Here is a 52,842-nt window from a genome sequence, read left to right on the forward strand (position 1 = left end):
TTAATAAATAAGATATTTTTGCTTTTCACCCTCTATCTTACCCACATAAAACCCTCTATACTTCGCCGACTGTATGGATAGACAGTTATTAGTCAGAGGAATTTATGACCGCAGAAGGGCATCTTTTATTTTCAGTTGCCAGCATCATCTTGGCACATAAGCTAGAAATAACACCAGAGATAGCTTATGGAGACTGGTTGCATATGCTACCAGGGGTACTGCTTACTGCCTTGTTACCCGATATCGATCACCCTAATTCAACCCTGGGTAGATTATTCAGATTTATCTCCATTCCTATTGCCAAACTCTGTGGTCATAGAGGCTTTACTCACAGTTTACTTGCTCTCATATTAGGGATTACTTTATTTTGGCTAAAAATACCCGAAGAGTGGCTAATCCCAACTGATTTTTTCCATGCCATGATTGTTGGCTATTTGAGCCATCTGATTGCAGATATGCTAACACCGGCTGGTGTGCCGTTATTGTGGCCAATCAAAATACGTTTCTGTCTACCTGTGCTTGGCAAGCAAGGAAATAAGAAAGCAGAAAGGTTTATTTCTGCCCTATTAATTGTCATTGCCATTTTTCTACCAGAAGATATTGAATCTTCTATACTTTTTTATATAAATCGCATCAAAGATCTCTATTTCTAATGCTCTAATTGACTAAAAATAAATCTTAAAAGTCACATTAATTATATTAAATTCTATATAGTTATAAATGAAAATAGTTTAATCTGGTACTATATTCCCCAACTGCTTGTTGTAATGTGTTCGTTTGCAAACCTACACGATTCAATACAGCTTATAACTTAACTAAATTGAATTCTGGAGTTTGGGGATGAATTTACCACTCATTTCGAATGTGCTCGTCTTCGTAGCACTGCTTTTGCTATTGTCAAAAACCAGTTCACGGCAATGGAACCTGTCGAAAAAGGTTTTTGCGGGCCTTACCATTGGCATTATTTTTGGCTTAGCACTGCAACTGGTTTATGGTTCTGATAATACCATAGTGAAGGAATCCATATCATGGTTCAACATTGTAGGTAATGGCTACGTACAACTTCTACAAATGGTCATTATGCCTCTGATATTTGCCTCTATTTTGAGTGCAGTCGCCAAACTACACAAAGCATCTTCTCTGGGAAAAATCAGCTTTCTGACTATCGGAACGTTGTTATTCACTACAATGATTGCAGCACTTATCGGTATCATGATTATCAACCTGTTCGGCCTGACTGCTGAAGGTCTGATTCAAGGTCCCCAAGAAACAACACGTCTGTCTGCTATCGAAAACAACTATGTCAGCAAAGTCTCTGATTTATCTGTACCACAATTGATTCTATCTTTTATTCCGAAAAATCCGTTCGCAGATTTAACCGGCGCTAACCCAACTTCTGTTATCAGCGTTGTTATTTTCGCAACCTTCTTAGGTATCGCTGCCCTGCAAATGTTGAAAGATGATCATGAGAAGGGTGAACGCATATTAGTCGCTATCGACACTATACAGGCATGGGTAATGAAACTGGTTCGTCTGGTTATGCGCTTAACGCCGTATGGTGTTATGGCCCTGATGACCAAAGTTGTCGCTAACTCTAATATCCATGAAATTGCAAAACTGGGAACCTTTGTTATCGCATCCTATATTGCACTAGCACTAGTATTTGTTGCTCATGGGTTTCTACTTTCTCTCTTCGGCATCAATCCACTTAGATTTTTCAAAAAAACTTGGCCAGTGTTGACTTTTGCATTCACCAGCCGTTCCAGTGCTGCCAGTATTCCACTGAATGTCGAAACCCAGACACTCCGTATTGGCGTACCAGAATCAATCGCCAGCTTTTCAGCATCTTTTGGAGCAACAATCGGTCAGAATGGCTGTGCCGGAATTTATCCCGCCATGTTGGCCGCAATGGTTGCTCCAACAGTGGGCATAAACCCACTCGACCCGATGTGGATTGCAACACTCGTTGGCATTGTCACTATCAGCTCTGCTGGCGTTGCTGGTGTGGGCGGCGGTGCTACGTTTGCAGCACTGATTGTCTTACCCGCAATGGGACTACCTGTAACGTTGATTGCTTTATTGATTTCTGTTGAGCCTCTCATTGATATGGGCCGTACGGCACTGAATGTAAGTGGTTCAATGACTGCTGGCACTATTACCAGCCAACTGATGGGACAAACTGATAAAACTATCTTCGATCAGGAAGAACATGTTGAATTAAGTCAGCTATAATTTAAAACTTCAAAAACTGTAAAAAAGCCGGGATTGATTCCCCGGCTTTTTATTTTATTCACAATATTATTTATTCAGGTACTGTCCACTACGCAGTGCTTCAATACGTTTGTCCAATGGTGGGTGAGACATGAACAGCTCACTGAATGTTTTTGATTTACCATTAATACAGAACGCCATCATACTGCCTTCTTCCTGCGGTTCATAACTGGTTTTCAGACGCTGTAAAGCAGCGATCATTTTCTCACGACCGACCAACTTGGCAGAACCTGCATCTGCATGGAATTCGCGATAACGTGAGAACCACATTGTGATAATGCTCGCCAGAATACCAAATACTATTTCCAACACCATTGAAACAACCATGTAAACAATAGGATTGCCCGAAGAGTTACTCTCTTCCTCATCACTGTTGCCAGACAGGAAACTTGATACAGCTTGAGCCAGTAGACGGGAAATAAAGATAACGAAAGTATTTACTATCCCTTGCAGCAAGGTCATCGTCACCATATCACCATTAGCAATATGACTAATCTCATGAGCAATAACAGCTTCTGCTTCTGCCCTACTCATGTTATCCAATAGACCGGTGCTGACAGCAACCAGAGAAGCATTACGACGCGCTCCGGTAGCGAATGCGTTAATATCAGGCGCGGTATAAATCGCAACCTGGGGCATGGCAATATTGACTTGTTCCGCTTGACGGCGAACAGTTTCAACTAACCAATGTTCAACTTCATTTGCTGGCTGTTCTATGACCTGGGCACCCACAGAACGTAGGGCCATCCATTTGGACATCAACAGGGAAACAAACGCCCCACCGAAACCAAACAGACCAGCCATAATCATCAAACCTTGTACACTACTCCCCTGAATTCCTGTCAAAGAAAGTATTATCCCGAACACCAACATAACAGCGAGGTTAGTGAGGAGGAACAAAACAATTCGCATCATAAAAACCGGCTTCCTTTATTAATAATCAATGCACTTTCAGAACTACTCTATAAATAAGGCTGTTCTTACTATATTCAAGGCTTTTAACCTGTTAAGCGATAAAACCAACATAACTTTACAAAATCATGAAAAAAACCACATTAGCCTAACACCAATTGGTTAAACAAAATACGCCAATACCTGGTAATACTGAGAAAATGTGAAATAATTCATCCTTCCTGAAAAGAAAAAACACCTTAAAAAGACTGTTTATATTACTGACAGCCCAATATACCATTCACTCAAAACATCCCAAGCAAACGATATTGGGCATTAATCATTAACAGGCTTTAACCCATTATTTTACTTAGACTTAGCCAACATTTTCTCAGCAGGTTGGTGCGCTAAATCAAGTGCAATCTTCACTGACTCATCGAGATAGGGATCTGGCCCCTGATAATCTTTAGGCAAATCATCCAGTGAAGTTAACGGTTTTTTACCCTCGCGTTTAAAGCGATCATTTATGCGATTCAACTTCAGAGCATCCGCTTCTTTATTCTCTTTCTCTCTTTGTGCATAGTTCAGAGAAACAATATTTTTATGCTCTTTCAGCGCCTTATAGTGAGCAATATCCTCATTGATATACTTGAATTCTGGATCAGTTGTAATGCGGGCATTGTGAGCAACATTCAACTGAGGAACCAATGCAGCAATAATTTTAGACCCTGTATAACGGGCAGGAGGAATGCTATCCCAAGGCAAAGCATTATCTTCGAAACTTTCCCCGGTTTCTGCCGGATCAACCCCCGTAGGCATTACGATATCAGGAGTAACCCCTTTACGCTGAGTACTACCGCCATTCACACGATAAAACTTCTGAATCGTATATTGGACAGACCCCAGTGATGGCCAATCAGGACGCATCATTTGATCGTAAATACGACTCAAAGAACGATATTGCTGAACTGTACCTTTACCAAAAGTCGGTTCACCAACAATCAACGCTCGCCCATAATCCTGCATTGCTGCGGCAAAAATTTCAGAAGCAGAAGCACTAAAATGGTCTACCAGAACAACCAAAGGTCCTTTATAGTACACCACTTCATCAGTATCAGAATCCTGACGAATTTTCCCATTATTATCTCTAACCTGGACAACCGGGCCACTTGGGAGAAACAAGCCTGATAAAGAAACCGCCTCTGTCAGTGCGCCACCACCATTGCTACGCAAATCAATGACAATAGCACTGACATGCTGTTTGGTCAGTTTTTGTAATTGAGTTTTAACATTATCAGTCAAACCAACATAAAAACCGGGGATATCAAGCACGCCCACTTTTTCCTGACCCATGGTCTTAACTGACATCTTCACAGCCCGATCTTCCAAACGGATCTGTTCGCGAGTTAAAATAACAGTACGCGGTTTTGCCCCTTTGGTATCAGAAATAACCTCAAGCCGCACTTTACTCCCTTTAGGACCTTTAATCAGCGCAACCACATCATCCAGACGCCAGCCAATAATATCCACCATAGACTTTCCTGACTGGGCAACGCCGATAATCTTATCACCCACGTTTAATGCTTTGCTTTTGGCGGCAGGTCCACCAGCAACCAAAGAATTTATAACTGTGTAGTCATCATCTATTTGCAAAACAGCACCAATCCCTTCCAGGGAAAGACTCATTTCTGAGTTAAACTGTTCAGTATTGCGTGGTGAAAGATAATTGGTATGAGGATCAATTTCACGGGCAAACGCAGTCATAATCAATTGGAAAACATCTTCACTCTGGCTTTGTGTCAGACGTTTTAACGCGGATTGATAGCGTTTGGTGAGCATCTCTTTGATTTTCTTGTCCTCTTTGCCGCTGAGCTTGAGGTTGAGCCAATCATATTTAACTTTAGCATCCCAAAGTTTATTTAGCTCTTCCACACTCTGTGACCAAGGGGCTTTGGAACGATCAACATCAATTGTATCGTTACCATCAAAATTCATTGGCTGTTCAAGACGCGATAAAGCGTACTGATAACGCTCAAAGCGACGTTTCTGTAACAAATTAAACAAGTCATACGGAATTTCCAGATTCCCATTTTCCAATTCCTTGCCTAACAACTTTTTCTTATCGGCATACTGAGCAACATCTGACGCCAATAATATGTTATGGCTGTAATCCAGTATATTAAGATAGCGGTCAAATATTTTTGCCGAAAAATCACCATCTAAATCAAATTGGCGATAATGAGAACGAGTGAAGCGGGATGTTACCCGCTCGCTAACTGTTGAATGCTGAGGCTCTTGCTTCAATATAGGTAATTGTTCAATACCAACAGGAACAGCCACTGGACTGTTTGTATTTGCATAACAAGTACCAAAAATTGAAACACCTAAAACAAAAGCCAGTCTGACGAATTTGTTCATGCCCAGGTCGGCCTCCGTATCAGAACTGTAAATGTTCTGCGCGTACAATCATTGCCAAACCGGAAGGCAATTGTACCCGTACACCATCTTTGGCGACTTCAAGCACAGAAGCATCCACTGAACTTTTACCCACTCTTACTTTAATTTCCTGACCAATTTTCAGCGATGAAACATCGACAATCTGAATCGGTACAGGTTGAGCAGGTTTAGCAACTGGTTTACGTGCTTGCTGAGGGCGCTTTTGCTGACGTGGTGGCTGCCGTTTTTCCCCCTCAGTATTATTAGCGCGGCGACGAGGAGCTGGTTTCTTGGCTGTGGGCCGTTCATTTTTTTCACCAGCAGCCACATTTTCAGCTTCACGTTTTTTAGCTCTTTGCTCTGCACGCTGTGCCTGAACCCGTGCTTTAGCTTCAGTCAGTTGCTGAAGAGCGTGCTCAATGTGTTCCGCTTCCAATTCACCGCATGAATTACCATCAAGGTCAACACGCTGCGCACCTTCTTTCACACCATACAGGTAACGCCAACTTGATGTGTACAGACGCAAGGCGGAGCGCAGTTGTGTTTTACTTAAACACTCTTCGTCCTGAATACGTTCAACGATATCTTGAAAAATACCGATCTTTAAAGGACGAGCTTCACCTTCGGCTACGAAACAGAGCGGGAAACGCTCAGCTAAAAAAGCAATAATCTCTTTACTACTATTCAACTTAGGTTGATTTTCCATGAAATTTCCTGATTACAACGGTTTTGCCAACCAGCATAGGCATGAACTGGCGTCATTATAATAGCGTTGCTGATAAATGCCACGTTATCCATATGTTAAGTTACATTCAATTCAACATATTTCGGCACAACGCACTGTTCTAAATGAGCACAAAGCCCATCAATAAGGGCTTGTAAGCCAAATTCGTCTTTCTGGTCGAACCTATTAAAGACCGTACTATCAATATCCAATACACCGATAATTCTATCGCTTACGATCAACGGCAACACAATTTCAGCGTTACTAGCAACATCACAGGCGATATGACCAGGGAACGCATGAACATCATCAACACGCTGGATACGCTTTTTCAATACAGCCGTTCCGCATACCCCCTTGCCAACAGGTATTCTGACACAAGCAACTTTTCCCTGAAATGGTCCTAACACCAACGTATTACCATCAATCAGGTAAAAGCCAACCCAGTTAACGTCATGCAAACGTTCATACAACAATGCACTGGTATTAGCCAGCGTCGCTATTAAGTCATACTCACCAGACAACAGAGCTTTTAGGTCTCCCGTAAGCTCCCGATAGAACTCATTTTTATTCATAATTGACCTATCCGATGAAATTCACAAAACGCATCTCTATTTTTATATCAAAAAAACATCAAGTGCCCATAACAATAAGGTTAACAGTCTGTCACACTGACGTAAATTTTTTACTGTCCTCAATAAGATATTCTTTAATTATATTTATTGAATACTTGCAAAGGCTAGTGAGATATCACACCACTTCACCAAAACATTATCAGAGGTACAACCAGTATGAATATGATTCACTGTTAGTGCCTCTATGCCCTCATACAATAAAATCAAATTGAGTTTTTACACAATTATAAAGATCAATTATCTGATAACAGTATCGTTCATTAGCCCCTTTCATTTGAGAGTTGACTAGTAGTGTAGTAAAAAAACTAAACATTCAAACAAGTTATCCATAGAATTATTGCATTTACCACACCACCACCAACACTTTGAGTCCTTACTACCACACCAAATAAATATTTCCTACTGAATGTATAAAAGGTCAAAGAATAACAGAGATAAAAAAAGCAATATGACAAGAGTAAGTTTTAGAACAGATCATTATAACAGCAATATCATCTACCGATTATCCAGCACAGAAAATATTATTACTGGAAATCTCAGCTATTTGATCTATTCTCAATGATGGTCACGCTGGTCTTACCTGTTATATAAAAGTTAAGGAGCAATCATGAACCAGACAAAATTAAGAATTTCCAGCTACGAAATTGATGATGCTATTCTCTCTTCACCTTCCCAAGAGGACGATATCACCATTAGCATTCCTTGTAATTCCGACCATGAACTTTGTATGCAGTTGGATGGATGGGATGAACATACCAGTATTCCCGCCTTACTAAACGATAAACACATTCTTCTCTACCGAAAGCATTATGATAGACAAAAACATGCATGGGTTATGAGGGTGGTCTGATGTCCACAAAACTTGTGACAAAAAGAGGCCGAGTTGACTCCTCTACTCGGCCTAGGGAAAATGGCTCTTAAGAGCCGTGCGCTAAAAGTGTCATTGAGACGAAAAACAACTTACAATTTAAAGAGTAGCTGACATACTTGCATTTTACCAACTTTTTGGATAATAAATAATCAAAAACAACATCTTCCATTAAGCCAAAATAGACGCTATACCCTACGGATTTCAAGATGCATCGCGACGGCAAGAGAGTGAATCCCCGGGAGCATAGCAAACTATGTGACCGGGGTGAGCGAGCGCAGCCAACAAAGAGGCAACTTGAAAGATAACGGGTATATTGCTTACTCAATGACATTATCTCTTATCGCACAATGCTAAAGCTGCTTGTTGGAATGGCTCTATACTCATTTTTTGGGTCGGATTTTTGCTATCATCCAATAGAATAATATCCAAAGACTTAGCATTCACTTTCCCCACCTTCATCATATCCGTGGCTATATCATTCAATGGGTATTGCACTAACGTACTTGGATTAATCACAAACAGAGCCTTATTTGCTCGGCAATCCAACATCACCTCTTCCCGCGTAAATGCCCATTTATCACCAAATTGTAGCTTACTCACCGTTTCAATCGGTGCAGCAACATTTTGAAAAGAGAGACAAAGCAAGGAAATTAATAAAAGTAAACGTTTCATAATAGTTACCAATGTAGATATAAAAGCGAGCGAAATGGATCTTTTCACACACTATCTATATACCCAATGGATTTCAAGATGCATCGCGACGGCAAGGGAGCGAATCCCCGGGAGCATAGGTAACTATGTGACCGGGGTGAGTGAGTGCAGCCAACAAAGAGGCAATTTGAAAGATAACGGGTATATACCAATAGCACCTATTGAGACAGATAATTAATTAAGAAAATCAAATCGGTTGATAAGTAGCAAAAACAGCAACACATAATAGAACCAATGCTCCAAGAATAATTTCAACCCAACTATTGATAATCAACAATTGATAGCGGCCAGGTTGCTTCAGTTTAGGAACCAAGATATAGCGGTTAATTAATGCAAGCATCACCATACCCACCACCAATGCTATCTTCAGCCATAGCATGGATTGATATTCACTACCGCTATATTTCGGCCAGTTCGGTAGCAAAATTAAGCTGCTTATAATGCCAGTAATGATAATCAGGGTTACAGCAACGTGACCATACGTGGAAAAACGCATCATGGAGATCATAATCTGTTTATCCAACCCTATAGCCAATTCATTTTGTATCCGTAAAAATTGCAAGCATAACAAAAACGGCCATAATCCACCAAACCAGTATCCAACACTCACTAAGTGAATTACCTGATTAATCTGAGAAAAAACACCTGTTATCCCATCATGCATTACCGAATGGCCTATAAAAGCATGGCAGGAGAGTAAAACAGCAGAACTGATTAACATCAAAATATTTCTGGCTTTTTGTTTACCGATAAACAAAAACCCTGTAGCAACTATTGAAACCAGTATTTGCCATTGCCAAACTTTACCAAAAGTTGTTCCCAATACTGCCAACCAGATTTCTAGATTACAAATATCCTGCCAACCATCACCCATTATTCCCGATTGAATTGCCAACCATCCAATTGTTGTTACTAATGTCACAACTGTACTGATAATTACCCCTAAACGAAGGCGTGCATCAATCAGAACAGATAAACGCTCAGGAACCAATATGGCAGTAAATATGCTAAAGCCAAACACTAACATAACTGCCACGAAATGAGTGAAGCGACAAAGAATATACAGCGCCGCTAGAGACATAATTATTTCACTGTAAAGCTATAGGCACCTTTAGTCTTATGCCCATCAACAGAGACCACGCTCCAGTTAACATCATATCTCCCTGTCGCCAGTTTATCTTCGATAGGAAGAATAAGTTTTGTATTAGTTGCCGGATCAAGCTTCAACTTTCCCGTTTTAATGAGTTTATTTTCCGGGCCAATCACTTTTACTTTACTAAAACTCAGCTCAATACCTTCAGAAAAGCTTAGCGTGATCACCTGCGGTGTATTTTCTACTGTAGTATCTTCTGCCGGAATTTGTTCTGTTAAATGCGCATGGGCCAAAGCTTGCTGGCAAGATATGGCAACAAAAAGGACAATTAAAGCAGATAATTTTCGGCCAAAAGAGCGGATTGTGCTAATGGTCATCAATAACCTCTTAATTTTCAAATGAATCGCTATAAATTGTCATCATTTTATATCAAAAGAATTATTTTATCTGCGATAACTTACAATAAGAATTTCGTCTTGTGAACTATCGCGCAAAAATAAAGGAAAACCGCAGCATTGACTTTAAATACCTAAAGTTATTGCGACTACTGCGGCTAATTAATTCCCTTTCATTAGACAGGATTTGCAGTAGACAGACCTTTCAGATCCTTATCTAATAAGAAAAGTGCTTTACCATCCTCACCAACCATATCCAGTTTATCAAGGATAGATTTAAACAATTTCTCTTCTTCATGCTGTTCTGCTACATACCATTGCAGAAAGTTAAAAGTAGAATAATCCTGCATGGTTATCGCCAAATGAGCAAGTTTATTAATTTCGGCAGTAATAAATCGCTCGTGTTCATAAGTTCTATTGAGTACATGAGATATAGATTCATAATCGGCCACAGGTGCATCAATTTGCCCCAAACGTGGCATTGCGCCTGTATCACTCAGATACTCAAACAAGCGATGCATATGCTGCATCTCTTCCTGAGAGTGCGATTTAAAAAACGCAGCGGCACCTGGTAACCCTTGTTCACTACACCATGCACTCATTTGCAGATATAAATTCGCAGAATAGAACTCCAGATTCATCTGCTCATTTAATTTATTAACCATTTCTTGATTTAACATAATAGATACTCCAGTTATTAATTGGACTACATTATGCCAATTAAATGAAAATAATAAAACCCAATAATAAAAATAAATCAAAAATAAGTATCACATTGAAATATAAATATATTTTTTAATAAAAATATGAAAATGAATCTCATTTAATATATTTAAATGAAAATGAATCACATTTACAAAATAATCTTCATCAAGGAATTTTGATATTTAATGATAATGAATATTATTTATATTTATAAAATAATCAATTCAGACCTTGCCAGAAAAACCTGTCTGGATTAGTTTTATCACTTTGTGAATGAGAGAGACACTGATGAAACATAATCTGGCCGAACTTTCTACAGAGAATATGGACAAAGTGAATGTTGATTTGGCAGCTTCTGGCGTAGCCTTTAAGGAACGTTACAATATGCCGGTACTTCCTGATACAGTTGAACAAGAACAACCCGAACATCTGCGGCAATATTTTCAACAACGTTTAGTGCATTATCGCCAATTATCCAAACAATTTTCCAATTTACCCTACGAGCCAAAAGGCCGCTGATCATCCAGTAAGAATGGGTAACCACCGGATAACCGGTGATTATATACCCAATGGATTTCAAGATGGATCGCGACGGCAAGGGAACGAATCCCCGGGAGCATAGATAACTATGTGACCGGGGTGAGTGAGTGCAGCCAACAAAGAGGCAACTTGAAAGATAACGGGTATATCCAATTACTGATCTGCAAACCTATCTGTTGCACTAATAAGCTGATGTAAAATACCCGGCTCATCAAATGAATGCCCTGCTCCTTCAATGATATGTAATTCCGCTTCCGGCCATGCCTGCGCTAGATCCCAAGCATTTTGCACCCGGCACGCCATATCATATCGGCCATGAATGATAACTGCCGGAATATCCCGTATAACGTCAATATTATTCAACAGTTGCTGCTCCTCATTCATAAAACCCTCATTGATAAAATAGTGGTTCTCAATCCGAGCAAATGCCAAAGCAAACTCATCTTCCGTAAAACACTCTACATTATTTGAAGGAAGCAATGTTACCGTCTCTCCTTCCCATAAACTCCAGAGACGCGCGGCTTCTAATTGCACCCGAAGATCATTACTAGTCAGCCGCTTATTATATGCTCTGATCACATCCTTTCGTTCTCCTTCCGATAAAATAGATACCATTCGTTGCCATTTGTCAGGGAAGAAATTAGAAGCACCATCCTGATAATACCAGTGCAACTCTTGTGGTCTCAGCAAGAAAATTCCCCGAAGAATTAATTCAGAAACGTGTTGGGAATGAGTCTGGGCGTAAACTAAAGATAAGGTTGAACCCCACGAACCACCAAATACCAGCCATTTTTCTACTCCCATCAATTGACGTAAGCGCTCAATATCTTCAACTAAATGCCAAGTGGTATTATTTTCCAAACTGGCATGAGGTTTTGAACGCCCACAACCACGCTGATCAAATAACATGACATGATATTTCTTCGGGTCGAATAACCGACGGTGATAAGAAGCAATACCACCACCCGGCCCACCATGAATAAATACAGCCGGCTTACCTACAGGATTACCACACAATTCCCAATAAATTTGATGACCGTCGCCTGTATCCAAATACCCCGAACGATAAGCTTCACAAGCCGGATATAATTTTCTCAATTCTGACATAACATTTCCTTTACTGGCTAACACCAAATCTGGTATCCGTCTAATGACGGGTAGACATAACTATCAGAAAATGTTATTTCAATTCACTATAGCTAATCGTATTTTGCTGACAATCAACGACAACACGGTAATCTTTGTCACGCTTAGAACCACGAACAGTCAGCGGAATTTTTAATATATCTTTATCGCCAGTGATATTTTCCGCCTTTACCCACACCACTGGTTTAGACGTTCCCAATTGCTTTCTATCTTCTGACCAATGGTTAATGCGGTTTTGCAGAAAATCACGCTTTACTTGAGCGGCAATTTGCGATTTAGTTAAATTGTCGCAAGAAATAAATTTATCAACACGTTTGTTCTCCGACACAGCAGATACTGTGAATGAAACCGTGAGCAAAAGTGCTGCACCTGATAGGCTAACTCTGTTAATGATATGACATGCTTTCATACTACCTCCCGTTAATATCTCAAAGTAAGAGATTAAATATGGAGCTAACCTAACATGTCAGGTAAAATAAATGTGTGATTATTGTTAAATAAATAATTTAATTATGTTGATTTTTCATCATCAAACACCACATTAACCTGCTCTTTTCCTCGATGTCGCTCACGAAGTTCTTGTGCAACCAACGCAATCGCTTCGCCACTGCTCATTCCTTCAACCATCAATTGCTGAATTTTTTCTACCGCTCGTTGCTGTTCCTCATGGGATAAAGTTGGCATCTCTGAAAACATGATAATAACCTCTATAAAGTGATCTATGCTGAAGAGTATAGCGATTTTTAACTCAAGTAAGGAATGGATTTCTATGTTAATCTGTAAGGATTAAAATCAAGACTAACTTTTGCATTACAATTGCTAAACCAACACTATAATGAGCATTTCACTACAAAAACGGCAATTACCCTATCAACCAGACGCTGCCATCAACTATTTCGCGCCGATTTCAAATCAGTCTTGGGCAATGCTGCTCCATTCTGGTGCGGCCAACCATCCCCATAACCGGTTCGATATTTTGGTTGCAGAACCACGGATGCTACGGATTTATTACGCGCCTGTTTTCCCGGTGGTTCTATTACCGGAGCTCCTAAAATCAGAGCAATGGAAATAATAGAAGAGCTTGAACCTCACCGCCGACATGGATATTGTGGTTCAATTGGCTATATTAGTTTCTGTGGCACAATGGACAGCAATATCACCATTCGTACCCTCTTAACTGAGAAAGAAAAAATATATTGCTGGGCCGGTGGCGGAATCGTTGCCGACAGCATTGCTGAAAAAGAGTATCAGGAAACATTTGATAAGTTGAATCGTATCTTGCCGCAACTAGGGAAAATAAAAGTAATATGATATCACTGTCTGATTTCGTTAACAGATTTCAGTTACAACTTCCACCACCACCTAAACGGCTTTCAGATAACAACCGCCATGCTGCGGTATTATTACCAATCATCTGCAAACCGAAGCCAACGTTATTATTGACCCGACGCTCCGCCACTTTACGATCACATGCCGGTCAAGTCGCTTTTCCAGGGGGGGGTTGCTGATCCTAAAGATAAATCAATAATCGCGACAGCACTACGGGAAGCGGAAGAAGAAGTTAACATACCTCATCAGAAAGTTCAGGTTCTGGGACAACTCGCTCCTTTAAATAGCATCAGTGGCTATCTGGTGACGCCTATTGTCGGATTATTGCCCCCCGGATTATCCTTCCACAGCAACCCGGCAGAAGTTTCCAAAATATTCGAAGTTCCTCTATCTGAAGCGCTCTCACTTTCGAGTTATCATTATCTTGATGTTAGTCGCCGTGGTCAGCGGCATCGTATCTATTTTTACTGGTATCAGCAGCATCTCATTTGGGGATTAACAGCGACAATAATTCATCAATTAGCTCAACAAATTCAGGTTTGATCCAAATCATTTAAGGATAACAAATTTGTATTTTTTTTATCCATCTTTATCGCTGTTGCTATCATAATTCAAAAAAACCTGTAAACTCCCTTATCAACACGACTAAATCACAGTAAAGTAGCGTACCTCAATATATATAACTATATCTCTATCTTTTTTAAGGAGTCTGGCGTGATTAGCGTTTTCGACATGTTTAAGGTCGGTATTGGCCCATCTAGCTCTCATACGGTTGGCCCGATGAAAGCCGGCAAACAGTTTGTCGACGATCTGGTAAACCAGGGATTAATGCCTTCTATCACGCGTGTAGCCGTCGATGTTTACGGCTCACTCTCATTAACCGGCAAGGGTCATCATACGGATATCGCCATTATCATGGGTCTGGCAGGTAATTTACCCGCCACCGTTGATATTGATTCGATCCCCGGTTTTATTCGTGATGTAGAGCAAACACAGCGTATTAAACTAGCCAACGGTTTACATGAAGTCGATTTCCCACGTGATAGCGGCATGGTTTTCCGAAGTGATAATCTGTCATTACATGAAAACGGCATGCAAATTCACGCATTCGCGGGGGACAAAAAAGTTTATAGCAAAACCTACTACTCGATTGGTGGTGGTTTTATTGTTGATGAAGAACACTTTGGTAAACCCTCTCAGGATACCAAACCAGTTTCATATCCATTCAATTCAGCAAAAGAATTACTGATGAATTGTAATAAAACCGGGTTATCTATTTCCGGTTTAATGATGAAAAACGAGCTGGATCTCCACAGCAAAGAAGAAATTAATGCCTATTTTGCCGATGTCTGGGATACCATGCAGGCTTGTATTGAACGTGGTTTGAACACCGAAGGGGTTTTACCTGGCCCACTGCGTGTACCACGCCGGGCAGCGGCATTACATCGTATGCTAACCTCATCAAATAATTTATCTAATGATCCAATGAATGTCGTGGATTTGGTGAATATGTTTGCCTTGGCTGTCAATGAAGAAAATGCTGCGGGTGGGCGTGTTGTTACCGCACCAACCAATGGCGCTTGTGGCATTGTTCCTGCCGTACTCGCTTATTACAACCATTGCATTGAACCTGTAACACCAGAGCTCTATATCCGCTATTTCCTGGCTTCTGGCGCTATTGGCATCCTATATAAAATGAATGCATCGATATCTGGAGCTGAAGTGGGTTGCCAAGGGGAAGTAGGTGTTGCCTGCTCGATGGCAGCAGCCGGCCTTGCTGAATTGCTCGGTGGCAGTGCTGAACAGGTCTGTATTGCGGCTGAAATCGGTATGGAACATAACCTCGGCCTTACTTGTGACCCGGTAGCAGGCCAGGTACAAGTACCTTGTATTGAACGAAATGCCATTGCGTCAGTAAAAGCAATCAATGCTTCACGCATGGCTTTGCGCCGTACCAGTGAACCGCGCGTTTCTCTCGATAAAGTTATTGAAACCATGTACGAAACAGGTAAAGACATGAACGCTAAATATCGTGAAACATCCCGCGGTGGGTTAGCAATTAAAGTTCAGTGTGATTAATCAAATAAATAACTTGTTTTTTAATCAATAAATGCTTCTGTAATGAAAATATCCCTACCCTATGGTTGGGATATTTTTTGACCAAAACGTGGAATGATCATCTTTTGATCTAAAAAGATGAATATGTTTTCCATTTTAAACTAATAAGATGTTATCGAAAACAGAATAAATATCTAACAATAAGCAAATTATAGATAATTATAAATTAATTTTGCAATTTTTAGCTTATTAAATTGTTTTGTGGTTAACATTTTTATCTATTTCATTTTTTCTGACTGACAGCAATTTTCCTCTGGTATTTCTAATGTTAATCTAACAGCCGATTTTTTCAGTCAATAAGAGATAAAGTCTAAATCAAGTCAAATATTTAGGTATCATATTGATAAAAGGTCACTATTCATACAAATAAGATTTTTATTGGAGGAATGATTCATCAAAATTATTGCAGTAACTTTGTAATAATCCTGCGTTGATACCCAATGGATTTCAAGATGGATCGCGACGGCAAGGGAGCGAATCCCCGGGAACATAGATAACGATGTGACCGAGGTGAGTGAGTGCAGCCAACAAAGAGGCAACTTGAAAGATAACGGGTATATATTGTTAACAGAGGGGAAAACAAGTGAGTATAGCCATTATGATTGGCACACACGGGGCTGCGGCTGAGCAACTGCTTCGTACCGCAGAGATGTTAATTGGAGAGCAAGAAAATGTTTCTTACATTGACTTCGTTCCTGGTGAAAATGCCGATACCTTATTTGAAAAATACAACAGTAAACTGGAAACGCTTAATACAGCGCAAGGTGTACTATTTCTTGTCGATACATGGGGAGGAAGTCCATTCAACGCGGCTAGCCGTATCGCCGTAGATAAAGAGGATTATGAGATCATCACCGGAGTTAACGTTCCAATGCTGGTTGAAACCTTTATGTGTCGAGATGATGACCCATCTCTGGCAGAACTGGTTTCTGTTGCTCTGGAAACCGGGAAAGAAGGCATCCGGGCCCTGAAAACAGAAGAACCTCAAAAAGCTGAACCAGCCAAGCCCGTGGCATCCGTTGCGGCACCTTCATTTGCACCATCAACCGGTGGTCATATGAAAATTGCCCTGGCTCGAATTGATGACCGCCTCATTCATGGTCAGGTTGCTACACGTTGGACAAAAGAAACCAATGTCAAACGGATCATTGTCGTCAGCGATGAAGTTGCTGCTGATACTGTCCGTACCACCTTGCTAAAACAAGTTGCTCCACCGGGGCTCAGTGCTCACGTTGTTGACGTTGCAAAATGTGTTCGCGTTTATAACAACCCGAAATATGCCAATGAACGTGTCATGTTGCTGTTTACAAACCCAACAGATGTTTTGCGTTTAATCGAAGACGGTGTCGATATCACTTCTGTCAACATTGGTGGAATGGCTTTCCGTCAGGGAAAAACGCAAGTTAACAACGCAATATCCGTTGATGAAACCGATATTGCAGCCTTCAAAAAACTAAACGAACGAGGCATTGAACTTGAAGCCCGTAAGGTTGCTAGTGACAGCCGCTTACAAATGATGGATCTACTCCAGAAGGTTAAAAACGAAAATCAGATCAGAGCAATTTAACTATTACTCAACAACAAAAATCACTCAATGACAAAAATTTCTCACCAAATTTAATTTGGTTACAGGAGACAAACAATGGAAATTACCGTTGTTCAAATTGTATTGATATTCATCGTAGCTTGTATAGCCGGAATGGATTCCATTCTTGATGAATTTCAATTCCACCGCCCACTCGTGGCCTGCACCTTAATCGGGATCATTCTTGGTGACATGACAACCGGTATCATTATCGGTGGTACGCTAGAGATGATCGCTCTTGGCTGGATGAATATCGGTGCTGCAATTGCGCCGGATGCGGCCTTAGCATCAATCATCTCAACGATTCTGGTCATCGCGGGTGGTCGTGATATCGGTGAAGGTATCGCTTTGGCTATTCCACTGGCAGCAGCAGGGCAAGTGCTGACTATCATTGTGCGTACCATCACAGTCGCCTTTCAGCATGCTGCTGACAACGCGGCAGAACGTGGCAGCCTGCGTGCGATTAGCTTTATCCATCTATCCGCATTACTGCTCCAGGCTATGCGTATCGCCATCCCGGCCCTGATCGTTGCACTATCGGTTGGTACCAACGAAGTCCAGCAGTTACTTGCTTCTATTCCAAAAGTGGTAACAGATGGCTTGAACATCGCCGGGGGTATGATCGTCGTTGTGGGTTACGCAATGGTTATCAACATGATGCGTGCCGGTTACCTAATGCCCTTCTTCTATCTCGGTTTCGTCACAGCGGCATTCACTGAGTTTAACCTAGTTGCATTAGGCATTATTGGTATTGTTATGGCTGTGCTGTACATCCAGCTAAGCCCTAAATATAACAAATCTCAGGTAGTGGCTACCCCTGGACACACCAATAACGACCTTGATAACGAATTAGATTAAAAGGATGAGCAACATGTTAGATACAACAAAAACGCCTGCTCAGACAGCAGACCAGAAAAAACTGACACCCAGTGATATCCGTGGTGTATTTCTCCGTTCTAATGTATTTCAAGGTTCATGGAACTTTGAACGTATGCAGGCTTTGGGTTTCTGTTTCTCTATGGTGCCAGCTCTTCGTCGTTTGTATCCAGAAAACACCGATGAGCGTAAACAGGCACTCAAACGCCACCTCGAATTCTTTAACACTCACCCTTACGTCGTCGCACCTGTACTGGGTGTCACTCTGGCAATGGAGGAACAGCGTGCTAATGGCGCAACGATTGATGATGGTGCGATTAACGGTATCAAAGTCGGTCTGATGGGGCCATTGGCCGGTGTTGGTGACCCTATTTTCTGGGGGACAGTCCGCCCGGTATTTGCTGCTTTGGGTGCTGGCCTGGCAATGAGTGGCAGTTGGCTTGGGCCTGTCTTGTTCTTTTTCTTATTCAATCTGGTACGCCTGTTAGTTCTCTATTCAGGTATCTCTTATGGTTATAAGAAAGGGATCAATATCGTTCAAGATATGGGTGGTGGCTTCTTGCAAAAAATGACGGAAGGAGCGTCAATCCTTGGTCTATTTGTTATGGGGGCATTAGTTAATAAATGGACGAAAGTCAATATCCCACTGGTTGTATCAGAAATTCCTAACCAACAGACAGGTGAAAAGACAATAACCACGGTTCAAAATATCCTCGATCAATTGATGCCAGGCTTGGTACCACTTTTGCTGACATTTTCTTGTATGTGGTTATTACGACATAAAGTCAATGCCCTGTGGATCATTATTGGTTTCTTTATCCTGGGGATTATTGGTGCCAAATTTGGTTTCCTTGGTCTCTAGTACAATATCATTCGGGGAGGAACTCCTCCCCATATTTTCTTTTTCATGACAATGCAAGGATAAGGAATGAGCCTTAATGATATAGTATTAGCTGGTTTAATCGTACTCATGCTAGCTTTTGCTGTTTATGATGAATTCGTGGTTAATTTTCTAAAAGGGAAAACTTACTTACAAATAAAGCTAAAAAGAAAACATAAAATTGATGCACTCATCTTTATTATCCTGATACTTATTGTTGTTTATAATAATATTACTGCTTATGGTAGCCGTTTAACCACATATTTATTGCTGTTTACTATCCTGGTGACTATTTATATTGCCTATATACGGTCGCCTAAATTATTTTTTAAAAATAACGGTTTCTTCTATGTAAATACCTTTATTTCCTATAACCGGATAAAAACTATGAATTTATCTGAAGATGGCATTCTGGTTATTGGTTTAGAAAACAAGAAATTATATATATCAGTAAGCAAAATTGATGATTTAGAAAGAATTTATAAATTTCTCATCGAAAACAGATAGATAAGAAAAAATAATAAATAAAAAAGTAAATAATAAACAGTCAGCCTTACGCTGACTTTTATTTTCCCTATAAAACAGATAATGATAATTATTATCAATATCCTGCCTTAACCCTAAAAATAATATTATTTTCCCTTTTTGAATTATTGTGCTATCTTTTAAATTGTCATGGGGAGTAGCCTGTTTCAGAGAAGCGATTTAGTTAATTTCTCTGAAAAGCCCGTATCAACACGCTCGTTACAAAATAAACGTGGTGCGGGTAGCCTTATTGCTATCTTAACAGGCATTATTGTTGCTCAAAATAGCAAAAAAATAGCCTAATGGGATAGCTATTAATTCGGTTGGCAAGACCATTGCATATAACACCATCATTGGTTGGGGGTGGATTATATGTATATGGAAACACCCAACCGAGGCTATATTAATGAATATGTACGCAACCCTTATCCTGGCTTTAGCACTCTCAATGGATGCCTTTGCTGCTGCAATTTGTAAAGGGGCCGCACTACATAGACCGCATTTTCGTGAAGCAATCCGTACAGGTTTGATATTTGGCTTAGTAGAAGCCTGTACCCCATTGATTGGCTGGTCGATAGGGCTTTACGCCAGCCAGTATATTATGGAATGGGATCACTGGATTGCTTTCGCGCTGTTATTTGTTCTAGGTTGTAGAATGATAACAGAGAGTTTTAAAGCAAATCAGGAAAAAAAGAGTGAATCACCCTGCCGTAATAACTCAATAGTGTTGATAACAACAGCCATTGCCACCAGCCTGGATGCAATGGCAATTGGTATTGGGCTAGCGTTCCTTGAAGTCAATATCGTACATACTGCGATGGCTATCGGAATGATGACAATGATTATGGCAACATTGGGTATGTTAATTGGCCGTTATATTGGCCCACGGTTAGGCAAACGCGCTGAACTTATTGGTGGGCTGATTCTAATTGCAATTGGCTTCAATATCTTATTTGAACATCTCGAATTATTTATGTACGCCAAATAACGCCACCAGCCCAAAATATTTATACCCGTCATCTTTCAAGTTGCCTCTTTGTTGGCTGCACTCACTCACCCCGGTCACATAGTTAGCTATGCTCCCGGGGATTCGCTCCCTTGCCGTCGCGATCCATCTTGAAATCCATTGGGTATATCTGTTAAACGCTATATTTTGGGCTGAAATCTTGATCAATTAAGGCGTTGATAGACCCGCAGTATAAAATCAGTTTCACATTCAAACAGCACCCTATCTGCCAATTCTTTTTTCACATCTTCTATTGCTCGCCAGGCAAATGGTGTCATCTGTAATAAATGATACGCTTGCACACCATCTAATTTCATTGGGTAAGATAACGATTGCTCGGTTATCAATTCAAATCCTTCCAATGGTTCTGCCTTCAATGGATGAAGATGAATATTTTGATAAATCAACTCTTTGAGCTGATAAAGATGGCGAGGGCCAGGAGTGACTGTCAAAACAATGCCCTGTGGCTTAACCACCCTTGCCAGTTCCTCCGCTTTACAAGGTGCATAAATTCTCAGCACCCCGGCAAGCGATTTATCGGCAAATGGCAAACGATGACTCGACGCAACACAAAAGCTGACAGCAGGATAGCGCTTAGCGCCATAACGAACCGCGATCTTAGCAACATCTAACCCATAGATTTTAAGATTACGTCTCTTGCCTAACTGTGCTTCAACCGCAGCGGTGTAATAACCTTCACCGCATCCTATATCCAGCAAACTCCCTGCATTTTCTGGCAGATACTTTTCTAGTAATTCCGAAACCCGTTGTTGTAATGGTTGATAATGCCCTGAATCCAAAAATGCTCTTCTTGATTGCATCATCTCCGGGCTATCCCCCGGTTCCTTGGATTTTTTATGCTGAACGGGCATCAGATTAACATACCCTTCTTTAGCACAATCAAACTGATGATTATTCTCACAGCGCCATTGCTGTCGAATGAGCAATAAAGATTGATGACATAAGGGACATTGGTAAGACATAAGATTCCAAAAATATAAGCGAAAACCAGCCAGCACTATAGCATATTCTGATACTTTTCGTCTTAAATCATACTAATTAATAATTCTATATATACTCAAGATACTTCAAAGTGCATGTTTGAAAAACGATTATGTTGTTGAATTTAAATGTTTTTATATCTGACGACTCAAGCATCTTGAAGTTCATTCGGTATAAACGATTAATCATTATCTTGAATGAAATTATATTCCATTATTTTCATTCCTTTTTTTGAAGAGTCTCGCAATATTTCTATAGCATAAATCTATTTATCAGGTATGATTCTTCAATCAAAATCCAATAAAATATCATTGTTAATAAATCATTTAACTAATAGAAATAACTAACAACATAGGAAATATAATGAATATTTTCATACAATATTTTAATAAATTAAGATCAATTTCACCGAAATTCGATATTATGCCCAATACAAACATCCTGTACCTAAGTTCACCACTTAAATTCTTTTATTGCCATGTTTCACTTATAAAAAAAACTGTCGGAGCAGATTGGTTAAAAATAAAAGAACCACAGTTAAGCGGCTAGATATGAAAAAACCCCGCTTGAGACGAGGTTTGATACCTTACGAATAATTAATTTACATAGACAACGCTTTTAAAACATGAATAGGATCTTTTTCTATTGCTTTCAGCAATGCTTTTGCTGGCCCGGTTGGTTCACGTCTTCCTTGCTCCCAATTGCGTAAAGTCCCAACATTAACGGAAATCAACTTAGCAAAACCAGTTTGACTTAAGCCTGTCGCTTGGCGAATATTCTTTACTTTTATCGCCTCAACATTAATTTCACGAGAGGGCACACGCTCACTATTAATAATCTCATTCATCTGTGTCATACTTTCAGTCAGCCTGGCAAATAATTTACTATCCATCTCTACCACCTCTCATTTAAGTCTCTCAGGATTTTCTTCTCTGATTCACTCAGATCGTCTTTTGTGCCTTTTTTATAAATCAACAACAATTGGATATGTGAAACATCCACCTTGTAATAATAAATAATACGTACACCACCACGCTTTCCCTTACCACGAGAGACCCACCTGACTTTACGCAACCCGCCAGTACGCTGGATAACATCTCCAGCTATGGGATTAGCTGCAAGATATTGCTGAAACTCACGATATTCATCGCCACTTAATAACTCTTTACAGTCCTCAGTGAAAATATCAGTTTCAATGAATATCATATTTAAGTGCGTCATAAGTGTATGTGAAGTCATCATATGCCCCATCACACAGTAAGTCAATGACGCATAAATGTCTGTTGATATAAACCCCTTTAATAATAGGTGTTTTTTACCATCCTTTGCTTAGGGTTAGAATGAGCAACTAAAAAAACAATGCTGATTATACCCTATGGATTTCAAGATACATCGCGACAGCAAGGGAGCGAATCCTCGGGAGCATAGCTAACTATGTGACCGGGGGAAGTGAGTGCAGCCAACAAAGAGGCAACTTGAAAGATGACGGGTATAGATGTCGTGGAATTTGTGCACATAGCCCATTTGTTGTCATTAAACCCAGTCCAGATTCTGGGCAAAATAAAGCTGAAAAAACCTAGTCTTAACAACAACCTAAAGTGAACATCCACAGTGCATATCACAAATAAAAACACATATAAATCAGCACATTGCAACAACAGGAACTCACAAGATCATGAAAAATACCACGTTCTAATCAAGGGGTTAATTTGCGCCCTACATCGGTTGCATCTTACCTCGCATCCTGCTCCGAGGCCGTGGCCATCTGCCGCAACAGAATGGCCAGTTCGGCCGGGTCACCGTCGCGACGGACTTCGGCAAGCAGCTCCGCTGCATAAGTCGATCAGCGCGGAAGTGCTCGGCCATGACCTCATCATGCGATCTATCTTTCATTTGGTGCCACCCTCCTTTCAAAGTGCACGGTTTGGTAGCCAAGTTCCGTGCGATGCCATCGCGGCTAGAAAAGGATACTTTCGTCCCAACCACCGTGTTTCTCCTGTGTCACTTTAGCTTTTATCCTCGCCTCTAGCGACTTAATAAACCGAACCGAGGCCGCAACGTGATTGAAGATCAACAGGCTTTCCTCATAATTCAGGATTGGGTTGTCGTGAGCTAAGCTCTTGTTGTTCCGCACATCGTTAAAGGCTTCAAGCACCGAGATGCTGGACTTTAAGATACGCTCGGTCATCACTGACTCAAGATGACCTCCATCACGTAACGCCTTCACATACTCGCCAAAGACACTATGCAACGGCTTGTCACGGGTGATCGTGATGCCGTGAGGCGCACATGTCACACGGATGAACTTGTTGACGAACGTATGAAGCCGATCTAACCCGCCCTCAGGTTGATTTTTCTCGATAGCTTCGCGAACGTGCTCCGCCGCCACCTCGAAATCTCGTTCATCCGCGATGGCTATCAGCGCATCTAGCTCAACTACCGGCTGGTCACTGAGAAGCCGTTGAGCGATCTTTCGGCAGTCGTCAATCAGCACTGGGTTGCTGTCACCAAAGCACTGCCCTTCGCTGGCGTAGTCGACCAAACCGCCGATAACTCGACCCACCACATAGTTCGCCTCCAACTCCCAGAAGGTGCACATACGGTTAGCCTTCGACGTGCCGCGCACTCGGTAGCGTTCGGCATCAATTTCCACCCGGTATTCGACGAAGAAGTCGCCGAAGGTTCGGTCTGAAAAATTGAGGACGTACCCGCCGCTCATTCCGAGCAGCCTTTCCAGTTTCCGACGTTCACTCCCGCTAAGATCGGACATAGGTGCTCCTATCTCAGCCCAACCGTGCCGCTTCTGCCGCAACGTGGCCTGCCAAAGCTGCCACGAACGTCTTGAGGCTGGTCATCGAGGACAGTTCCGCGAAATCGCCGGTATTCACCGCGCTGCGCTCCGCCGCGATGACGGCAGCGGTAGTGTAAAGCTGCTCCTGCACCAGTCGCTGACACAGCAGGTCATACCGCTTGAGATATGACGCACCCTTGAATTCCTCGAACACAGGAAAGTGTGGCGACGAGTCGCGGACGGATTTACGAGACTCCGGCGCATCCTCAACCATCATCATCCACCCTACAAATGGACGCGGTTGCTTGCCGAAAGCTTCTTCACGGAAGGCTGTCCATAAATCATGAGCCATCCCGATTGCTTCCTCAGTTCGATTATTGAAGTTGTTTCCGAACGAGGGGCCTACTTGGCTTTTCAGTTCGATGGCTGCGATCAATTGTCCCTTGTAGAGCACCAAAAGATCCCACAGTTTAGTCGGACGAAAATATCCGGGCAGGGTCAGCATCGCCCGGTTCTGGTGAATCTCAGCATGGGCTAGCCCATTGGCCTTGATGATGTCGAGCACCAAAGCCAAGAACCCGTCCATGTTCTTGCCAGCGGTGACTCCTGCACGTTCACCTTGGTCGGCCTTGCCCGACTCTATTTGTTTTTGTCTTGCTGCTTCGCGGTTGCCCCAAAACTCCTTCACGGCTTCGCGGGCTTTCTGTTCGTAGTCGACGAGATCGAGCGCCATTTATTCTCCATTTCCCCCGAGGGCAGATCGTTCTTCTTGGCTTAGGTCGTAGAGCCTGAACACAGCCCGGTTGCAAGCTTGCAAGTCCCGTTTGATAGCAGCCTCGGCTAACTCACGGCGCAGCGGTTCTGGCACTTCAGCCCAGAGCGGAATGCGAATGCGGCGCAGGTACTGCGCTTGGAAGCGTAGGAATCCACCCCGCATTTTCGTTGAATAGGTCGCCACAAACAGACGAGTGACAGCGGATAGCAGGACAGCCTGCAAGGCCCGTAAATCCCAGTCGTCTGACGTGACGTAGTAGAGGTTGTGATGAGGATACAGTTCACCATCTTCATAGACGATATGCGCCTGTCCCTTGATATCTGGAATCAGGAGCTTTGGCCTCGCAGCCAACGACGGCGTGATGCGGTCAATTGTGCGATACCAGTTGGCCGGAGCTTTCTGCGCACAGTGACGCCCAGCGATCACCTCTCGTCGAGCCTCAAGGTAGCGCCGCAGACGGGGATATTCGTCAAGATCGACCAGTCCGCCCTGCTCAGCAAAGGGGTTGATAACACCCAGACCCCGCCACTCCACTTCGCCGGTCATGATGTCTTTGGTTGTTACCAGCGGCACCTTCCGGTCTGGCTCAACATTGAGCACGTCGAAATCCCCGATAAACGCTTTGTCCGCGCCAGTCGCAACACCGATCCCGACCTTACACCCGGCCTCTTCCAGCAGGGGAAAGTCCCCCTCCAAACGGCGAATAACCGCCATCTGGTCGAATGACTCCAGCAACCACGGCTCCGAACCGTTGGTCACTTGGGCAAGTTCACGCGCCGGGCCGACTTCCTTCGGCAGCGAGGGTGCTTTGAGCAAACCTGCCAATGCGGTCAGCGTCGCACGGTCAATAGCCGGGCGGTAAGCGATGCGCGTTGGCCTCGGCACTTCACGGCTGATGATAGTGATTGCTGGGTAGGCAATCACATCGGAGTGGAAGGCAGGTGTATCCACCATGTCGACATAGACTTTCAGGTGGAACCGCTCGGCTACGAGGCTGCGCAGTGGCCCGCCATAGCGGTTTTTCATCCAGCGATCAGCGCAGATGAAGCCTAGGCTGCCACCATCCGACAAAACCGACAGAGACCGCTCAATGAAGGGAATGTAGATATCTGCCCGGTCATACATCGTCAGGTAACGACTACGATATTCTGCAAGCAGCGGTGCCGGAATCAACTCCTGACGAACATAGGGTGGGTTGCCAACCACAAAATCAAATTGCCCCTCCAGCGGTGCCAGCAGGAAATCGCCTTGCGACAGCCAGTAACTAGCCAACGTGACCGCAGCATTCGCAGCGATCCCTTGCCGCCTGAGCAGTGCGACAACGGCAGCTTTGGTGCTCTTAAAGGTCTCGTGGTGCAGTTCCACCGCCCGGATTGCATCGGTTAGTTCGTCGAGCGCGGAACCGCTCGGCCTTGCTGCCCGCCATGCACTCAGTAGCCGCTCAATGATCGGCAACAGAAAGTCGCCACCACCAAATGACGGCTCCAAAAGCCGCTTTTCGTGAAGCGGTTGATCCTCTGTGTAACCAACCAAGTCGAGAATGAAATCCACCACCTCAAAGCGCGTGAAAATGGCCCCTCGGGCTTCGAGCCCGCCCTCTGTCGCCAAAGCTTCAGTCGCTGCCGTGACGGGACATACAGGCACTGCAACAGCTCTAGGAGTAACCTTGCTGCGCACGCTGTTTGCGGCGTCTAGTTGTTGGGTCATCCCAAATCCTCATTGGCGCGGCGTGATGACGCCGACATGCTTGTAAAGTGTGGTTCGGGACACGCCATAACGGCGGGCCACCTCGGCCACCTGAATATCGGGATCGCGCAACAGGGCTTTGATCTCGCGCACCTGCTGGTCGTCCAGCTTCGGTTTGCAGCCACAGGCCCGGCCTGCGTCCGCTCCCGGATTAAGCCACGCTCGAACTCGGCCAGTGCCGCGAACACATGGAAAACCAATCTGCCCGCTGCGCTGCTCAAGGTCAGCCACGATCTGCATCAGATCGGCGAGGCTACGCCCGAGTCGATCCAGCCGCCACAACACTTTAGTGCCAGTCTATGCCGGATTCGGGATCATTCCCACTCAATCGTCGCAGGTGGTTTGCCGCTGACATCATAGACAACTCTTGATATCCCATTGACTTCATTGATGATCCGGTTAGAAACCCGGCCTAGGAAATCGTATGGTAAATGCGCCCAATGTGCGGTCATAAAATCAATCGTTTCTACTGCTCGCAACGAAACAACCCAGTCATATTTACGACCATCCCCCATCACACCCACGGAGCGAACTGGCAAGAATACGGTAAACGCCTGACTGACTTTATTGTACAAATCAGCTTTGTGCAGCTCTTCGATGAAAATAGCATCTGCACAACGTAGCAAATCGCAGTACTCTTTCTTCACTTCACCCAACACACGAACACCCAAACCTGGGCCTGGGAATGGATGACGGTTCAACATGTCATAAGGCAATCCCAATTCTAAACCAATCTTACGCACTTCATCTTTAAACAGCTCTTTTAGCGGTTCCACCAAACCCAATTTCATCTCTTCCGGCAAACCACCTACGTTATGATGAGATTTGATAACGTGTGCTTTGCCTGTCGCAGATGCCGCTGATTCGATGACGTCTGGATATATAGTGCCCTGTGCCAGCCATTTAACCTGAGCCTGTTTGCTCGCCTCTTCATCAAAGACTTCAACAAATACACGACCGATTGTTTTGCGTTTCTCTTCCGGATCATTGATGCCAGCCAGTGCAGTCAGGAAGCGGTCTTCTGCTGGGACATGAATAATATTCAGTCCAAATTTGCCGGCAAACATTTCCATCACCTGCTCAGCTTCATTCAAACGCAGTAAACCATTATCAACAAATACACAGGTCAGACGGTTACCAATTGCGCGATGCAGTAACAATGCGGTGACAGAGGAATCAACACCACCGGACAGCCCCAAAATAACGTGATCCTCACCAACCTGTTCACGCAGGCGTACAACGGTATCTTCGATAATAGAAGCAGGCGTCCACAGCGCTTCACATTGGCAGATATCCAGTACAAAACGTTCCAATATACGCTGCCCCTGATGGGTATGGGTGACTTCCGGGTGGAATTGCACGCCATAAAAACGTTTTTCTTCATTTGCAATGATGGCAAATGGACAGGTATCAGTGCTGGCGATAGTGACAAAGTCCTCGGGAATTGCAGTAACTTTATCACCGTGACTCATCCATACATCCAATAATGGTTTACCTTGCTCATTTAATGAATCTTGAATCCCACGGAATAATGCACTCTCCGCTTTAATTTCAACCTGGGCATAACCAAATTCACGCTCAGTAGAATCTTCTACCTTACCACCAAACTGTACTGACATCGTTTGCATGCCATAGCAAACGCCCAGAACCGGAACGCCAGCGTTAAAAACATATTCAGGTGCACGTGGACTTTCTTGTGCTGTGGTACTTTCCGGACCACCGGAAAGAATAATACCGCTTGGGTTGAATTCGCGGATTTGCTCTTCAGTGACATCCCATGCCCAAAGTTCACAATAAACCCCGATTTCACGGATACGGCGAGCAATTAATTGAGTATATTGCGAACCAAAATCAAGGATAAGAATGCGGTGTTGATGGATATTAGTTGTCATGTGCGGTGAATTCCAAAAAAACAAGTAACAAATAAAAGATAAGTGGCCCTTATATGGGCCACAATAAATATGGATTACGAACCTAACCGGTAGTTTGGAGACTCTTTGATAATGGTGACATCGTGAACGTGGCTTTCCTGAATACCGGCATTACTAATGCGAACAAATTCTGCTTTGGTTCTCAATTCATCAATAGTTGCACAGCCGGTCAGCCCCATACAGGAACGCAAGCCTCCCATTTGCTGATGGACAATGTTTTTCAGCAAACCTTTATAGGCAACACGGCCTTCAATACCTTCCGGTACCAGTTTGTCCGCGGCATTATCAGTTTGAAAATATCGATCAGAAGAACCTTTGGACATCGCCCCCAATGATCCCATGCCGCGATAAGATTTAAATGAACGTCCTTGGTAGAGCTCAATTTCGCCTGGTGATTCTTCTGTCCCTGCCAGCATAGAACCCACCATAACACATGACGCTCCTGCGGCGATGGCTTTAGCAATATCGCCAGAGAAACGAATACCACCATCAGCAATAACTGGAATACCGGTGCCTTCCAACGCTTCAACAGCATCAGAGATAGCCGTAATTTGTGGTACCCCTACACCGGTAACAATACGGGTAGTACAGATAGAACCGGGACCAATACCGACTTTAACCGCATTGACGCCAGCCTCTACCAGCGCTTTTGCGCCTTCCCCAGTCGCCACGTTACCACCAATAATTTGTAGATTTGGGTATTTAGCACGGGTTTCACGGATACGTTGCAGTACCCCTTCAGAATGACCATGCGAGGAATCAATAAGCAGAACATCAATACCGGCGGCAACCAATGCATCAATACGCGTTTCATTGCCAGCACCGGCACCAACCGCGGCACCAACACGTAAACGACCACGTTCATCCTTACAGGCGTTCGGTTTACGTTCTGCTTTCTGAAAATCTTTAACCGTGATCATGCCAAGTAGATGAAAGTTTTCATCAACTACCAGCGCTTTTTCGACACGTTTTTCGTGCATTTTCTGCAACACAACTTCACGGGCTTCACCTTCTTTTACTGTCACCAGACGCTCTTTAGGCGTCATTACCGCAGTAACAGGCTGATCCAAATCGGTAACGAAACGTACATCACGGCCAGTAATAATACCAACCAACTCATTTCCTTCAGTGACAACCGGATAACCCGCAAAACCATTACGTTCTGTCAATTCCTTAACTTCACGCAGCGTTGTTTTAGGTGCCACAGTGACTGGATCTGTCACTACCCCACTCTCATGTTTTTTGACTCGACTAACTTCTTCTGCCTGACGCTCAATGGACATATTTTTATGGATAAAACCCATTCCACCTTCCTGAGCCAACGCAATAGCCAAACCAGATTCGGTGACGGTATCCATAGCGGCAGACAACATAGGAACTTTCAAACGAATGGAGGAAGTCAGTTGAGTAGACAGGTCAGCAGTGTTAGGTAAAACAGTAGAGTGGGCAGGAACTAACAGAACATCATCAAAGGTTAAAGCTTCTTTTTTAATTCGTAACATAAGCAATATCTCACCAAGCTGCTGAAAATTTAAGGGATAAAATATTGCCGTGGCATTATACAGAACGTAATCGGTTGCCTCCAGCATTTTATTAAAAAATTTCTTGCTTACTTCATGATGAACGTTAGTATCAGCATATTAAGTTATTGTTTTGAAATTTGATCTTTCTCACATGTCACTACTTTTTAATACTGGAATTTTTTCTGTCAGTCGTCTTAATCAGACGGTTCGACAACTGCTCGAAATGGAAATGGGCAGAATTTGGCTAAGCGCTGAGATATCCAATTTTTCTCACCCCTCCTCCGGGCACTGGTATTTCACGCTGAAAGATGAGCGTGCCCAAGTGCGGGCGGCAATGTTTCGCAGTAGCAATCAACGGGTAACATTCAAGCCACAAAATGGTCAGCAAGTTTTGGTTCGCGCGACAATCACGCTTTATGAACCAAGAGGAGATTACCAGCTTATTGTTGAAAATATGCAACCCGCCGGTGATGGCCTGTTACAGCAACAGTTTGAATTATTGAAACAACAACTTGATGCCGAAGGATTATTTGACCAAAGCCACAAGAAGCCCCTGCCATCCCCTGCTCAACAGCTTGGTGTCATTACTTCAACCAGCGGCGCAGCCCTGCATGATATTTTGAATATTTTAAAGCGTCGTGACCCATCATTACCCATCATCATTTATCCAACAGCGGTTCAGGGCGCAGAAGCACCATTACAGATTATCCGGGCTATTGAATTAGCTAATGAGCGTCGTGAGTGTGATGTATTGATTGTTGGGCGCGGTGGTGGCTCGCTGGAAGACTTATGGAGTTTCAACGATGAACGTGTCGCCAGAGCCATTTTTCACAGTGATATTCCGATAGTCAGTGCGGTCGGTCATGAAACAGATGTCACCATTGCTGATTTTGTAGCAGATTTACGCGCCCCAACGCCATCAGCGGCTGCTGAGTTAGTTAGCCGTAATCAGCTCGAATTATTACGTCAAATTCAGTCGCAACAACAGCGATTGGAAATGGCAATGGATTATTTCTTTGCCCAGAAACAACGTGTTTTCAGTCTATTATCTCATCGTTTACAGCAACAACACCCTCATTTACGACTAGCGCGTCAGCAAAACTTACTGGTCAATTTACGCCAGCGACTCACTGACAGCTTGCAACGACACTTAAAGCAAAGCAGCCTGGCTTATGAGAAATTACAGCAACGGCTCTGGTACGTGGAACCTAACTCGCAAATCCACCAGTATAGCCAACAGATTCAGCAACAAGATTTTCGGTTAAGACAAGCGATTGAAAGGCAAATCAGCCGTTCCAGAGAAAAATTTGCCATTTCCTGTTCACGGATGGAAGCCGTTAGCCCTTTGGCAACACTGGCTCGTGGTTATAACATTAGTCAAACATCGGATGGAAAATTACTAAAACAAACCAAACAGGTACGTGTTGGTGATGTCCTGAATACCCGTTTACAAGATGGCTGGATTGAAAGTGAGGTGTTGAAAATCAAGAAAGAACGGAAAAAACGATCTGCAAATCTGAAATAGTGGCCTTCCTTTGCCACTTATTTCTCCTACAAGTCAGAAACGGATTTCTGCACCGGCAATATAGGTCCGGCCCCGAGCGGTTTGATTAGCAGAAATGGATTCATTCATTAATGCAGCCGTATTATTCATACGATTAAGTGCTTCAGAATAGTTTTTGTTTGTCAAATTCTGTACCAAGAATTTAAGTAGCACATTTTTATTTATTTTATAATCACTGTAAAAATCGACCACTGTTGGAATTTTTTTCTCCTTTTCCATCACCGTTCGCCCATCACTATCCTGATTATAAGGATCTGAATCTAGCTTATAGGAATTACCGGTATATTTAACTATCGCTCCAATACGAAGTTTTTCGCCTAATAAGCGAACCCCTGTATCCAAAGTCATAAAACTTTCAGGTAATTGTGATACAGGATCTGCCCCAAAAATCGATGTAGAAATAGAAGTCGGTTGGCTTGTTTTTTGTCGACTATAAGCCAATTTGCTATAAAATACACCGGCATCATAATCAGCAGAGACTTCATAACCGCGCATTCTTACCGGAGTTATGCTATTGCTATAAATATGTATACCGAAATTTGCGTCAACATGCTTCCAATCTTCTTCTGATAATTTCGAAGATTGGCATACCCTACCATCTTTACACAGAGCATATAAATCACTACTGATGTAATTCTTTATCTTAGTATGATACCAGGCTGCCTTCAGACGGAAAGTATCTCCTTTTACAATCATGTCTGGACGGTAACTATTAAAGCCGATTTGATAAGTATCCGATTTTTCTCCTTTCAGGAATGGATTAATTGATGGGCCACCTTCATTGCCATAGAAGATTTCCTGTACGTTCGGCGCTCTCATTGAATGAGTATAACTCACAAAAGGCTGGAATTCAGGAATGATTTCCGCTGATAGCAGAAAGCTTGGATTAAATCCACGCTCTTTCAAATTCAATTCGGCTTTACCTTGCGGGAAACAGTTAACTCGTGGCTCACAGGCTGGTTTATGGCCCTTTACACTATAATCAATATAATTAAGATTAATATTAGCTTGGTAAATATCACGAGTAATTTTCAATCCGCTATAAATACTGGCAATATTTTGTTTACCACTTGGTGCGAAACTATTATTTTCTTTTGCTTCGCCATCTTTCTTTTTATATTCCTTCTTTTTTTCTTCATCTTCCTCTTCTATATCAGAGTAAATACTATCAGTCATCTTACTATATTCAGTTTTCATCAACTTACCACCGAATATCAGATCAAAATCTGTATCGCCGTAATTAAAACGGCTGATATTACTGAGATTAATAGCGTTTGACTTATTTTTAGTTTTGCTTTTTGTCAATGCATTAAGTGCAGTATTATATATTTGATCACTTCCACTAGTGCTAACCAACAATTTCACATCAACCAATTCACTGAATGGCTTATAGTTGTATTTCAGATAAAAATCCTCGCTATCAATATGACGATGGGTAAATTTATTGTGATACAATCGACCACTTAATTCCATATCATGAAATTCATTTGACTTAATATTTAATTTCATTAATTGCGAATTTGGTTTCTGTTTAAAATATTTATTGGTACCAAATTCATCACTTGATATTCCATCCCCATTTTTATAATTTGCATCAATTGAATGTCCACTGACGGCCAACATAGCGCCAACTGATCCTTCAGAACTAAAAATCTGAGTTTTACCAGCGACGGCTATCATGCCATTATGACCAATGCCATTATCGCCATAGAGCATTTTTGTACGTATTCCCAGTGTATTACCACTGAATATCACATCATCAATACCAATCGTACGGAAATTAGCACTACCTGCTAATGCGTTGACACTATCTGAACCATCAGATTGTCCCCGGCTAATATCCACACCGACAATAAAGTTAGGATCAATTAATGAACCAAACTGACTCTGAAGACTATTACCGTGGGTTACGCTGGTAGGTGATGTACCATAAAAACTCTGGCTAACACCATCAACCATCATATTTACTCGTCCAAATCCACTTAATCCACGAATATTCACACTCACGGTTCCCTGCCCCGGATCTATTTGCGTATAGGTCCCTGGCATACTGCGTAATATGCTATCCGTTGATTGAAGTTTTGTATCTTCTCCTTTAGAACTGTATGAACCGGGCCTTTCCATTGCCCTCACTTCCGCATCATCCTGTGAACCAGAAACCTTAAGGCTACTGAATTTCATCACCTTATCTGATTTTCTCTCTTGCTTTTCCTCGCCATAAGCAAGCCCTTGAAGCCCAATGAAAACCACACCAGCCCCTGCTATCTTTGTCATTATTTTCATTTCAATCATCCCAAATGCATACAAATCAATATTTGCTCACATGCGCGTCTTTAGAAAATAAAAATATTTAGCACTGATAATGAGTTATCAGTGCTTTAAATAACAAACTTATATATCCGTCATCTTTCAAGTTGCCTCTTTGTTGGCTGCATTCGCTCACCCCGGTCACATAGTTACCTATGCTCCCGGGGATTCTCTCCCTTGCCGTCGCGGTGCATCTTGAAATCTATAGGGTATACTATTTATAATTTACTTCAGTTATCTTTTAATTGCGGAAAATACTTTTTAGCATCATCCAGCATCAAAATAAAACTGTAATCCAGTGCAGTATCTTTTAATCGATTAAATCGGCCCGATTTACCACCATGCCCGGCACTCATATTGGTTTCTAATAACAAAATAGAGTTATCTTCCTTCATATCCCGTAATTTTGCTACCCATTTAGTCGGTTCCCAATATTGCACTTGGGAATCATAAAACCCACTCGTAACCAATAAGTTTGGATAACGTTGATGTTTTATATTGTCATACGGACTATATGATTTAATCCGAAAATAATCCTCTTTATTTTCAGGATTACCCCACTCCTCATATTCTCCTACGGTCAGCGGAATAGAAGGATCAAGCATGGTTGTCACGGCATCAACAAATGGAACTTGAGCAACCACACCGCGATATAATTCCGGTGCCTGATTAATCACAGCGCCCATCAGCAAACCACCCGCACTCCCTCCCATCGCATAAACACGTTTACTGTCACCATATTTCTGGGCAATCAGTGCCTTAGTCACATCAATAAAGTCATTAAAACTATTCATTTTATTTTCGACTTTACCTTGTAGATACCATTTCTTACCCAATTCACCGCCACCACGCACATGCACCAAGGCGTAAACAAAGCCCCGATCTAATAAACTCAATCGTGGTGAACTAAATGAAGGGTCCATGCTGATACCATAAGCCCCATATCCATAAATCAGTATTGGGTTATGACCTTTTTTAAACAGTGATTTGCGATATACCAGAGATACCGGAACTTCAATACCATCACGGGCCTTTACCCAAATACGCTGGCTCTCATAATGATGTTTATCAAAACCTTTTACTTCCTGCTGCTTAAGTAATTCCCGCTCACCTGTTCTCATATTCCATTGGAATGTTGAGCTTGGTGTCGTCATGGATGAATAACCATAACGGACAAAATCAGTATTGGGTTCAGGGTTGTAATCAATCCATGCCATATAACTTGGATCATCAAACTTGATCTGTTTTTCTTGCTGTGTCTGCCAATTAATCTGACGAATTGTCGGTAATCCTTTTGTTCGCTCCTGTACGACCAACCAGTCATTAAACAGATCGAAATCTTCAAGATCACTATCTTGCCGTGGAGCAATCACTATTTTCCACGGTATATTGATGGCATCCGTCTGATAAAGACCATAAGTTTCATTTTCATGATTTGAACGGATGTAGAAATGATCGCGGAAATGGTCAATATAATACTCTCTGCCTTCCTGACGAGGAGAAAATAGTTGAAGTTCAGCTTGTGGTTTATTGGCATCAATCAGCAAATATTCAGAAGTCGAATTACTGGTTATCGCCAACATAATATAATCGCGGGAAGTACTCTTAGATATGCTTAAATAAAAACGCTCATCTTCTTCCTGATATATTTTCTGATCTTCGCTGGTATTGCTACCATATTGGTGACGAAATACCTGATATGGCAGTAACGTTTGTGAATGCCTGCGCACATAAAACAACGTATTGTTGTCGTTAGCCCAAACCATGTTGCCAGAAGTATTTTTTATTACATCGTTATTCCACTGTTTATCAGCAATATCTTTAAAAGAGATCTGATAATTACGGCGTCCCTGCGTATCTTCAGCAATCGCAATACGTTTATTATCCAGAGAGATGGCAAAATTACTCAGTTGGTAATATTCGTGCCCTTTAGCCCTTTTATTACCATCGACCAGTATCTGCCAATCTGATGAGCCATCAACAGGTTTACGCTGATAAATTGGGAAATCTTTGCCCGTTTCATAGGTTGTCCGATAAATATACCCATTATAAGTATAGGGTACCGATTGATCATCCTGCTTCATCCTGCCAACCATTTCTTCGTATAACGTATCCCGTAGCTGTTCACCGGGTTTTAGCATCTGTTCGGTATATTTATTTTCGGCTGTCAGATAATCAATGACTTTTTGATCTTTACGATTATCATCCCGCATCCAGTAATAATCATCTATACGAGTATCACCGTGGGTAGTTATATGGTGTGGTTGTTTCATTGCCTTTGGTGGCATAATTTCTTCCTCTGCGGTGGCAGGATTCAGCCAGCCGCTCAATAAAAACATCAATAACAGCCCTTTAGTTTTCAGGGCAAACCGCGCTTGCTGCCTTAACATATTTGCTGTCCTTAAGTCGCTCAACGTATTAATTAGTTAAACTAAAATCAATCGGAAGTTCTATCGTAATTCCATTACCGCTTAAAACGGTATCGGGGGGAGCTGGCAACGGTTGCGCTCTTGCCAGAACTTGCTTCGCTTCCCTGTCTAAAGAATGAGTTCCTGAACGACGAACTAAGTCACTGTTAGTAACATAGCCCTGTTTATCAATAGTGAATCTGACTGTAGGCCGACCCGTGCGGTTTCTTCTCTGTGCATCCTCTGGATAGCGTTTATAGCGGTTCAAATGCCCGATAACTTCCGCTCGCCATAGTGCATCCGCATCAGCGATAGCCTTTGAATCACTGTCATAAGAAGCAGCAACCCGCGAAGTAACATTCGTAGATGTAGCCGTACTGCTCACCATAGCAGCACTACTTTGAGATTTTTCACTCTCTTGTTCTTCTACCTGCTGGCGCTTCACCGGTGGTGTTTTTTCAAGCTCCTCATGGTATTTTTTCTGTTTTTTAGGTTTATGCACCAGAATCTGCGCCTGTTCATCTTTAATAAGCTCAGGCGTCTTAATCTCATTAATCTCGCTTTCCTGCTGCCGGCTGGCAACAGAAAGTTGCTGTTCAATACCGATAGGCTGTTTTTGTACCCGATGTGTCGCTTCTGTTAACAATGAAAGCTCCATCATCACCGCCGGCGGTGGCATCAATTCATCAATAGCAATTTCTTCTGGCTGGTAGATAATCCAACCAACCAAAATGAGGTGAGCAGCAATAGCAGAAACGAGCCATTTTTTAAAATGCCCCTTTTGAAAGGCCGGGTGTGTCAGCGTCAACATGGATGATAGCGCATAATTTTAATTATCATTTAGTAATGATAATTAATTTCATATGCTAATGAAAATTATTTTTCCCTGTATCGTTAACTTGAGCACATCCCTGTGCCAAGGCCCCTTATATATGGGGAAAAGACCACTATACCCTATGGATTTCAAGATGTATCGCGACGGCAAAGGAGTGAATCCCCGGGAGCATAGCAAACTATGTGACCGGGGTGAGCGAGTGCAGCCAACAAAGAGACAACTTGAAAGATAACGGGTATATTTGTTTAAAATATCTACGGTTTTTTTACTGGTGTATACCAGACATAATCAGCATATTGGCTATCCAGTACATTGCTTTTTTCAGTGATGATCAACACAACAAGATCCTCTTGGGGCGATAAGTCTTTAACATGCAGAGGAACACCTATTACTTTTGTTGCATGATATCCACCCGCAATCAGTGTGGCAGGAGCTGGCGCTTTAAGTAACTGCTCCGCCATTCTGCGATCCCGCATTTGCTGAATAGCTGTCATGGCAGATAACTGTTGTTCCGTTATTTCACCACCGTGAACATCTTTAATCACCGCTTTAATCTGCGCTTTAACATTTTCAGCAACAGAAATATTCCCCTGGAGGGTCGGAGGGTTACTGTAAGCCGCTTTAATTTCACTGCGATCTAAGTTTGCAGACAGCAACGGATAAGGCTGATACATAAGCTCCATGACCAATCCACCATACAACTCCCACCGCCATCCATCTTGCCATGCGAGAAGCTCTTTTATGCGACTTTCACGTACGATAGGCTTAGTTTGCAACCAACTCTTAACCTTATTCACTTTTTGCTGCTGATCAGGATTAATCATCTCTAACAGGACTGAACCCTGTTCTCTTTTAAGCGGAAGTTGCTGAACCAACCAAAGCTCTATCTGATGATGATATGGATTATCATGTTTTTCACCCACAACTACCCGTTGATGTGATGCCAGCCGATTGATCAATTCATCAGGGGTCAGGGCATGACCTGTTTTAAGATCGATAATGGCCCCTTGTTGAGTCAGTTCCGGTGAAAGCGCTTGGAGAGCTGGTTTTTGTTGTACAGATGCACATCCAGGTAAGATCAGTAAACCACAGATAATCAGAAAAGATTTTACAGTCGTGAGAAATTTCATTATGCCCATTATCCATATTCATGTTTTGCGCATCATATATACCCGTCATCTTTCAAGTTGCCTCTTTGTTGGCGGCACTCGCTCACCCCGGTCACATCGTTACCTATGCTCCCGGGGATTCACTCCCTTGCCGTCGCGATCCATCTTGAAATCCATGGGTATAGATAATAAGAATCGTTTACAACAAACCGCCCCTGCCTACAGGAAACAGGGGCGATGGGTATTACAGCGGATGAGTTTGCGCTTCAACTGCCGCCAGAGCGACCATATTAACGATACGACGTACAGAAGAAATTGGTGTCAGAATGTGTACCGGTTTGGAAACCCCCATCAGAACTGGGCCAACGGTAACGCCTTCAGAACTGGTGACACGTAGCAAGTTATAACTGATACGGGCAGATTCCATATTCGGCATAATTAACAGATTGGCAGCCCCTTTCAATGGGCTATCTGGCATGATGTCACGGCGAATACTTTCAACCAATGCGGCATCACCATGCATTTCACCATCAATTTCAAGCGAAGGTGACATTTTATTCACCAATTCCAGCGTCTGGCGCATCTTCTGTGCTGAGAGGCAATCTGTGGAACCAAAACTTGAATGAGAAAGCAGCGCAACTTTGGGTTCAATACCGAAACGGCGGACAGTCTCTGCCGCCATAAGGGTAATCTCGGCCAATTGTTCAGGCGTTGGATCATTGTTGACATAAGTATCCGCAATAAAAGTATTACCACTTGGCAACATCAATGCATTCATTGCACCAGCAGTATGAACCCCATCACGGAAACCAAATACATTTCTCACGACATCATAATGTTCACTGTAACTGCCAACGGTACCACAAATCAGGCCATCAGCTTCACCACGCAGTACCATAATCGCCCCAATCAGGGTGGGATTACCGATAACGGCACGACGAGCTTGTTCAGCAGAAACACCTCGACGTTTCATAATGTGATGATATTCCTGCCAGTATTTTTTGAAGCGCGGATCATTCTCATTATTGACGACTTCAAAATCTTTACCCGCTTCAATATGCAATCCCAGTTTCTGGATACGCATTTCGATAACACTGGGGCGACCAATTAGAATCGGGTAAGCCAGCTCAAGAGAGATCAGCTCCTGAGTCGCATGCAATACACGGACTTCTTCCCCTTCGGCCAAAACGATACGCTTTTTCGCTTTCTTAGCCTGAGAAAAAATAGGTTTCATAAACAAATTTGTTTTATAGACAAACTCATTCAGCTTCTCGATATACGCGCCAAAATCTTTAATCGGGCGGGTTGCTACGCCGGAATCCATGGCTGCTTTGGCAACTGCCGGGGCAATTTTCACAATCAGGCGCGGATCAAATGGTTTAGGAATAATATACTCCGGGCCAAAAAACAGATCCTGATCATCATAAGCGGAAGCCACTTCTTCACTCTGTTCCGCCAGCGCTAAATCCGCAATCGCATGAACACAGGCGAGCTTCATCTCCTCGTTAATGGTTGTTGCACCAACATCCAGCGCACCACGGAAAATAAACGGGAAACAGAGCACATTATTAACCTGATTCGGATAATCAGAACGACCAGTACAAATGATTGCATCAGGGCGAACTTGTTTTGCCAATGGTGGCAAAATTTCTGGTTCAGGGTTTGCCAATGCCATGATGAGTGGGTCTTTAGCCATCGTTTTCACCATGTCTTGAGTCAACACGCCAGGGCCGGAACATCCGAGGAAAATATCTGCACCAGGGATAACATCACCTAATGTGCGGCTGCCATTGTCTTCAATCGCATAGGCAGCTTTAGTTTCTTCCATATTTTTATCGCGACCACGATAAATCACCCCTTTAGAGTCACATACCACAATATTCTTGCGTTGCAGCCCAAGCGCAACCAGCAAGTTCATACAGGCAATTGAGGCAGCTCCAGCACCAGAAACGACTAAGCGAACCGCTGAAATCTCTTTTTTCATAATCCGCAAGCCATTCAAAACAGCAGCAGTACAAATTATCGCTGTGCCATGCTGGTCATCATGGAATACCGGAATGTTCATTTTTTCCCGAAGTTTTTTCTCAATATAGAAACATTCCGGTGCTTTGATATCTTCGAGGTTAATTCCCCCAAATGTCGGCTCCAGTGCCGCGATGATATCAATCAATTTGTCAGGATCAGACTCATCAACTTCAATATCAAATACATCAATACCTGAGAACTTTTTAAACAGGACACCTTTTCCTTCCATCACTGGCTTACCTGCCAATGCACCAATATTCCCCAATCCTAAGACCGCACTACCATTAGATATCACTGCCACAAGATTGCCACGCGCAGTATATTTGTAAGCCGCTAATGGATCTTCTGCAATTTCCAGGCAAGGCGCAGCAACACCTGGTGAATAAGCTAAGGCCAAATCTCGCTGAGTTATCAGAGGCTTAGTAGGAGTAATTGTGATTTTCCCTGGTTGTGGAAACTGGTGAAAATCCAATGCACTCTGTTTTAATTTTTCATCCATCGTCGGATCCTTTATATACAATCTGGAGTAAAAGCAGGAGCAGTATAATAGGTACTGAGTGTCAAATCATAACACTGACAGCATCTTATCAATAAAGTAACACTTTTTTGCTCATAAAAAGCACTACCCAATTTCTCCACTAATACCACTACTTACCGCCTATCCCAATAGGACTATTTTATTTGCCACTCTTTGCCACTCTTTGCCATAAAGAAAAGAGCGAACCTGGGCGGTGCTCACTATTCATTTATAAGAGCGGTCTGCAACAATTACGCTTATTGGGATGGGGACTTAATCAAGGAAAATAAAGAAAGAAACATTATCATTTATACAATATCATTAAAGTTATAGTAACTTTAATAACTATAACATGGAAAAACTCTCAATATAAATTCAATTAAAATAAATTTTATAAAAGAAAACAAATCTAATAATAACTCATTTAACATATTGATTTTTAACATCATTGAAAGAAGTGAAGTTATGTATTTTTTATGAAAATTACTCATCTTCTTTTTTTACTTATCAAACTAATTTGCGCTATTTATATTTTTATATCAGGATGTGCTTTCTGGACTTACAGAGCTATCAACTTTGTAAATCAATCGGTTTTGATAAAATTTTTTCATAGCAATTTAATTTAGGGCAGACCCATTAATTACTGCCTTTTAATCAAATTCAAAGTCTGCATTTCGTGGCTTTACTTATTTAAGGGAGAAGGAAAATGTATAACCATTCAGTGATGATAGTTGATGACCACCCTCTCATTCGCCATGGCTTGAAACAGATTGTAGAGCTCGATCGGGCGCTTACCGTAACAGCGGAAGCTGACAATGGTGAAGAAGCAATAAATATTGCATGCAAGCTGAAACCTGATGTCATTATGATAGATCTCAATATGAATGGTCTTTCAGGCGTGGACACGATTAAATCTATCCGTAGAAAAGGGATCAATTCTTATGTACTGGTATTATCCGTTTCAGATGATCGAAATGATGTTTACGCAGCCATTGACGCAGGAGCTAATGGCTACTTGCTTAAAGATAGCGACTTAGATTCGTTATTAAGCAGTATTCGCCATGCTGCTCGTGGACAAACTGTATTTAGTGAAAAAATATACCAACATCTCGCTAACCGTCATAAACATGTTGATCCTTTATCTGAATTGACTAAACGTGAGTTAGATGTATTAAAAGAAGTTTCCAGTGGCATGACCAATAAGGAAGTTGCTGATGTCTTATTTATTTCTGAAGAAACGGTGAAAGTACACATCAGAAACTTGTTAAAAAAACTGAATGTACGTTCCCGCCTGGCTGCAACAATCATGTATTTGCAACATAGGAAAAATGGAGTAGCCTAATACTTCTTCCGAGCCGCTCCTTGAGCTTATTACCGAGGGTCGGCTCTTATCGCTGTTATGTAGTAAATGTTATGTAGCAAATACCCCCTATGAGAACAGGCCAATAAAATTGAGTCTCCTGTTTTGGTATCTCTGATAATAAAAATCAGGATATCATCTGGATAAAACAGGCATTTTCCAGCATTATGTTTAGGTATTTAAATTTTTTTAAGGATCTGTTAAATGATATTGGATAAATCTTCTCAACCCGCTTTTACTCTCTATGGGATCAAGAATTGTGACACGATAAAAAAAGCCCGTCGTTGGCTGGAAGAACAGGAAATTACTTACCTGTTTCATGATTATCGTGTTGATGGACTCAACGCAACACTTTTGCAGTCATTTATTGACAAACTGGGTTGGGAATCATTAATTAACACCCGTGGTACAACCTGGCGTAAACTGACCGAGCAACAACGAACGACAATTAATAATGCTGACGCAGCAAAGGCGTTGATGTTGGAACAACCCGCTATTATCAAACGTCCACTATTAATTTCTGCGAAAGGTGATTGCCTATTAGGTTATAAGGTGGATGAATATCAGCAATTTTTTGCTGAGGCACTCTGAAATGACTTGCCCTGTAATTGAACTTGCACAACAACTCATCAGACAACCCTCTATCAGCCCGGACGATAAAGGTTGCCAAAATATTATGATCGCTCATTTGCAAGCAATTGGCTTTACCATTGAACGGATGCCCTTTGGCGATACAAACAATTTTTGGGCTTATCGCGGCATAGGCCCGACATTAGCCTTTGCCGGACACACTGATGTCGTCCCTGCGGGCGATGAATCTCAGTGGGAATATCCCCCATTTGAGCCAACTATCCGTAATGGCATGCTATATGGCCGGGGTGCGGCAGATATGAAAGGCTCATTAGCTGCCATGATTGTCGCGGCTGAACGTTTCGTTGCCGCCTATCCCAACCATAATGGACGTCTGGCCTTTCTTATTACTTCAGACGAGGAAGCGAAAGCCACCCACGGCACCATTAAAGTGGTTGAAGCCTTGATGTCCCGCAATGAACGTTTGGATTATTGCCTGATAGGTGAACCTTCTAGCCAGCATCGTCTTGGCGATATGGTGAAAAACGGCCGTCGAGGTTCCCTTACTGCTAATCTCACTGTTCACGGTATTCAAGGCCACGTTGCCTATCCGCATTTAGCTGATAACCCAATCCACCGTCTCCTTCCTGCTTTACAGACATTGGTCAATACACATTGGGATAAAGGGAATGAATTTTTCCCGGCGACCAGTATGCAAATTGCCAATATCCACGCGGGAACAGGCAGTCATAACGTGATCCCTGGGAATGTGCAAGTTCAATTCAATTTCCGTTTCAGTACAGAACTGACTGACAGCCAAATCCGTGAACAGGTTGAAACTATCCTCAAAAATCACAATCTCAATTACACGATTGAGTGGATACTAGCTGGTCAGCCTTTCCTAACAGCCAAAGGTGAGTTAGTCAATGCCGTCATCCAGGCAATAGACCAATATTGCGGCTATCAACCTGAATTATCTACCAGTGGTGGTACATCCGATGGGCGATTTATTGCTCCGATGGGTGCTCAAGTTGTCGAACTGGGGCCACTTAACTCAACAATTCATAAAGTTAATGAGTCCGTTAGCGCCGCCGATCTGCAACAACTCAGCCGGATTTATCAACGTGTTATGGAGCAATTAATCCAGTGATCACAGCAAATATGTTAACCGGCCTGGCTACTGGCCACTTGATTTCTCTCTTTGGCAATCATCGATTACAACCAGAAGCCGCCAATGCTTTTCTTTCCATGCAACAAGCCGCTGAAAAGGCCGGAATGAATCTGCAACCGGCCAGCACGTTCCGTGATTTTCAACGTCAGCAAGCTATCTGGAATGGAAAATTCCGGGGTGAACGCCCTGTGTTGGATAAAAACAGCCAACCCATGGATATCACCCAATTATCAGAAGGAGAACGCTGTAAGGCAATTCTTCGTTGGTCCGCCCTGCCCGGTGCCAGCCGTCATCATTGGGGAACAGATTTGGATATCTATGATCCAACGATGCTACCGGATAACCAGACGTTATTACTCGAACCTTGGGAATATGAAAATGGTGGTTATTTCGCACCGTTAACTCATTGGTTGACCGAGAATATGGCTCATTTCGGTTTTTACCGTCCTTTTGTCGGTAACCGTGGCAGTGTCGCTGATGAACCGTGGCATATCAGCTACCAACCATTAGCCAAGCAATTGGAAAAATTGCTGACTCAGCAGATGTTACTGGATGTATGGCAACAGCATGACATCGCCGGCATTGACTGGTTATCGACTAACTTACCTTATCTATTTGAAAATTACCTCCATGTTGCGCAGGAGACAACCTCATGCAATGGTTAGCTGATTACTGGTGGATTATTTTAGTTTTATTGGTTGGCGTTCTTCTCAATGCAATTAAAGAGTTACGCCGACTGGATGTTAAAAAATTTCTGGACAATAAACCGGAACTGCCTCCTCATCGGGATCTTAATAGCAAGTGGGATGATGAAGATGATTGGCCCCAGAAAAAGCCGTAGTCCACTCTTGCCAATCTTTGGCAAGTTTCTTATCGAAACTTGACAACGCCTGTGCGGTTTCTTGCCGCCAGAGTCGCATTAATGCCTTATATCCACTCAACTTCAATACGGTGATGCATTGCTCAACACTCATTTCTTGCTGGAGATGATTTCTCAGCGCAATCAACGGCAAATCACTGTTCAGCAACAATCGTTGCAAGGCCGGTAATGAAGCAGAAAATGGTCGGTGAGCAAATGCAAAACCTGACAGTTCCTGCCAATCATGCTGATTGAGATGATGGTCAGTTTGGTAATCAACAGGCAAGCTAAATCCAATCTGCGATTCCAGCCAATGTGCATCACGGGCAAGCTGTTGCTGAGCTTGAATCCCCAGCACAATCCCTTGTTCACTCAGGGGAAAAATAGCCATTGCCGTATAACAACCGCTGCTGGCTTCTAAATGAGTTCCTATTCGCACTAATTGGAAGCCACATTTTTGCCATAATGCCCAAAGCTCCGCGGTATAACCAAAGCTAACAGAAATAAAATCCACCCCCTGTTTTTCTGCCCTTTCCCGTTGATACGCGATCATTCCCTGAGCAATACCTTGCCTGCGATGATTAGCCTGTACAGCAACCCTGCTGATCCGTTGAGATTTCAAAACCGCCGCCTGTGGTAAACCGCTATGGGCAGCTAACGATTGAGCAACCAAATTTCCTCTTGGACGACGCCTGCCTGCCCATATTTCATGAGCTAACTCAAGCGCCAATCCACCCTCTTCAACCATCCACAAAGCCCCCATTAAGGCATTATTTCCAAGAGCCGCAACAAATTGCATGCCTTTGGCATCAAGTAAACGCCGTAAATCCAGAGGTGAAGTTTTGTAGTGAGCGCTGGTCAATATGCCGTAAAACTGCCTCAGCAATTCAGGTTGTTTAATCCATTGTTGCTGATGACAAACGTGATAACTAATAGCCTTATCAGAATTGTTGACAGGAATTGCATCCTCAAACAGTAACGCTTTTTCCAACCAGTTTTCCAGCGGATCATTTTCCGCCCAACGCACAGGAGCCGTCAGGTTTAGAATATGACTATCAGGGATTCCAACACAAAATTTAAGTAAAAATCCGCGTCCTGTACCTTCATATCCCTGCACAGTTGTGGTCAACAATATTCGGGGAAAATAGCTGATCAACTCAGATAATTGAGGCATTGGAATAGCAGCGGCTTCATCGATAAGCAACCAATCAATATCTGACACGTTATTTTGTCTACAATATTTCAGCAAATTATCTACGGCCCAGAATTTTCCCCTTTCCCCCGCATAATATCTGATAACTTCGGTTGCCGCTTTTGCTGGTGCAGTTAACCAGCAATTTCCTTGCCATTGCTGCATTAACATACCTGCAAGTGTCGATTTACCTCGCCCTCTTGGCGCAGTAATGACCCATACCCCCTGATTTGCCCACAAAAGTCGAGTCAAAATGGCATGCTGGCTGGCTGTTGGGTTGCCATCAGGCAGTTGCCACGCACTATATTGTGGAAATTCAGGGATACATAAGGGATCATGTTGCCGCCATAGCAAAACTTGGGGATCGCTAACAATTTGCTGCTGAATATGCTGAACAAAATGCGGTGTTGGAATAGCATCTAACTGTTCGTTCCAACGTGCGCTATCCTTATCTGGTTGATAACGCCATTGGTACCAAGATGGAACCATCATCACCAACCAACTTCCCGCTTTCAATGTGCCTGCCAATATCGCCAGTGCTTCCGCATTAAAACCTGCGGTAGCGTCAAATATTCCATGCAGATATTCCTGACCTAATAAACTGGCCGCCTTTTCTGGCAGCACAGCGTGCTGTTTACGATAAGAGATCCATAACCAATCACCCATAAATCTTTGCTGTAATTCATTAGCCTGTAAATAGCACCAATGATCATCTCCACTCAACACCAGCAAACGACGTAACCCTTGCTGCTGCATTTCCGTCTGTATCACACTCAGTTCCGGCAACATAACGGCTATGATTTACCAATCAATAATGACAAAATCCCCGCTGCAATCAGCGGCCCCACAGGAACACCTTTAAACAGGGCAACACCCAATACCGTCCCCACCAGCAAACCCGCAACTGTCGATGGCTGATTAGACATGAGTGAAATACCCCGGCTACCCAACCATGACACTAATACACCTATCACTATCGCGAGTAACGATTTCCAACTCATAAACGAGTTGAGGACAGCTTGTACCGTAATTTTTCCACTGGCGATAGGAGCCATTACTCCCACGGTCAAAATAAGTACACCGATAGTCAACCCATATTTTTCCACCCACGGGAAAAAATGATTCAGTGGCGTTATACGGATAACCAGCAAGAGCAGCATTGCAAGAGTGACAGTCATGTTGTGGCTGATGATACCCAGTGCGGCCAACACTAGCAGCACCAGTAAAGTAGGATCGAGATGACTCATAGATTTCAATACCCTATACCCGTTATCTTTCAAGTTGCTTCTTTGTTGGCTGCACTCCCTTGCCGCCGCGATGCATCTTGAAATCCATAGGGTATTAATCCTATTAGGCTAGGGCAATTTTTCCTTATGTTACAAAAATGACAGGTATTTTCGTATTAATTCAAACAATTAACAAGCTAACGTCGCACCACCATCGACCACAATATCCTGTAGCGTTATATGGCTTGCCAAATCAGAAGACAAGAAAAGTACGGTGTGTGAAATTTCATTAACATTTGCAATCTTACCGAGGGGAATACCTAATTTATATTGCTCAGGATACCCGTTAATCATATTTTTTTCATCATCATCAGTTTTCCACATGGAACGCTGCATAGGGGTATCTGTCGAACCCGGCGATACAACATTACAACGTACACCAAACGGCGCGAGTTCTAGCCCAACACAATGCGTTAAACTTGTCAGTGCTGATTTTGATGCACAATAAGCCGCCATTTGCATACGTGGAACACGTGCCGCATTAGAGCTGACGCTGATAATAGTGCCACTGCGCTGACGTTTAAAATGGGGAATCACTGTGCGAAATAGATAAAAAGCCCCAGAAGCATTAACATTAATACAACGATGCCAGTCACTAATATTTAGCTCATCAATATTTCCCAATTGCAATATACCGGCAGCATTAACCAGAATATCTAATTTGGCTGAGATAAACAGTTGTTGGGAACAAATCATTTCGACCTTTTCTGGATCACTGATATCGAGTTGTATACATTGATAAGGCAAATTATCTTGCTCAAAGATGCGATCGAAACCTATTACGTTAGCGCCAAGCGCAGTAAAATCACGGGCAATTTGTTCGCCAATGCCACGTGCCGCCCCGGTTACCCAGATGGTTTTATGGCTAAAATCCATTTGTAAATTTTGTTTATTTTTCATATTATTTGTTCTTTAATGGCGATTTATTATGCATTTTTTATAAATTCGATTTATCGAAATTTACTGATGAAATTATTTCTTTCGTGCCCATAACCATTCCTGATTTTTCAGCAACATATTTTAAAGCCATGAGGTGATCTTCAAGTGTAAAATCCGCTATCGCATCACCCACTAAAAAAGGCTTTATATCTCTCATGAATGCGTCAACCGCAGTAATCATACAACCAATATGTCCATACACCCCGCAAATAATTAATTGATCCCGACCTAAGTCTTTTATATTTTTTTCTAACGAAGAGCGTTGAAATGCACTATAACGACACTTAACTATTACAATATCATCATTATTAGGGGCCAACGCACGGCTAATATTCTGTAAATGGGGTGATCTATTCAAGCCAGCCCCCCATATATCATTAAGTAATGCACGCTCTTCATCACTTTGTACTTTAGGTTGTGCTGTATATATAATGGGAATCTCTTTTTCTTTACAAAACATTCTCAACAAATGGATATTTTCAATTAATTTATTGATTAGAGGGCTATTATCACCGAAAAACTGCAAGAAATAATCCTGCATATCATGAATAAGTAAAATTGCCCTATGGGGTTCGAATAACCAAGATGCTTTATTGCTTGGAAAATCTTTTGGCTGAGGTAGTATATAATTTTTCAATGATGGAATGGTCATTTTAATACCTTCATGTCATTAATTAACTTTCTAATTTGTCTCGAATGATTTCTCTTAATAATAATTTATCAATCTTTCCGACTGGTGTAACAGGCATAACATCAATAATCTCGAAACGATCAGGCAATTTATATTCAGCAATCCCCATTCCCCTTAAATATTTCCTCAGTTGCAACGTGTTTATATTCGGATCAGCCACCACAATAAAAGCACAACTTTTTTCTCCCATCAGAGGATCAGGCATCGAAACCAAAGCGCTATGGATAACACCTTCATGTTTGAGTAACAAAGATTCAATTTCTTCCGAAGCAATTTTTTCACCACCGCGATTAATTTGATCTTTCTCACGTCCGACAATACACACATAACCCTCTTTCGTCATATAGGCTAAATCACCGGAATAATAAAAACCTTCTTTATCAAACACCTTCGCATTGTGCTCTGGACTTTTATAATATCCCCGGAATGTATATGGCCCACGAATGATTAACATACCCGCCGAACCTGGCGCTTGGATATTGCCTTGATCATCAACGATACGTATCTCATCATCTTCACTCATTGGGCACCCCTGAGTGGTAAATATACGTTCATCATCGTCATTAAGCCGGGTATAACATACCAACCCTTCGGCCATACCAAAGATCTGTTGCAACTTACATGAAAAAAGTTTCGGTATCACTCGCGCCACACTTTCACTTAACTTTGCTCCACCGACTTGTAATAGCCGAAGACTTTCTAGTGAATATTCGTATTTCCTCATTGTCTGAATCCATAACGCAACAGCCGATGGCACCAGTGAGGTCATTGTTACTTTATGTTCACGTATGAGTGGAAAGCAGGTCGTAGGCCCAGGATCTGTTGCTAATATGACACAACCACCCGCATAAAATACGCCAAGCGCCCCCGGAGAACTCAATGGATAATTATGTTGCGCCGGCAAAGCACAAAGATAACGGGTCTGTTGTGTCAACTCACAAATTTCAACACTGCGTCTCACACTATAATAGTAATCGTCATGCGTCCTTGGAATTAATTTAGGTGTCCCAGTGCTCCCACCTGAAAGTTGAAAAAAAGCGACTTCATCTGAACGTGTCGTCTCAAAATTCAAAGGTAAATTTATTGGCTCTAACCACGGCTTTAATTCATTGGTATATAATTCATTAGTATATTGTATTTTGCGACCATCAATGACGATATTCCTTAACCGTGGACAATGTGTCTTTAATTGCTCCAGGAAATCATTATTCTGTAAAAGTGAATGCTCTGACGAAAGTACAATCAGACTTGGATCAATTTGTTGCGCATAAGCAAGTAACTCTAATTTATTATGGCTAAATAATGCATTAATAGGTACTACCCCCATTTTCAGTAGCGCAAAAAATGTAATATAAAATTCAGCTATATTTGGCAATTGTACGATAGCAGTATCACCTCTCTTTATTCCCGCTAACATTAAATTTATGGCTAATGCAGATGATTGTTGATCAAGTTGATGATAACTAAATTTACGGTCACCACAGATAATTGCTATTGCTTCAGGTTGTCTCTGACATTGTTTATAAAGTATGTCAGTTAAGGGTTTACCAAGCCAATACCCCTTTTCACGATAATGTTCTGCTAATTCAACCGGCCAGGGTGTAAATTCAATAGACATGATTTTATTCCTTACAATAATATTCAATACCTTGAAAAATCGTCGATTACTGTTTATACCTATTTACTTTATCCTCAACCAGAAATATTTCTAACCCTATTTTGTGAGCTGCTTCTAAATAAATTCATTTCGTAACAAATCATACCTAGTGCAAGCGCTCAAAATACAAATTTAATTACCTAATATATTGCAAAATAAAATCATATTGCTAATAGTTAGTAACGTACAACCTTTAATCCAACAAGGGTAAATTATGTCATGCTTTCCTCCTGGATATTGGGAAAAATATCCGAACACCGCCACCGTAATCACAACATATACTTGCAATGCTGCTTGCAAAGAATGTTGTTTTGAATGTAACCCCTCGGTAAAAGCGCGTTTAAGCCTGGATGAAATTAAACAATTTATTGCACACTCAAAAGCTAATTTTCCAGGGCTAAAGTTAGTTGTTTTCAGTGGTGGGGAGTGTTTCCTGCTAGGTAAAGATCTGATTGAAGCCATTCGCTTTGCCTCAGATCACGGCTTATTAACTCGTTGCGTGACTAACGGTTATTGGGGAAAAAATAGAGAAAAGGCGCAAAAAATCGCCCAAGACTTAATAGATGCTGGCATCACAGAGATGAACATCAGTACAGGGAAAGATCACAGTGAATGGATTCCCCTTGACAGCGTAGTGACCGCGGCAGAAGCATTGGCCGAACAAAATATCACAACACTGATTACAGTAGAACAGGATACCTTTGATTCCGCCATTGCAACGCAAATCACCCAGAATCCTGTTATTAAGCGACTGAAAGAAAAAAACAAAATTAACTTACAGCGAAATACCTGGATGCCGTTCTATGACACCAGCGAAGAACGAAAAGATGTTCCAAACCGGGATCAGCAACTGGCAAAAGGGTGCGATCAAGTCTTTGAAAATATTGTACTGACACCACACGGTGAAATTTCCGCTTGCTGTGGGCTGACATTAGAGCATATCCCCGAAATGAAACTTGGCCGTTTGCAAGGAGGCGATGTATCTCAGATTTTTAAAGGTCAGGAAGAAGACTTTATGAAAGTCTGGTTAAGAACTGAGGGGCCATACAAGATCCTAAAAAAATATCGCCCACAGAATAGCAGCATTGATCTAGAAAAAATCGTTCATCCTTGCCAAGCTTGTGCTCATTTGCATAAAGACGAAAAGACACGCCGGAATCTGTTAGATAATTATCACAAAGAAATTATTCCGGTAATAAAGAAATTTAACGCTAAAGAACGGCTGGATCTCATCTACTACTCAGCAGAAAAAAATGCCATTAATTTAACTGAGGAATGAAAAATATATACCCTATGGATTTCAAGATGGATCGCGACGGCAAGGGAGCGAATCCTCGGGAGCATAGATAACGATGTGACCGGGGTGAGCGAGTGCAGCCAACAAAGAGGCAGCTTGAAAGATGACGGGTATAGTGGTAATCAAGGAAAGGAAATACTTTATTCTTCTTTAGGAATATTTTTACTTGTTATTTTGTGATCGGACTCTAAATAAGGGTATTTTGTCGCAAGACATATTTAGTCTAAACGCTCAAAATATAAATTTAATCAACTAATCTATTGCAAAATGTCACCATCCAGCTAATAGTTAGTACCGTCTAACCTTTAATCGAACAGAGGATAAATTATTCTACACCCTATGGATTTCAAGATGGATCGCGACGGCAAGGGAGTGAATCCAACAAAGAGGCAACTTGAAAGATGGCGGGTATATGTTTTCCCATTGAGTATTAGATGCCATACCCAAATACTGTTATGGTCATCACAATATATACTTACAATTAATATCGCAGGCAAGAAATATCAGTTAGATAATTATTTCATGAAATTATCTCAGTAATGAAGAAGCT

General features: G+C 42.3%; 52 protein-coding genes and 3 pseudogenes. 24 read left to right on the forward strand and 31 right to left on the reverse strand.

Going from position 1 to position 52,842, the window contains the following annotated elements:
* The first annotated feature begins 104 nt into the window (after positions 1 to 104).
* Positions 105 to 653: a metal-dependent hydrolase gene (locus LGZ98_RS12775; RefSeq protein ID WP_113041003.1), complete on the forward strand. Its 549-nt coding sequence runs from the start codon at positions 105 to 107 to the stop codon at positions 651 to 653.
* A gap of 187 nt (positions 654 to 840) precedes the next feature.
* A complete protein-coding gene (locus LGZ98_RS12780) occupies positions 841 to 2,232 on the forward strand; it encodes an L-cystine transporter (RefSeq protein ID WP_191214722.1) in 1,392 nt (463 codons plus the stop codon).
* A gap of 66 nt (positions 2,233 to 2,298) precedes the next feature.
* On the opposite strand, the gene htpX is transcribed toward LGZ98_RS12780, so the two are convergent.
* From htpX to LGZ98_RS12800, 4 genes are all read right to left on the reverse strand, one after another.
* The gene (gene htpX / locus LGZ98_RS12785) at positions 2,299 to 3,186 is read right to left on the reverse strand and encodes a protease HtpX (RefSeq protein WP_113041005.1); all 888 of its coding nucleotides are present in this window, start codon (positions 3,184 to 3,186) and stop codon (positions 2,299 to 2,301) included.
* A 342-nt stretch (positions 3,187 to 3,528) separates the two neighbouring features.
* On the reverse strand, positions 3,529 to 5,580 hold the full coding sequence (gene prc / locus LGZ98_RS12790; RefSeq protein WP_113041006.1) for a carboxy terminal-processing peptidase: 2,052 nt from the start codon (positions 5,578 to 5,580) through the stop codon (positions 3,529 to 3,531).
* A 19-nt stretch (positions 5,581 to 5,599) separates the two neighbouring features.
* Entirely contained in the window at positions 5,600 to 6,304 is a 705-nt protein-coding gene (proQ, locus tag LGZ98_RS12795; RefSeq protein WP_113041007.1) for an RNA chaperone ProQ, read from the reverse strand.
* A 95-nt stretch (positions 6,305 to 6,399) separates the two neighbouring features.
* Complete coding sequence (locus LGZ98_RS12800) at positions 6,400 to 6,897, reverse strand: free L-methionine (R)-S-oxide reductase MsrC (RefSeq protein ID WP_113041008.1); 498 nt, start codon at positions 6,895 to 6,897, stop codon at positions 6,400 to 6,402.
* Positions 6,898 to 7,564: 667 nt separating this feature from the next.
* On the opposite strand from LGZ98_RS12800, the gene LGZ98_RS12805 reads away from it, so the two are divergent.
* A complete protein-coding gene (locus LGZ98_RS12805; protein ID WP_112875709.1) occupies positions 7,565 to 7,807 on the forward strand; it encodes a DUF1480 family protein in 243 nt (80 codons plus the stop codon).
* 351 nt (positions 7,808 to 8,158) lie between these two features.
* On the opposite strand, the gene LGZ98_RS12810 is transcribed toward LGZ98_RS12805, so the two are convergent.
* Positions 8,159 to 8,500, reverse strand: coding sequence for a YebY family protein (locus LGZ98_RS12810; RefSeq protein WP_113041009.1), 342 nt, complete (start codon positions 8,498 to 8,500; stop codon positions 8,159 to 8,161).
* A 34-nt stretch (positions 8,501 to 8,534) separates the two neighbouring features.
* Between LGZ98_RS12810 and LGZ98_RS12815 the strand changes: the two genes are divergently transcribed.
* Complete coding sequence (locus tag LGZ98_RS12815; RefSeq protein WP_146748044.1) at positions 8,535 to 8,717, forward strand: hypothetical protein; 183 nt, start codon at positions 8,535 to 8,537, stop codon at positions 8,715 to 8,717.
* Between the two features lie 9 nt (positions 8,718 to 8,726).
* Here the strand turns inward: LGZ98_RS12815 and copD are convergent, their stop codons facing one another.
* From copD to ftnA, 3 genes are all read right to left on the reverse strand, one after another.
* Positions 8,727 to 9,620 carry a copper homeostasis membrane protein CopD gene (copD, locus tag LGZ98_RS12820; protein WP_113041010.1) on the reverse strand — a complete coding sequence of 298 codons (894 nt, stop codon included), beginning with the start codon at positions 9,618 to 9,620 and terminating at the stop codon, positions 8,727 to 8,729.
* Between the two features lie 2 nt (positions 9,621 to 9,622).
* The gene (gene yobA, locus LGZ98_RS12825) at positions 9,623 to 10,009 is read right to left on the reverse strand and encodes a CopC domain-containing protein YobA (protein ID WP_113041011.1); all 387 of its coding nucleotides are present in this window, start codon (positions 10,007 to 10,009) and stop codon (positions 9,623 to 9,625) included.
* A 194-nt stretch (positions 10,010 to 10,203) separates the two neighbouring features.
* Entirely contained in the window at positions 10,204 to 10,707 is a 504-nt protein-coding gene (ftnA, locus tag LGZ98_RS12830) for a non-heme ferritin (RefSeq protein WP_113041012.1), read from the reverse strand.
* Between the two features lie 313 nt (positions 10,708 to 11,020).
* Here ftnA and LGZ98_RS12835 point away from each other — a divergent pair, with 313 nt between their 5' ends.
* Entirely contained in the window at positions 11,021 to 11,251 is a 231-nt protein-coding gene (locus tag LGZ98_RS12835; protein WP_112875704.1) for a DNA polymerase III subunit theta, read from the forward strand.
* A 174-nt stretch (positions 11,252 to 11,425) separates the two neighbouring features.
* Here the strand turns inward: LGZ98_RS12835 and pip are convergent, their stop codons facing one another.
* From pip to LGZ98_RS12850, 3 genes are all read right to left on the reverse strand, one after another.
* Positions 11,426 to 12,379, reverse strand: coding sequence for a prolyl aminopeptidase (gene pip, locus LGZ98_RS12840; RefSeq protein WP_113041013.1), 954 nt, complete (start codon positions 12,377 to 12,379; stop codon positions 11,426 to 11,428).
* A gap of 73 nt (positions 12,380 to 12,452) precedes the next feature.
* Positions 12,453 to 12,827 carry a protein YebF gene (gene yebF, locus LGZ98_RS12845; protein ID WP_113041014.1) on the reverse strand — a complete coding sequence of 125 codons (375 nt, stop codon included), beginning with the start codon at positions 12,825 to 12,827 and terminating at the stop codon, positions 12,453 to 12,455.
* Positions 12,828 to 12,928: 101 nt separating this feature from the next.
* Positions 12,929 to 13,114 (reverse strand): YoaH family protein, encoded by a 186-nt coding sequence (locus LGZ98_RS12850; RefSeq protein ID WP_112875701.1) that lies wholly within the window; start codon positions 13,112 to 13,114, stop codon positions 12,929 to 12,931.
* Positions 13,115 to 13,253: 139 nt separating this feature from the next.
* On the opposite strand from LGZ98_RS12850, the gene LGZ98_RS12855 reads away from it, so the two are divergent.
* From LGZ98_RS12855 to mntP, 10 genes and pseudogenes are all read left to right on the forward strand, one after another.
* Positions 13,254 to 13,490 (forward strand): hypothetical protein, encoded by a 237-nt coding sequence (locus LGZ98_RS12855; protein ID WP_113041015.1) that lies wholly within the window; start codon positions 13,254 to 13,256, stop codon positions 13,488 to 13,490.
* Positions 13,412 to 13,729, forward strand: a pseudogene (locus LGZ98_RS12860) (chorismate-binding protein); the annotation flags it as partial. The gene LGZ98_RS12855 and the pseudogene LGZ98_RS12860, both read left to right, overlap by 79 nt.
* Positions 13,726 to 14,290 (forward strand): annotated as a pseudogene (locus LGZ98_RS12865) (CoA pyrophosphatase). The pseudogenes LGZ98_RS12860 and LGZ98_RS12865, both read left to right, overlap by 4 nt.
* A 171-nt stretch (positions 14,291 to 14,461) precedes the next feature.
* Positions 14,462 to 15,826, forward strand: a complete 1,365-nt coding sequence (locus LGZ98_RS12870; RefSeq protein ID WP_113041017.1) for an L-serine ammonia-lyase — start codon at positions 14,462 to 14,464, stop codon at positions 15,824 to 15,826.
* Between the two features lie 540 nt (positions 15,827 to 16,366).
* Entirely contained in the window at positions 16,367 to 16,492 is a 126-nt protein-coding gene (locus LGZ98_RS12875) for a hypothetical protein (RefSeq protein WP_262978151.1), read from the forward strand.
* Entirely contained in the window at positions 16,449 to 17,432 is a 984-nt protein-coding gene (gene manX / locus LGZ98_RS12880) for a PTS mannose transporter subunit IIAB (protein ID WP_228902834.1), read from the forward strand. Before LGZ98_RS12875 ends, manX begins: the two co-directional genes overlap by 44 nt.
* Positions 17,433 to 17,507: 75 nt before the next feature.
* Positions 17,508 to 18,308 (forward strand): PTS mannose/fructose/sorbose transporter subunit IIC, encoded by an 801-nt coding sequence (locus LGZ98_RS12885; protein ID WP_113041019.1) that lies wholly within the window; start codon positions 17,508 to 17,510, stop codon positions 18,306 to 18,308.
* A gap of 13 nt (positions 18,309 to 18,321) precedes the next feature.
* Complete coding sequence (locus LGZ98_RS12890; protein ID WP_113041020.1) at positions 18,322 to 19,188, forward strand: PTS mannose transporter subunit IID; 867 nt, start codon at positions 18,322 to 18,324, stop codon at positions 19,186 to 19,188.
* Positions 19,189 to 19,254: 66 nt separating this feature from the next.
* A complete protein-coding gene (locus tag LGZ98_RS12895; protein WP_113041021.1) occupies positions 19,255 to 19,713 on the forward strand; it encodes a DUF986 family protein in 459 nt (152 codons plus the stop codon).
* A gap of 424 nt (positions 19,714 to 20,137) precedes the next feature.
* Positions 20,138 to 20,719 carry a manganese efflux pump MntP gene (gene mntP, locus LGZ98_RS12900; protein ID WP_146748045.1) on the forward strand — a complete coding sequence of 194 codons (582 nt, stop codon included), beginning with the start codon at positions 20,138 to 20,140 and terminating at the stop codon, positions 20,717 to 20,719.
* Here mntP and LGZ98_RS12905 read toward each other — a convergent pair.
* The 4 genes from LGZ98_RS12905 to LGZ98_RS12920 form a co-directional block, all read right to left on the reverse strand.
* Positions 20,699 to 20,905, reverse strand: a complete 207-nt coding sequence (locus tag LGZ98_RS12905; RefSeq protein WP_146748046.1) for a hypothetical protein — start codon at positions 20,903 to 20,905, stop codon at positions 20,699 to 20,701. The genes mntP and LGZ98_RS12905 overlap by 21 nt on opposite strands.
* On the reverse strand, positions 20,902 to 21,720 hold the full coding sequence (gene rlmA, locus LGZ98_RS12910; RefSeq protein ID WP_262978152.1) for a 23S rRNA (guanine(745)-N(1))-methyltransferase: 819 nt from the start codon (positions 21,718 to 21,720) through the stop codon (positions 20,902 to 20,904). Before rlmA ends, LGZ98_RS12905 begins: the two co-directional genes overlap by 4 nt.
* Before the next feature lie 620 nt (positions 21,721 to 22,340).
* Positions 22,341 to 22,631 (reverse strand): helix-turn-helix domain-containing protein, encoded by a 291-nt coding sequence (locus LGZ98_RS12915; protein WP_113041025.1) that lies wholly within the window; start codon positions 22,629 to 22,631, stop codon positions 22,341 to 22,343.
* A gap of 2 nt (positions 22,632 to 22,633) precedes the next feature.
* Complete coding sequence (locus tag LGZ98_RS12920) at positions 22,634 to 22,945, reverse strand: type II toxin-antitoxin system RelE/ParE family toxin (protein WP_113041117.1); 312 nt, start codon at positions 22,943 to 22,945, stop codon at positions 22,634 to 22,636.
* A gap of 230 nt (positions 22,946 to 23,175) precedes the next feature.
* Between LGZ98_RS12920 and LGZ98_RS12925 the strand changes: the two genes are divergently transcribed.
* Positions 23,176 to 23,319 (forward strand): hypothetical protein, encoded by a 144-nt coding sequence (locus LGZ98_RS12925; protein ID WP_158536478.1) that lies wholly within the window; start codon positions 23,176 to 23,178, stop codon positions 23,317 to 23,319.
* Between the two features lie 377 nt (positions 23,320 to 23,696).
* Here LGZ98_RS12925 and LGZ98_RS12935 read toward each other — a convergent pair whose 3' ends face one another.
* From LGZ98_RS12935 to guaB, 6 genes are all read right to left on the reverse strand, one after another.
* A complete protein-coding gene (locus LGZ98_RS12935) occupies positions 23,697 to 24,509 on the reverse strand; it encodes an abortive infection family protein (protein ID WP_262978153.1) in 813 nt (270 codons plus the stop codon).
* A 13-nt stretch (positions 24,510 to 24,522) separates the two neighbouring features.
* Complete coding sequence (locus LGZ98_RS12940; protein ID WP_113041027.1) at positions 24,523 to 25,263, reverse strand: PaeR7I family type II restriction endonuclease; 741 nt, start codon at positions 25,261 to 25,263, stop codon at positions 24,523 to 24,525.
* The gene (locus tag LGZ98_RS12945) at positions 25,264 to 27,012 is read right to left on the reverse strand and encodes an Eco57I restriction-modification methylase domain-containing protein (protein WP_229015690.1); all 1,749 of its coding nucleotides are present in this window, start codon (positions 27,010 to 27,012) and stop codon (positions 25,264 to 25,266) included. It abuts the gene before it with no gap.
* Positions 27,013 to 27,021: 9 nt separating this feature from the next.
* A complete protein-coding gene (locus tag LGZ98_RS24270) occupies positions 27,022 to 27,159 on the reverse strand; it encodes a helix-turn-helix domain-containing protein (RefSeq protein WP_434086425.1) in 138 nt (45 codons plus the stop codon).
* Positions 27,160 to 27,365: 206 nt separating this feature from the next.
* On the reverse strand, positions 27,366 to 28,943 hold the full coding sequence (guaA, locus tag LGZ98_RS12955; protein WP_262978154.1) for a glutamine-hydrolyzing GMP synthase: 1,578 nt from the start codon (positions 28,941 to 28,943) through the stop codon (positions 27,366 to 27,368).
* A 74-nt stretch (positions 28,944 to 29,017) separates the two neighbouring features.
* Positions 29,018 to 30,484 carry an IMP dehydrogenase gene (guaB, locus tag LGZ98_RS12960; protein WP_262978155.1) on the reverse strand — a complete coding sequence of 489 codons (1,467 nt, stop codon included), beginning with the start codon at positions 30,482 to 30,484 and terminating at the stop codon, positions 29,018 to 29,020.
* A gap of 172 nt (positions 30,485 to 30,656) precedes the next feature.
* On the opposite strand from guaB, the gene xseA reads away from it, so the two are divergent.
* Positions 30,657 to 32,030 carry an exodeoxyribonuclease VII large subunit gene (gene xseA / locus LGZ98_RS12965; RefSeq protein WP_262978156.1) on the forward strand — a complete coding sequence of 458 codons (1,374 nt, stop codon included), beginning with the start codon at positions 30,657 to 30,659 and terminating at the stop codon, positions 32,028 to 32,030.
* A 33-nt stretch (positions 32,031 to 32,063) separates the two neighbouring features.
* Here xseA and LGZ98_RS12970 read toward each other — a convergent pair whose 3' ends face one another.
* The 5 genes from LGZ98_RS12970 to maeB all read right to left on the reverse strand — a co-directional run bounded on the left by LGZ98_RS12970 (position 32,064) and on the right by maeB (position 41,252).
* Positions 32,064 to 34,352, reverse strand: coding sequence for a TonB-dependent receptor domain-containing protein (locus LGZ98_RS12970; RefSeq protein ID WP_262978157.1), 2,289 nt, complete (start codon positions 34,350 to 34,352; stop codon positions 32,064 to 32,066).
* A 254-nt stretch (positions 34,353 to 34,606) separates the two neighbouring features.
* Positions 34,607 to 36,664: a S9 family peptidase gene (locus LGZ98_RS12975; protein ID WP_262978159.1), complete on the reverse strand. Its 2,058-nt coding sequence runs from the start codon at positions 36,662 to 36,664 to the stop codon at positions 34,607 to 34,609.
* A gap of 130 nt (positions 36,665 to 36,794) precedes the next feature.
* Positions 36,795 to 37,595 carry an energy transducer TonB gene (locus LGZ98_RS12980; RefSeq protein ID WP_113041030.1) on the reverse strand — a complete coding sequence of 267 codons (801 nt, stop codon included), beginning with the start codon at positions 37,593 to 37,595 and terminating at the stop codon, positions 36,795 to 36,797.
* Between the two features lie 278 nt (positions 37,596 to 37,873).
* Positions 37,874 to 38,749, reverse strand: coding sequence for a ChaN family lipoprotein (locus LGZ98_RS12985; protein WP_113041031.1), 876 nt, complete (start codon positions 38,747 to 38,749; stop codon positions 37,874 to 37,876).
* 223 nt (positions 38,750 to 38,972) lie between these two features.
* Entirely contained in the window at positions 38,973 to 41,252 is a 2,280-nt protein-coding gene (gene maeB / locus LGZ98_RS12990; RefSeq protein WP_113041032.1) for an NADP-dependent oxaloacetate-decarboxylating malate dehydrogenase, read from the reverse strand.
* A 724-nt stretch (positions 41,253 to 41,976) separates the two neighbouring features.
* Between maeB and LGZ98_RS12995 the strand changes: the two genes are divergently transcribed.
* The 5 genes from LGZ98_RS12995 (at position 41,977) to LGZ98_RS13015 (ending at position 45,212) form a co-directional block, all read left to right on the forward strand.
* The gene (locus tag LGZ98_RS12995; RefSeq protein WP_011146941.1) at positions 41,977 to 42,612 is read left to right on the forward strand and encodes a response regulator; all 636 of its coding nucleotides are present in this window, start codon (positions 41,977 to 41,979) and stop codon (positions 42,610 to 42,612) included.
* Positions 42,613 to 42,837: 225 nt separating this feature from the next.
* Entirely contained in the window at positions 42,838 to 43,221 is a 384-nt protein-coding gene (locus LGZ98_RS13000) for an ArsC family reductase (protein ID WP_113041122.1), read from the forward strand.
* A gap of 1 nt (position 43,222) precedes the next feature.
* Complete coding sequence (gene dapE / locus LGZ98_RS13005) at positions 43,223 to 44,350, forward strand: succinyl-diaminopimelate desuccinylase (protein ID WP_113041033.1); 1,128 nt, start codon at positions 43,223 to 43,225, stop codon at positions 44,348 to 44,350.
* On the forward strand, positions 44,347 to 45,036 hold the full coding sequence (locus tag LGZ98_RS13010; protein WP_113041034.1) for a M15 family metallopeptidase: 690 nt from the start codon (positions 44,347 to 44,349) through the stop codon (positions 45,034 to 45,036). The genes dapE and LGZ98_RS13010 overlap by 4 nt, the downstream gene beginning before the upstream one ends.
* Entirely contained in the window at positions 45,024 to 45,212 is a 189-nt protein-coding gene (locus LGZ98_RS13015; protein ID WP_112877663.1) for a YpfN family protein, read from the forward strand. The genes LGZ98_RS13010 and LGZ98_RS13015 overlap by 13 nt, the downstream gene beginning before the upstream one ends.
* Here the strand turns inward: LGZ98_RS13015 and LGZ98_RS13020 are convergent.
* From LGZ98_RS13020 to LGZ98_RS13040, 5 genes and pseudogenes are all read right to left on the reverse strand, one after another.
* Positions 45,163 to 47,211, reverse strand: coding sequence for a tRNA(Met) cytidine acetyltransferase TmcA (locus LGZ98_RS13020; protein WP_113041035.1), 2,049 nt, complete (start codon positions 47,209 to 47,211; stop codon positions 45,163 to 45,165). The two genes, LGZ98_RS13015 and LGZ98_RS13020, sit on opposite strands and share 50 nt — an antisense overlap.
* Before the next feature lie 5 nt (positions 47,212 to 47,216).
* A complete protein-coding gene (locus tag LGZ98_RS13025) occupies positions 47,217 to 47,669 on the reverse strand; it encodes a DUF441 domain-containing protein (RefSeq protein WP_113041036.1) in 453 nt (150 codons plus the stop codon).
* A gap of 168 nt (positions 47,670 to 47,837) precedes the next feature.
* Positions 47,838 to 48,608 carry a 2,3-dihydro-2,3-dihydroxybenzoate dehydrogenase gene (dhbA, locus tag LGZ98_RS13030; RefSeq protein WP_262978158.1) on the reverse strand — a complete coding sequence of 257 codons (771 nt, stop codon included), beginning with the start codon at positions 48,606 to 48,608 and terminating at the stop codon, positions 47,838 to 47,840.
* Between the two features lie 70 nt (positions 48,609 to 48,678).
* Positions 48,679 to 49,299 (reverse strand): annotated as a pseudogene (locus tag LGZ98_RS13035) (isochorismatase family protein); the annotation flags it as partial.
* A 22-nt stretch (positions 49,300 to 49,321) separates the two neighbouring features.
* Complete coding sequence (locus tag LGZ98_RS13040; RefSeq protein WP_113041039.1) at positions 49,322 to 50,956, reverse strand: (2,3-dihydroxybenzoyl)adenylate synthase; 1,635 nt, start codon at positions 50,954 to 50,956, stop codon at positions 49,322 to 49,324.
* 253 nt (positions 50,957 to 51,209) lie between these two features.
* On the opposite strand from LGZ98_RS13040, the gene LGZ98_RS13045 reads away from it, so the two are divergent.
* Together LGZ98_RS13045 and LGZ98_RS13050 are read left to right on the forward strand one after the other, a co-directional pair.
* Positions 51,210 to 52,274: a radical SAM protein gene (locus tag LGZ98_RS13045; RefSeq protein WP_113041040.1), complete on the forward strand. Its 1,065-nt coding sequence runs from the start codon at positions 51,210 to 51,212 to the stop codon at positions 52,272 to 52,274.
* Positions 52,275 to 52,349: 75 nt separating this feature from the next.
* On the forward strand, positions 52,350 to 52,472 hold the full coding sequence (locus tag LGZ98_RS13050; protein WP_262405103.1) for a hypothetical protein: 123 nt from the start codon (positions 52,350 to 52,352) through the stop codon (positions 52,470 to 52,472).
* Positions 52,473 to 52,842 lie beyond the last annotated feature (370 nt).

The organism is Photorhabdus kayaii (assembly GCF_025384895.1).
Lineage (GTDB): Bacteria > Pseudomonadota > Gammaproteobacteria > Enterobacterales > Enterobacteriaceae > Photorhabdus > Photorhabdus kayaii.

What these genes read in the sequence shown, in the direction of transcription:
- LGZ98_RS12775 (WP_113041003.1), top strand. Translation starts at nt 105, where the DNA reads ATGACCGCAGAAGGGCATCTTTTATTTTCAGTTGCCAGCATCATCTTG.
- LGZ98_RS12780 (WP_191214722.1), top strand. Translation starts at nt 841, where the DNA reads ATGAATTTACCACTCATTTCGAATGTGCTCGTCTTCGTAGCACTGCTT.
- htpX (WP_113041005.1), bottom strand. Translation starts at nt 3,186, where the DNA reads ATGATGCGAATTGTTTTGTTCCTCCTCACTAACCTCGCTGTTATGTTG.
- prc (WP_113041006.1), bottom strand. Translation starts at nt 5,580, where the DNA reads ATGAACAAATTCGTCAGACTGGCTTTTGTTTTAGGTGTTTCAATTTTT.
- proQ (WP_113041007.1), bottom strand. Translation starts at nt 6,304, where the DNA reads ATGGAAAATCAACCTAAGTTGAATAGTAGTAAAGAGATTATTGCTTTT.
- LGZ98_RS12800 (WP_113041008.1), bottom strand. Translation starts at nt 6,897, where the DNA reads ATGAATAAAAATGAGTTCTATCGGGAGCTTACGGGAGACCTAAAAGCT.
- LGZ98_RS12805 (WP_112875709.1), top strand. Translation starts at nt 7,565, where the DNA reads ATGAACCAGACAAAATTAAGAATTTCCAGCTACGAAATTGATGATGCT.
- LGZ98_RS12810 (WP_113041009.1), bottom strand. Translation starts at nt 8,500, where the DNA reads ATGAAACGTTTACTTTTATTAATTTCCTTGCTTTGTCTCTCTTTTCAA.
- LGZ98_RS12815 (WP_146748044.1), top strand. Translation starts at nt 8,535, where the DNA reads ATGGATCTTTTCACACACTATCTATATACCCAATGGATTTCAAGATGC.
- copD (WP_113041010.1), bottom strand. Translation starts at nt 9,620, where the DNA reads ATGTCTCTAGCGGCGCTGTATATTCTTTGTCGCTTCACTCATTTCGTG.
- yobA (WP_113041011.1), bottom strand. Translation starts at nt 10,009, where the DNA reads ATGACCATTAGCACAATCCGCTCTTTTGGCCGAAAATTATCTGCTTTA.
- ftnA (WP_113041012.1), bottom strand. Translation starts at nt 10,707, where the DNA reads ATGTTAAATCAAGAAATGGTTAATAAATTAAATGAGCAGATGAATCTG.
- LGZ98_RS12835 (WP_112875704.1), top strand. Translation starts at nt 11,021, where the DNA reads ATGAAACATAATCTGGCCGAACTTTCTACAGAGAATATGGACAAAGTG.
- pip (WP_113041013.1), bottom strand. Translation starts at nt 12,379, where the DNA reads ATGTCAGAATTGAGAAAATTATATCCGGCTTGTGAAGCTTATCGTTCG.
- yebF (WP_113041014.1), bottom strand. Translation starts at nt 12,827, where the DNA reads ATGAAAGCATGTCATATCATTAACAGAGTTAGCCTATCAGGTGCAGCA.
- LGZ98_RS12850 (WP_112875701.1), bottom strand. Translation starts at nt 13,114, where the DNA reads ATGTTTTCAGAGATGCCAACTTTATCCCATGAGGAACAGCAACGAGCG.
- LGZ98_RS12855 (WP_113041015.1), top strand. Translation starts at nt 13,254, where the DNA reads ATGAGCATTTCACTACAAAAACGGCAATTACCCTATCAACCAGACGCT.
- LGZ98_RS12885 (WP_113041019.1), top strand. Translation starts at nt 17,508, where the DNA reads ATGGAAATTACCGTTGTTCAAATTGTATTGATATTCATCGTAGCTTGT.
- LGZ98_RS12890 (WP_113041020.1), top strand. Translation starts at nt 18,322, where the DNA reads ATGTTAGATACAACAAAAACGCCTGCTCAGACAGCAGACCAGAAAAAA.
- LGZ98_RS12895 (WP_113041021.1), top strand. Translation starts at nt 19,255, where the DNA reads ATGAGCCTTAATGATATAGTATTAGCTGGTTTAATCGTACTCATGCTA.
- mntP (WP_146748045.1), top strand. Translation starts at nt 20,138, where the DNA reads ATGAATATGTACGCAACCCTTATCCTGGCTTTAGCACTCTCAATGGAT.
- rlmA (WP_262978152.1), bottom strand. Translation starts at nt 21,720, where the DNA reads ATGTCTTACCAATGTCCCTTATGTCATCAATCTTTATTGCTCATTCGA.
- LGZ98_RS12915 (WP_113041025.1), bottom strand. Translation starts at nt 22,631, where the DNA reads ATGGATAGTAAATTATTTGCCAGGCTGACTGAAAGTATGACACAGATG.
- LGZ98_RS12920 (WP_113041117.1), bottom strand. Translation starts at nt 22,945, where the DNA reads ATGATATTCATTGAAACTGATATTTTCACTGAGGACTGTAAAGAGTTA.
- LGZ98_RS12935 (WP_262978153.1), bottom strand. Translation starts at nt 24,509, where the DNA reads ATGTCCGATCTTAGCGGGAGTGAACGTCGGAAACTGGAAAGGCTGCTC.
- LGZ98_RS12940 (WP_113041027.1), bottom strand. Translation starts at nt 25,263, where the DNA reads ATGGCGCTCGATCTCGTCGACTACGAACAGAAAGCCCGCGAAGCCGTG.
- LGZ98_RS12945 (WP_229015690.1), bottom strand. Translation starts at nt 27,012, where the DNA reads ATGACCCAACAACTAGACGCCGCAAACAGCGTGCGCAGCAAGGTTACT.
- guaA (WP_262978154.1), bottom strand. Translation starts at nt 28,943, where the DNA reads ATGACAACTAATATCCATCAACACCGCATTCTTATCCTTGATTTTGGT.
- guaB (WP_262978155.1), bottom strand. Translation starts at nt 30,484, where the DNA reads ATGTTACGAATTAAAAAAGAAGCTTTAACCTTTGATGATGTTCTGTTA.
- xseA (WP_262978156.1), top strand. Translation starts at nt 30,657, where the DNA reads ATGTCACTACTTTTTAATACTGGAATTTTTTCTGTCAGTCGTCTTAAT.
- LGZ98_RS12970 (WP_262978157.1), bottom strand. Translation starts at nt 34,352, where the DNA reads ATGAAAATAATGACAAAGATAGCAGGGGCTGGTGTGGTTTTCATTGGG.
- LGZ98_RS12975 (WP_262978159.1), bottom strand. Translation starts at nt 36,664, where the DNA reads ATGCCACCAAAGGCAATGAAACAACCACACCATATAACTACCCACGGT.
- LGZ98_RS12980 (WP_113041030.1), bottom strand. Translation starts at nt 37,595, where the DNA reads ATGTTGACGCTGACACACCCGGCCTTTCAAAAGGGGCATTTTAAAAAA.
- LGZ98_RS12985 (WP_113041031.1), bottom strand. Translation starts at nt 38,749, where the DNA reads ATGAAATTTCTCACGACTGTAAAATCTTTTCTGATTATCTGTGGTTTA.
- maeB (WP_113041032.1), bottom strand. Translation starts at nt 41,252, where the DNA reads ATGGATGAAAAATTAAAACAGAGTGCATTGGATTTTCACCAGTTTCCA.
- LGZ98_RS12995 (WP_011146941.1), top strand. Translation starts at nt 41,977, where the DNA reads ATGTATAACCATTCAGTGATGATAGTTGATGACCACCCTCTCATTCGC.
- dapE (WP_113041033.1), top strand. Translation starts at nt 43,223, where the DNA reads ATGACTTGCCCTGTAATTGAACTTGCACAACAACTCATCAGACAACCC.
- LGZ98_RS13015 (WP_112877663.1), top strand. Translation starts at nt 45,024, where the DNA reads ATGCAATGGTTAGCTGATTACTGGTGGATTATTTTAGTTTTATTGGTT.
- LGZ98_RS13020 (WP_113041035.1), bottom strand. Translation starts at nt 47,211, where the DNA reads ATGTTGCCGGAACTGAGTGTGATACAGACGGAAATGCAGCAGCAAGGG.
- LGZ98_RS13025 (WP_113041036.1), bottom strand. Translation starts at nt 47,669, where the DNA reads ATGAGTCATCTCGATCCTACTTTACTGGTGCTGCTAGTGTTGGCCGCA.
- dhbA (WP_262978158.1), bottom strand. Translation starts at nt 48,608, where the DNA reads ATGAAAAATAAACAAAATTTACAAATGGATTTTAGCCATAAAACCATC.
- LGZ98_RS13040 (WP_113041039.1), bottom strand. Translation starts at nt 50,956, where the DNA reads ATGTCTATTGAATTTACACCCTGGCCGGTTGAATTAGCAGAACATTAT.
- LGZ98_RS13045 (WP_113041040.1), top strand. Translation starts at nt 51,210, where the DNA reads ATGTCATGCTTTCCTCCTGGATATTGGGAAAAATATCCGAACACCGCC.